This is a genomic window from Dyadobacter frigoris (genome assembly GCF_005280585.1).
GTDB classification, from domain to species: domain Bacteria; phylum Bacteroidota; class Bacteroidia; order Cytophagales; family Spirosomataceae; genus Dyadobacter; species Dyadobacter frigoris.
The window spans coordinates 346,028-403,698 of record NZ_SZVO01000003.1 but is presented as its reverse complement, the minus strand read 5'-3'; the positions used below and the strand labels follow the sequence as shown (position 1 = coordinate 403,698).

General features: G+C 40.8%; 51 protein-coding genes and 2 tRNA genes (2 of these 53 running past the window's edge). 20 read left to right on the top strand and 33 right to left on the bottom strand.

Features of this window, described 5'->3' with window-relative positions; genetic code table 11:
• Together FDK13_RS08805 and FDK13_RS08800 are read left to right on the top strand one after the other, a co-directional pair.
• Positions 1-1,033, top strand: partial view of an amidohydrolase family protein gene (locus FDK13_RS08805; protein ID WP_137339602.1) — the 3' portion only. Its footprint begins 1,997 nt before the window's first position; the window shows 1,033 of its 3,030 coding nt (coding positions 1,998-3,030); its start codon lies off the left edge, out of view; the stop codon is at positions 1,031-1,033.
• Positions 1,034-1,081: 48 nt separating this feature from the next.
• Positions 1,082-2,407, top strand: a complete 1,326-nt coding sequence (locus tag FDK13_RS08800) for an amidohydrolase family protein (RefSeq protein ID WP_137339601.1) — start codon at positions 1,082-1,084, stop codon at positions 2,405-2,407.
• Positions 2,408-2,513: 106 nt separating this feature from the next.
• On the opposite strand, the gene FDK13_RS08795 is transcribed toward FDK13_RS08800, so the two are convergent.
• The 6 genes from FDK13_RS08795 to FDK13_RS08770 form a co-directional block, all read right to left on the bottom strand.
• On the bottom strand, positions 2,514-3,356 hold the full coding sequence (locus FDK13_RS08795) for a CvfB family protein (protein WP_137339600.1): 843 nt from the start codon (positions 3,354-3,356) through the stop codon (positions 2,514-2,516).
• A 159-nt stretch (positions 3,357-3,515) separates the two neighbouring features.
• Positions 3,516-4,847 (bottom strand): TolC family protein, encoded by a 1,332-nt coding sequence (locus FDK13_RS08790; RefSeq protein ID WP_137339599.1) that lies wholly within the window; start codon positions 4,845-4,847, stop codon positions 3,516-3,518.
• A gap of 40 nt (positions 4,848-4,887) precedes the next feature.
• A complete protein-coding gene (locus FDK13_RS08785) occupies positions 4,888-7,983 on the bottom strand; it encodes an efflux RND transporter permease subunit (RefSeq protein ID WP_137339598.1) in 3,096 nt (1,031 codons plus the stop codon).
• Between the two features lie 36 nt (positions 7,984-8,019).
• The gene (locus FDK13_RS08780; protein WP_137339597.1) at positions 8,020-9,129 is read right to left on the bottom strand and encodes an efflux RND transporter periplasmic adaptor subunit; all 1,110 of its coding nucleotides are present in this window, start codon (positions 9,127-9,129) and stop codon (positions 8,020-8,022) included.
• A gap of 152 nt (positions 9,130-9,281) precedes the next feature.
• Positions 9,282-10,532, bottom strand: coding sequence for a chorismate-binding protein (locus tag FDK13_RS08775; RefSeq protein WP_137339596.1), 1,251 nt, complete (start codon positions 10,530-10,532; stop codon positions 9,282-9,284).
• 59 nt (positions 10,533-10,591) lie between these two features.
• The gene (locus tag FDK13_RS08770; RefSeq protein ID WP_137339711.1) at positions 10,592-11,017 is read right to left on the bottom strand and encodes a hotdog fold thioesterase; all 426 of its coding nucleotides are present in this window, start codon (positions 11,015-11,017) and stop codon (positions 10,592-10,594) included.
• An 83-nt stretch (positions 11,018-11,100) separates the two neighbouring features.
• Here FDK13_RS08770 and FDK13_RS08765 point away from each other — a divergent pair, with 83 nt between their 5' ends.
• From FDK13_RS08765 to FDK13_RS08750, 4 genes are all read left to right on the top strand, one after another.
• Positions 11,101-11,745 carry a histidine phosphatase family protein gene (locus FDK13_RS08765; protein WP_137339595.1) on the top strand — a complete coding sequence of 215 codons (645 nt, stop codon included), beginning with the start codon at positions 11,101-11,103 and terminating at the stop codon, positions 11,743-11,745.
• Positions 11,746-11,848: 103 nt separating this feature from the next.
• Complete coding sequence (locus FDK13_RS08760; RefSeq protein ID WP_137339594.1) at positions 11,849-12,922, top strand: sensor histidine kinase; 1,074 nt, start codon at positions 11,849-11,851, stop codon at positions 12,920-12,922.
• Positions 12,923-13,006: 84 nt separating this feature from the next.
• Positions 13,007-13,741 carry a LytR/AlgR family response regulator transcription factor gene (locus FDK13_RS08755; protein WP_137339593.1) on the top strand — a complete coding sequence of 245 codons (735 nt, stop codon included), beginning with the start codon at positions 13,007-13,009 and terminating at the stop codon, positions 13,739-13,741.
• Positions 13,742-13,921: 180 nt separating this feature from the next.
• Complete coding sequence (locus FDK13_RS08750; protein WP_137339592.1) at positions 13,922-14,731, top strand: PdaC/RsiV family protein; 810 nt, start codon at positions 13,922-13,924, stop codon at positions 14,729-14,731.
• 1 nt (position 14,732) lies between these two features.
• Here the strand turns inward: FDK13_RS08750 and radC are convergent, their stop codons facing one another.
• The 4 genes from radC to FDK13_RS08730 form a co-directional block, all read right to left on the bottom strand.
• Positions 14,733-15,437: a RadC family protein gene (gene radC, locus FDK13_RS08745; RefSeq protein WP_137339591.1), complete on the bottom strand. Its 705-nt coding sequence runs from the start codon at positions 15,435-15,437 to the stop codon at positions 14,733-14,735.
• A 69-nt stretch (positions 15,438-15,506) separates the two neighbouring features.
• On the bottom strand, positions 15,507-17,042 hold the full coding sequence (locus FDK13_RS08740) for a hypothetical protein (protein WP_229215970.1): 1,536 nt from the start codon (positions 17,040-17,042) through the stop codon (positions 15,507-15,509).
• Between the two features lie 151 nt (positions 17,043-17,193).
• Positions 17,194-17,940, bottom strand: a complete 747-nt coding sequence (locus tag FDK13_RS08735) for a zinc ribbon domain-containing protein (RefSeq protein WP_137339590.1) — start codon at positions 17,938-17,940, stop codon at positions 17,194-17,196.
• Between the two features lie 107 nt (positions 17,941-18,047).
• Complete coding sequence (locus FDK13_RS08730; protein WP_137339589.1) at positions 18,048-19,148, bottom strand: Nif3-like dinuclear metal center hexameric protein; 1,101 nt, start codon at positions 19,146-19,148, stop codon at positions 18,048-18,050.
• Between the two features lie 159 nt (positions 19,149-19,307).
• Here FDK13_RS08730 and FDK13_RS08725 point away from each other — a divergent pair.
• The 4 genes from FDK13_RS08725 to FDK13_RS36575 all read left to right on the top strand — a co-directional run bounded on the left by FDK13_RS08725 (position 19,308) and on the right by FDK13_RS36575 (position 20,231).
• A tRNA-Asp gene (locus tag FDK13_RS08725) sits at positions 19,308-19,384 on the top strand.
• 25 nt (positions 19,385-19,409) lie between these two features.
• A tRNA-Asp gene (locus tag FDK13_RS08720) sits at positions 19,410-19,483 on the top strand.
• A gap of 351 nt (positions 19,484-19,834) precedes the next feature.
• The gene (locus FDK13_RS08715; protein ID WP_137339588.1) at positions 19,835-20,131 is read left to right on the top strand and encodes a hypothetical protein; all 297 of its coding nucleotides are present in this window, start codon (positions 19,835-19,837) and stop codon (positions 20,129-20,131) included.
• The gene (locus FDK13_RS36575; RefSeq protein ID WP_374756089.1) at positions 20,049-20,231 is read left to right on the top strand and encodes a phage integrase SAM-like domain-containing protein; all 183 of its coding nucleotides are present in this window, start codon (positions 20,049-20,051) and stop codon (positions 20,229-20,231) included. The genes FDK13_RS08715 and FDK13_RS36575 overlap by 83 nt, the downstream gene beginning before the upstream one ends.
• A gap of 929 nt (positions 20,232-21,160) precedes the next feature.
• Here FDK13_RS36575 and FDK13_RS08710 read toward each other — a convergent pair.
• On the bottom strand, positions 21,161-21,424 hold the full coding sequence (locus tag FDK13_RS08710; RefSeq protein WP_137339587.1) for a transposase: 264 nt from the start codon (positions 21,422-21,424) through the stop codon (positions 21,161-21,163).
• A 172-nt stretch (positions 21,425-21,596) separates the two neighbouring features.
• Here FDK13_RS08710 and FDK13_RS08705 point away from each other — a divergent pair, with 172 nt between their 5' ends.
• Positions 21,597-21,923 carry a DUF6973 domain-containing protein gene (locus FDK13_RS08705; protein WP_137339586.1) on the top strand — a complete coding sequence of 109 codons (327 nt, stop codon included), beginning with the start codon at positions 21,597-21,599 and terminating at the stop codon, positions 21,921-21,923.
• A complete protein-coding gene (locus FDK13_RS08700) occupies positions 21,920-22,495 on the top strand; it encodes a hypothetical protein (RefSeq protein WP_137339585.1) in 576 nt (191 codons plus the stop codon). Before FDK13_RS08705 ends, FDK13_RS08700 begins: the two co-directional genes overlap by 4 nt.
• Before the next feature lie 443 nt (positions 22,496-22,938).
• Here the strand turns inward: FDK13_RS08700 and hmpA are convergent, their stop codons facing one another.
• Complete coding sequence (hmpA, locus tag FDK13_RS08695; protein WP_229215969.1) at positions 22,939-24,150, bottom strand: NO-inducible flavohemoprotein; 1,212 nt, start codon at positions 24,148-24,150, stop codon at positions 22,939-22,941.
• Between the two features lie 47 nt (positions 24,151-24,197).
• A complete protein-coding gene (locus tag FDK13_RS08690) occupies positions 24,198-24,500 on the bottom strand; it encodes a cupin domain-containing protein (RefSeq protein WP_137339584.1) in 303 nt (100 codons plus the stop codon).
• A gap of 305 nt (positions 24,501-24,805) precedes the next feature.
• Between FDK13_RS08690 and FDK13_RS08685 the strand changes: the two genes are divergently transcribed.
• Together FDK13_RS08685 and FDK13_RS35330 are read left to right on the top strand one after the other, a co-directional pair.
• Complete coding sequence (locus FDK13_RS08685; protein ID WP_137339583.1) at positions 24,806-25,243, top strand: RrF2 family transcriptional regulator; 438 nt, start codon at positions 24,806-24,808, stop codon at positions 25,241-25,243.
• A 126-nt stretch (positions 25,244-25,369) separates the two neighbouring features.
• Positions 25,370-25,546 carry a hypothetical protein gene (locus FDK13_RS35330; protein WP_170982749.1) on the top strand — a complete coding sequence of 59 codons (177 nt, stop codon included), beginning with the start codon at positions 25,370-25,372 and terminating at the stop codon, positions 25,544-25,546.
• A 184-nt stretch (positions 25,547-25,730) separates the two neighbouring features.
• Here FDK13_RS35330 and FDK13_RS08680 read toward each other — a convergent pair whose 3' ends face one another.
• Positions 25,731-26,891, bottom strand: a complete 1,161-nt coding sequence (locus tag FDK13_RS08680; RefSeq protein WP_137339582.1) for a CehA/McbA family metallohydrolase domain-containing protein — start codon at positions 26,889-26,891, stop codon at positions 25,731-25,733.
• A gap of 70 nt (positions 26,892-26,961) precedes the next feature.
• Positions 26,962-28,167, bottom strand: coding sequence for a CehA/McbA family metallohydrolase domain-containing protein (locus tag FDK13_RS08675; RefSeq protein WP_137339581.1), 1,206 nt, complete (start codon positions 28,165-28,167; stop codon positions 26,962-26,964).
• Between the two features lie 453 nt (positions 28,168-28,620).
• Here FDK13_RS08675 and FDK13_RS08670 point away from each other — a divergent pair, with 453 nt between their 5' ends.
• Positions 28,621-28,860 (top strand): hypothetical protein, encoded by a 240-nt coding sequence (locus FDK13_RS08670; protein WP_137339580.1) that lies wholly within the window; start codon positions 28,621-28,623, stop codon positions 28,858-28,860.
• A 111-nt stretch (positions 28,861-28,971) separates the two neighbouring features.
• Positions 28,972-31,359 carry an FtsX-like permease family protein gene (locus tag FDK13_RS08665; protein ID WP_137339579.1) on the top strand — a complete coding sequence of 796 codons (2,388 nt, stop codon included), beginning with the start codon at positions 28,972-28,974 and terminating at the stop codon, positions 31,357-31,359.
• A 408-nt stretch (positions 31,360-31,767) separates the two neighbouring features.
• Here the strand turns inward: FDK13_RS08665 and FDK13_RS08660 are convergent, their stop codons facing one another.
• Positions 31,768-33,234 (bottom strand): hypothetical protein, encoded by a 1,467-nt coding sequence (locus tag FDK13_RS08660; RefSeq protein WP_137339578.1) that lies wholly within the window; start codon positions 33,232-33,234, stop codon positions 31,768-31,770.
• The gene (locus tag FDK13_RS08655; RefSeq protein WP_229215968.1) at positions 33,224-33,865 is read right to left on the bottom strand and encodes an RNA polymerase sigma factor; all 642 of its coding nucleotides are present in this window, start codon (positions 33,863-33,865) and stop codon (positions 33,224-33,226) included. The genes FDK13_RS08660 and FDK13_RS08655 overlap by 11 nt, the downstream gene beginning before the upstream one ends.
• Positions 33,866-34,012: 147 nt before the next feature.
• Between FDK13_RS08655 and FDK13_RS08650 the strand changes: the two genes are divergently transcribed.
• Together FDK13_RS08650 and FDK13_RS08645 are read left to right on the top strand one after the other, a co-directional pair.
• Positions 34,013-34,858 carry a sterol desaturase family protein gene (locus tag FDK13_RS08650; RefSeq protein WP_137339577.1) on the top strand — a complete coding sequence of 282 codons (846 nt, stop codon included), beginning with the start codon at positions 34,013-34,015 and terminating at the stop codon, positions 34,856-34,858.
• A 21-nt stretch (positions 34,859-34,879) separates the two neighbouring features.
• Positions 34,880-35,233: a hypothetical protein gene (locus FDK13_RS08645; RefSeq protein WP_137339576.1), complete on the top strand. Its 354-nt coding sequence runs from the start codon at positions 34,880-34,882 to the stop codon at positions 35,231-35,233.
• A 225-nt stretch (positions 35,234-35,458) separates the two neighbouring features.
• On the opposite strand, the gene FDK13_RS08640 is transcribed toward FDK13_RS08645, so the two are convergent.
• From FDK13_RS08640 to FDK13_RS08625, 4 genes are all read right to left on the bottom strand, one after another.
• Complete coding sequence (locus FDK13_RS08640) at positions 35,459-36,136, bottom strand: phosphatase PAP2 family protein (protein WP_137339575.1); 678 nt, start codon at positions 36,134-36,136, stop codon at positions 35,459-35,461.
• 31 nt (positions 36,137-36,167) lie between these two features.
• Entirely contained in the window at positions 36,168-38,642 is a 2,475-nt protein-coding gene (locus FDK13_RS08635) for a TonB-dependent receptor (RefSeq protein WP_137339574.1), read from the bottom strand.
• Positions 38,643-38,731: 89 nt separating this feature from the next.
• Positions 38,732-39,988: a sensor histidine kinase gene (locus FDK13_RS08630; protein ID WP_137339573.1), complete on the bottom strand. Its 1,257-nt coding sequence runs from the start codon at positions 39,986-39,988 to the stop codon at positions 38,732-38,734.
• Positions 39,989-39,993: 5 nt separating this feature from the next.
• Positions 39,994-40,674, bottom strand: coding sequence for a response regulator transcription factor (locus FDK13_RS08625; RefSeq protein ID WP_137339572.1), 681 nt, complete (start codon positions 40,672-40,674; stop codon positions 39,994-39,996).
• A gap of 517 nt (positions 40,675-41,191) precedes the next feature.
• On the opposite strand from FDK13_RS08625, the gene FDK13_RS08620 reads away from it, so the two are divergent.
• A complete protein-coding gene (locus FDK13_RS08620) occupies positions 41,192-42,091 on the top strand; it encodes a DUF6268 family outer membrane beta-barrel protein (RefSeq protein WP_137339571.1) in 900 nt (299 codons plus the stop codon).
• 269 nt (positions 42,092-42,360) lie between these two features.
• On the opposite strand, the gene FDK13_RS08615 is transcribed toward FDK13_RS08620, so the two are convergent.
• From FDK13_RS08615 to FDK13_RS08600, 4 genes are all read right to left on the bottom strand, one after another.
• The gene (locus FDK13_RS08615) at positions 42,361-42,990 is read right to left on the bottom strand and encodes a DUF2490 domain-containing protein (protein WP_137339570.1); all 630 of its coding nucleotides are present in this window, start codon (positions 42,988-42,990) and stop codon (positions 42,361-42,363) included.
• A 23-nt stretch (positions 42,991-43,013) separates the two neighbouring features.
• Positions 43,014-44,195 carry a chromate transporter gene (locus FDK13_RS08610; RefSeq protein ID WP_137339569.1) on the bottom strand — a complete coding sequence of 394 codons (1,182 nt, stop codon included), beginning with the start codon at positions 44,193-44,195 and terminating at the stop codon, positions 43,014-43,016.
• Complete coding sequence (locus tag FDK13_RS08605) at positions 44,195-45,181, bottom strand: DUF1259 domain-containing protein (protein WP_137339568.1); 987 nt, start codon at positions 45,179-45,181, stop codon at positions 44,195-44,197. Before FDK13_RS08605 ends, FDK13_RS08610 begins: the two co-directional genes overlap by 1 nt.
• 87 nt (positions 45,182-45,268) lie before the next feature.
• Positions 45,269-46,114: a chromate resistance protein ChrB domain-containing protein gene (locus FDK13_RS08600; protein WP_137339567.1), complete on the bottom strand. Its 846-nt coding sequence runs from the start codon at positions 46,112-46,114 to the stop codon at positions 45,269-45,271.
• A gap of 282 nt (positions 46,115-46,396) precedes the next feature.
• Between FDK13_RS08600 and FDK13_RS08595 the strand changes: the two genes are divergently transcribed.
• Positions 46,397-47,569 carry a retropepsin-like aspartic protease gene (locus FDK13_RS08595; RefSeq protein WP_137339566.1) on the top strand — a complete coding sequence of 391 codons (1,173 nt, stop codon included), beginning with the start codon at positions 46,397-46,399 and terminating at the stop codon, positions 47,567-47,569.
• A gap of 39 nt (positions 47,570-47,608) precedes the next feature.
• Here FDK13_RS08595 and FDK13_RS08590 read toward each other — a convergent pair whose 3' ends face one another.
• The 8 genes from FDK13_RS08590 to FDK13_RS08555 all read right to left on the bottom strand — a co-directional run.
• Positions 47,609-48,739, bottom strand: coding sequence for an efflux RND transporter periplasmic adaptor subunit (locus FDK13_RS08590; protein ID WP_137339565.1), 1,131 nt, complete (start codon positions 48,737-48,739; stop codon positions 47,609-47,611).
• An 11-nt stretch (positions 48,740-48,750) separates the two neighbouring features.
• Positions 48,751-53,106 (bottom strand): CusA/CzcA family heavy metal efflux RND transporter, encoded by a 4,356-nt coding sequence (locus FDK13_RS08585; protein ID WP_137339564.1) that lies wholly within the window; start codon positions 53,104-53,106, stop codon positions 48,751-48,753.
• Between the two features lie 90 nt (positions 53,107-53,196).
• Positions 53,197-53,589 carry a hypothetical protein gene (locus FDK13_RS08580; RefSeq protein ID WP_137339563.1) on the bottom strand — a complete coding sequence of 131 codons (393 nt, stop codon included), beginning with the start codon at positions 53,587-53,589 and terminating at the stop codon, positions 53,197-53,199.
• 67 nt (positions 53,590-53,656) lie between these two features.
• On the bottom strand, positions 53,657-54,217 hold the full coding sequence (locus FDK13_RS08575; RefSeq protein ID WP_229215967.1) for a YceI family protein: 561 nt from the start codon (positions 54,215-54,217) through the stop codon (positions 53,657-53,659).
• Positions 54,207-55,124, bottom strand: coding sequence for a DUF5777 family beta-barrel protein (locus tag FDK13_RS08570; protein ID WP_170982748.1), 918 nt, complete (start codon positions 55,122-55,124; stop codon positions 54,207-54,209). Before FDK13_RS08570 ends, FDK13_RS08575 begins: the two co-directional genes overlap by 11 nt.
• 18 nt (positions 55,125-55,142) lie before the next feature.
• Positions 55,143-55,583 carry a Rieske 2Fe-2S domain-containing protein gene (locus FDK13_RS08565; RefSeq protein ID WP_137339562.1) on the bottom strand — a complete coding sequence of 147 codons (441 nt, stop codon included), beginning with the start codon at positions 55,581-55,583 and terminating at the stop codon, positions 55,143-55,145.
• 92 nt (positions 55,584-55,675) lie between these two features.
• The gene (locus FDK13_RS08560) at positions 55,676-57,055 is read right to left on the bottom strand and encodes a sensor histidine kinase (RefSeq protein ID WP_137339561.1); all 1,380 of its coding nucleotides are present in this window, start codon (positions 57,053-57,055) and stop codon (positions 55,676-55,678) included.
• Positions 57,056-57,066: 11 nt separating this feature from the next.
• On the bottom strand, positions 57,067-57,671 hold the 3' portion of the coding sequence (locus FDK13_RS08555) for a response regulator transcription factor (protein ID WP_137339560.1). 67 nt of this gene lie beyond the right edge of the window; the window shows 605 of its 672 coding nt (coding positions 68-672); its start codon lies off the right edge, out of view; the stop codon is at positions 57,067-57,069.

The window sequence follows — 57,671 nt, the reverse complement described above, 5'->3', positions numbered from 1 at the left end:
TGTTACTACTTCACATTTGCTTCACGGTTCTGCCAATGCTATTGGTGGACAAAGTGCTTTGGTAAAATTGAAATGGGGGGCTACACAATCAGAAATGCTGATCCCGGAAGCTAAAACGATCAAATTTGCTTTGGGAGAAAACGTTAAACAATCCAACTGGGGAGATGTGGCTCGTGTTCGTTTTCCGCAAACGAGAATGGGTGTTGAGCAGGTTTATTATGATCATTTCACCCGTGCCAAAGAATATGCAAAAGGATGGAAAGATTACAATGGCGCTACGAAAAAAACGGGTTTGGAAGTTCCTCGCCGTGATCTTGAACTGGAAGCTCTGGCCGAAATTCTTGACAACCAGCGTTTCATTACCTGCCACTCGTACGTTCAGTCTGAAATAAATATGCTGATGCACGTAGCTGATTCGCTGAATTTCAAAATCAATACTTTTACCCACATTCTGGAAGGCTATAAAATGGCCGACAAAATGAAAGCCCGTAATATTGGAGGTTCAACTTTTGCTGACTGGTGGGCTTACAAAATGGAAGTAAAAGAAGCGATTCCATACAATGCAGCCTTGATGTATCACGAAGGTGTTACCGTTGCGATCAACTCGGATGATGCGGAAATGGCCAGAAGATTAAATCAGGAAGCTGCAAAAACCGTAGTATTTGGCGGTGTACCGGAAGAAGAAGCATGGAAAATGGTTACTTTAAATCCTGCAAAACTTTTGCATGTGGACAACAGAATGGGAAGTATCAAAGCCGGAAAAGATGCAGATCTTGTACTTTGGAGCACACATCCTTTGTCAATTTATGCACGCCCTGAGTTTACAATGATTGAAGGTGCCGTTTATTTTGACCGCAAGGAAGATGTGGCCAAACAAACAAAAGTAGCTGCGGAACGCGAACGTTTGATCCAGAAAATGCTGAGTGATAAAGCAGATGGCAAGCCAACACAAAAGGCGCCAATGACCATGCCTCGTATGTGGCACTGTGAAGATATCATCGGAATTCATGCTGAACATGAGGAAGGAAAATAAAAGATTTCTGATTTATTCTTCCATCATTTACTCATTCAAAACTGTTTTATGAAAACAAAAAAATATATTAAGGTCAATTCGTGTCTGCTAGGTTTGGCAGCTGTTTTTTGCCTTACCACCACAGGTTTTGCACAAAATCCGGCACCTGCGAAACCGCAAACCAGACCCATCGTTTTAACAGGCGCAACCATTCATCTGGGAAATGGCCAGGTGATAGAAAACGGTGCTATTTCTTTTGATAAAGGAATCATCACGCAGGTAGGACCGGCGGCTTCTGCCACCACAAGCAATGTTGAGGTAATTGATGTAAAAGGGAGACATATTTTTCCAGGCATTATTTCAATGAACACAACGGTTGGTATTCAGGAAATAGCTTCCGTGCGTGCAACTTTGGATTATTCGGAAGTAGGCGAGATCAATCCGCATGTGCGGGCTTTGGTAGCTTATAATACGGATTCTGAGGTTATACCCACTTTACGTAATACTGGAATTTTGTTGTCGCAGGCAGTTCCGCAAGGCGGGATTATTTCAGGATCTTCTTCGGTATTTTATACAGATGGCTGGAACTGGGAAGATGCGGTTTTGAAGAAAGATGACGGAATCTGGCTTAACTGGCCTCCATATTTGTCTACAAGTTTCAATTTTGAGGATTTTTCAGTTTCGTTGAAAAAGAATGAAAAACGTCAGGAAACAATTGATTTGTTCAGGACTACTTTTTCGGAAGCAAAAGGTTATGTGGGAATCAGCAAACCTTCTCCGGTAAATATTCGCCTGGAAGCGATGAAGGATCTTTTTGCCGGGACTGCCAATCTTTATATCCGTGCAGATTATGCAAAGGATATTATCGAATCGGTGAAATTTGCCCAGGAATTTGGTATCAAAAAAATTGTAATTGTTGGCGGAGATCAATCCAATAAAATAACAGCGTTTTTGAAAGAAAACAATATTCCTGTTGTTTTAAATCAATCACACCGTCTACCAAATGCGACAGACGAAGACGTTTATCTTCCATACGAACTTCCTGGAATTTTGACAAAAGCTGGTGTAAAAGTAGCGATCAGCTATTCTGATGAATGGTGGAGAACACGTAACCTGGCGTTTTTGGCAGGAACCTCTTCCGGTTTCAGTGATATCAAACCAGAGGAAGCGTTACAGCTGATCACAAAAAATGCTGCTGAAATTATGGGCATTGATCAATATGTAGGAACACTTGAAAAAGGAAAGCAAGCTTCGTTAATCGTTACAGGCGGAGATTTGCTTGATATGCGTGGAAATTCGGTTTCGATGGTGTTTATCAAAGGAGGAAAAGTAAACCTGGACGATAAGCAAAAACGACTGTACGACAAATACAAAGAAAAATACGGTCAAAAGTAATTTAGGTTACACAGAGAACCACAGAGAAAAGAGAGAGGGACACAGAGAATTTTTAATAAATCTCTGTGTCCCTCTCTTTTTTCTCCGTGGTTCTCTGTGTGACCTATTATTCTCCTTCTACCGAATAAATTCCGTCGGTAGCTATTCGGATCAGACCTTGTTTGTATAGGCCTCCAATTGCCTTTTTAAAGACTTTTTTACTGATTCCGAGTTGTCTGTTTATATCTTCCGGAGCGCTGCTATCGGATAGATTCAGGTAGCCGTTATTCTTTTTCAGATCATCCAGAATACGCTGTCCGGTAGGTTCCACCACATTGGCGTATCCTTGTTTTTCCAAACTGATATCAAGTCTGTTTTCATCCCGGATCTTTTTGATATAACCTTTCAGGCTGTCACCAACACTTAGTGGTTTGAACACTTCGTTGGCATAAATTAATCCTTTATGAAACTGGTTTACAACAACGTTGTAACCAAGATCTGTTTTTTTCCAGACAAGCAAATCTACTTCATCGCCTTCCTTAACCAGCAAACGCTCATTTTCCAGATATCTGTCAAGTTTTGTAGTTGCTATCAGGCGTGAAGTTTTCTGGTCAAGATATAAAAATACGACGTGCCATTCATCAATTTCCATTGGTGTGGTTTGTTCTCTGAAAGGCACGAAAAGATCTTTTTCTAAACCCCAGTCAAGAAATGCACCATGCCCGGAAACATCCTTTACTCTCAGATTCACAAATTCGTTACGTACGATTTTAGGTGTTTCTGTTGTAGCAACCGGGCGATCCTCGGAATCATTATAGACAAAAACTTTAATGACATCATCAATCTGCATGTCATCCGTTTTGTATTTATTGGGAAGCAGTACTTCTTCACCTTCCACATCACCCAAAAAGAAACCTACGCTGGTATCACGCAGAATGGTGAGGTTGTTATATTTTCCTATAAAAAGCATTCTTTCTTATTATGTTTAATGCAAAGGTAAGGGTATAAACCCGGATTTGTATTTTATTAATCGACTAACCTTTTTTCCTCTTTTTTTAAAGCATCAAACCACCCGAAAATTAGCTCAGGTGGTTTGGAAATAATATTTTGCAAGAAAGCAAAACGACAATTACATCAATGTATTTGTCAATCTTTTCAATTCAATTTCCGAAGATTTTGCGGCGTAATTCAGGTTGATCAAACGGTAACCCGCTTCTTCAAAACTGCGTTGGGCTTCTCTTACATCAATAATAGTCGCCTGAATTAACTGGAAACGTTGTAATGTGAGGTCAAGAAGCTGCTGGCTTAATTTGTAATTTGCCTTTTGAGATTCTAATTGTTCCAAAGAACTTCTATAAGTCTGGAACATTTTCATGGCCTGTGATGAATAATCACGCACCAGTACTTGTTTCTGGACTTTGGCTGAGGAAGAATTAATTTCTGCAACCTGTTGCTGGCGTTTAAAGGCGCTGCCGTTATAAATTGGTACGCTCAGTGTAACACCGGCACTTGGAGCAGTTACCTTATTTAAAAGGGTGAAACCTGCTGAACTTTGCGCCCGGGTATAATTGTATCCCAGGTTAAGACGAACGGTTGGATAGCGTAAGGCAGCTGTTTCCCGGATAATTAATTCAGAAATTCTGATCTGGTTGTCAGCCGCTTTTATGTCTGCATTAACCGCAAGTTTTTCAAGAACGTTATCGATATTAATTGTCTGATCCACCAGGATCGTATCCCGGATTGCAACCGGAGATTTTGGATCCAGAGTCAATAATCTTAATAATTCAGATTTGGAAACATCAACGGCCAGCTGCTGATTGGTCAAAGTCTGGTTTAACGTATTTAAATCGATCTGAGCCTGAAACAAGTCAGCGTTATTAGCCATACCGGCCGTTTTTCTTACTTCAATAATTTCCAGACGTTTTTGAGAAGCGATGATAGAAAACCGTACCGTATTCATGTAACTCAGCTGACGGACAACGTCATAATAACTTGTCATAACAGCAGCAATGGTATTCTGGATCTGGGAATTTAAAACTTCGCTGCTTTGATTTTGTAATTCCGCCAGGCGTTTTTTTGTAGCCACTACTCTTCTTCCGTTGTATAAAAGAAGACTTGCTGTGATACCTGCATTGGTGTTGTTGCCATCCGCACCACGTCTTTTGGTACCAGGTCCGGTTTGAAGTTCCTGGGTAATATTCTGGATTTGTTCAACATTGGAAGCAGTACCTGTTATGGTAGGCATTCCTCCGGCAACCCCATAATTATTGAGTATAGTATTTGCTTCTACACCATTTTTTGCAATCTGAATTTCCAGACTGTTTTTGAGCGCGATTGCAATAGCATCATCCAGTGTGATCAAAGAGTCAGCTGGAACCTGACGGCTCATGGCGGAGCTTCCGGTCAGGAGAAGAAAAATTGCAATTTTAAAATTGTTATTCAAATTTTTGAGCGGGTTCATGCAAAACCTATATTGACTTATGATGATTAAACAATTCGTTTTAAACAGTAGCCGGAGCTTCTTCAACAGCCGCCAGTTCTTCTCTGTGTTTGTTATGTTTAGGAGATATAAATGTGTAAATCGCCGGAATTACAAACAATGTTAAAATCAAAGAAAATGTCAGGCCGCCTACGATTACAACCCCCAGTGGCACACGGCTTGTAGCCGCCGCACCAAGACTTAACGCAATTGGCAAAGCTCCAAATGCCGTTGCAAGACTCGTCATTAAAATCGGGCGTAAACGTTGTGTTGCTGATTCAATTACGGCCGGTAATCGCTTCATACCATGTTCCCGTTTCTGGTTCGCAAATTCAACGATCAGGATACCATTTTTTGTAACCAGCCCGATCAGCATGATCATACCGATCTGAGAGAAAATATTAATGGTCAAACCAAAAATATACAAACTCAAAAGTGCTCCTGCCAAAGCCAGAGGTACCGTAATCATGATAATAAAAGGATCTGTAAAACTTTCAAACTGTCCGGCAAGCACCAGATAAACAAGCAATAAAGCCAAACCGAATGCGAAACTCGTATTGGAAGAACTTTCTTCATAATCCCGGGAAGGTCCGCTTAATGAAGTCTGGAAAGTTTCATCCAGTAACTTATTTGCGATCGTACGCATTGCTAAAACACCATCTCCAACGGTTTTTCCTTCAACGAGAGAAGCAGAAATCGTGGCGCTTTTATATCGGTTATAGTGATAAAGAGTCGGTGGGCCACTTTGTTCTACCATTTTAACAACAGACGTCAATGGAATGTTTTGTCCCCGGCTATTTCTCACATACAATTTTTCAATGTCCGCAGGTTTATCACGATCGGCTCTTTCAACCTGTCCGATCACCTGATATTGTTGACCGTTTCGGATAAAATATGCCAATCTTCTTCCACTAAATGCAGCCTGAATTGTTGCAGCTACATCTGTTGTAGACAATCCCAAATCACGCGCTTTCAAGCGATCTATTGTTAGTTGAACTTCCGGTTTGTTGAACTTTAAGTTAACGTCAACATTTTGGAAAACAGGATCTTTACGTGCCTCTTCCAAAAATTTAGGTAATACTTCACTCAATTTTGCAAAGTCCAGATTTTGAAGAATAAATTGAACGGGCAGTGCACCACGTGATCCAATACCAACAGCAATCGTTTGTTCCTGAACTGCAAATATCCGTGCATCATTAAACTGCGGAAGTTTTTTATTAATCGCCATCGCGATATCGTTCTGGCTTCTTTTTCTTTCACCGGCTGGTACTAATCCAATACGACCAGAAGCAGCATTAACACCGCCGCCGCCAAAACCTGGAGTGGAAGAAAACACGAAATCACGTTCAGGAATGGAATCATTCAGATAATTAACAACCTCATCCGCAATGCCCTGCATTTTATCATAACTGGTTCCCTCAGGAGCGGACATACTAAGACGGACGCTATTCCGGTCTTCCATCGGGGCCAATTCACTAGGTAAATGTTTATACGTAAAATAAATTATTCCAACGCAGGCAAGTACCAAAACCCACGCCATCCAGCGCACTTTAATGAAACCAGTAAGCATCCGGTTGTATCCATCTTCCATTCCTGTGAAAAATGGCTCTGTTTTATTATAAAACCAACCGTGTCCGGCGTTTTTACGATTCAGGAATACGTTTAGAACCGGTGTGATTGTAAGCGATACAAAGGCAGAAATTAATACAGCAGATGCTACCACGATACCAAATTCCCGGAATAAACTTCCTACGAAACCTTCAAGGAAAATTACAGGCAAAAACACAACGGCCAGCGTCAGGGAAGTTGAAATTACAGCGAAGAAAATTTCCTTGCTACCTTCAAGCGCTGCCTCTCGAATAGGGAGACCTTCTTCCAGCTTTCGGAAAATATTCTCCGTTACTACAATACCATCATCCACTACAAGCCCCGTTGCCAGAACAATTCCTAAAAGTGTAAGAATATTAATAGAAAAGCCGAAAAGGTACATGACAAAAAATGTCGCTACCAGTGAAATCGGAATGTCGATCAATGGACGAACGGCAACCAGGAAATTCCGGAAGAAGAATAAAATTACGATTACCACAAGTCCGAAGGAAATGATCAGCGTTTCTTCCACTTCTTCCACCGACTGACGAACAAGACGGGTATTATCAATCAAAACGTTGAAGGTAATATCTGACTTATTTGACTTGGCAATCTCGGCCAGTCGTTTATTGAATTCTTCTGAAATCTTAACATAGTTGGCTCCTGGTTGTGGAATTACGGCCAAACCTACTGCGTAAACACCATTGTATTTCCAGCTTTGTTCTTCGGTTTCAGGACCTAGTTCAACTTTGGCAACATTGCTAAGCCGGACAATTCCGGTACTGTCGTTTTTTATAATAAGATCGCTGAATTCTTTTTCAGAAGTCAGCCTTCCCATCGTACGGATGGTAAGTTCGGTTTCATTACCGTAAATTTTCCCGGCAGGAAGTTCTACATTTTCTGCACTCAGCGTTGTGTTAATATCATTGAAGGAAACATTATAAGCGCTCATCTGATCAGGGTTCAGCCAGATACGCATGGCATATCTTTTCTGACCAAAAATGTTAATTGCGCTTACACCATCAATTGTTTGAAGACTTTGCTGCAAAACGTTTTCAGCATATTCACTTAATTCCAGAAGACCTTTGGATGGACTTTGTACCGCCAAAAGCAGAATAAAATCACTGTTTGCATCTGCTTTGGCTACAACAGGAGGGGCATCTATATCTTGTGGTAAATTCCTTTGCGCCTGACTTACTTTGTCACGCACATCATTGGCAGCAGCTTCCAGGTCAATTTCAAGGTTGAATTCAACTGTAATATTACTGGCGCCAATCTGGCTCGATGAGCTTATACTTTTAATTCCGGGAATCCCATTGATGCTTTTTTCAAGAGGTTCCGTGATCTGGCTTTCAATAATATCGGCATTGGCACCTGTATAGCTGGTGCGGACGTTTACAATGGGAGGGTCAATGGCGGGATAATCCCTCAGAGACAAAAAGTTATAACCTACTACTCCAAAGAGGATGATAAGCAGGTTCATAACCACGGCTAGTACTGGCCGGTTCAGCGATAATTCCGAAATATTCATAGGATGATTGTCAAAAGAATGGGCACCGAAATGCCGCTATTCGGCTATTGTTGAATTCAGGGTTTTTACTGCTCTCACTTTCACAGGCGCATCGGGACGGGCGAACAATACCCCGGAAACAACAATGGAATCTCCCACGTTGATACCACTCGTAACTTCCACAAAATCGGCTTTGCGAACACCTGTTTGAATACTCACAAAAACAGCTTTTCCTCCCTTCACCGTAACAACTTTTTTATCCCTTGATTCCGGAATTATACAGTTGGTAGGAATTAATATGCTGCTTTTTTGTGCTCCGGCGTTCAAGAGAACTTTCGCAAAAGAGCCAGGGCTTGGCGTTCCTGAACTTAATACGGCTCTTACAGTAATATTTCTTGTAGACTGGTCAATTTTGGGTTCAGTAGCAATGATCCGGGCTTTTTGAACAGTTCCTTTCTGATCTATTATGACATCAACCGAGCTTCCCTTTTGAACAAAAGTCTGATAGACTTCCGGTACGGTAAAATCAATCCGTAAATTATTCAATTGCTGCATCGTTGCAATGATTGTTGTTGGCGAAACGTATGTTCCGGCGCTTACTTTACGCAAACCTACAACACCCGTAAATGGTGCACGAATAATTGTTTTGTCAATTAAAGCCTGAGTATAGGCTATATCGGCTTTAAGCGAATTCGAATTATTGATAGCCAGATCGTAATCTGCCTGATTTACTCCATTAATAGCGATCAGTTTCTTTAACCGGTCTTCTGTTAGTAAAGCATTATCCAAAAGAATTTTGGATTTGTTCATTTGCGCTACCAGATCTGCACTATTTATTCTGGCTATTACTACTCCCTTTTGAACAGTTTTTCCTTCCGGAACATCGAGGAAAATTAATAATCCGCTTACTTCCGGACGTAATTCGGCAAATTCGTTGGCAACCACCGTGCCGTTTACCTCAACTTTATCGCTTACATTTTCTCTTGCCGCGATAATTACATCGACGGTAGTAGGGGCAGATTTGCCGTCATTTTTTTTGAATGTATCTTTTTTTTCTCCGCACGAAAAAAATACTGTGCTGAAAACGGCTAAGAAAAGTGAAGAAAGAAAAGATTTTTTTAAACTAGATCGACATAAAAAATTAGGCCCTGGAAGAATGCGATTCATAGAGGTGTACTATTTCAAGAAATTTTTAAATTATTAACTTGTTAGGAATAGGTAACAATCAGAAACCGTGGAAGTTTACAAATTGTTACGTAAATGTAATACTGCTTGGATAGTTTCCTACTATAAAAGTTTAACAGAAGGGCGTAATTTTTTTAAAATTCTTTTGCAATCACTTTCAAAAGTGTATCACATTTGAGCTCTGTTTCTTCCCATTCACGTTCTGGAATTGAGTCTTCTGTAATACCTGCACCTGCATAAAACGTGGCAATACCATCTTTTAGCCGGACAGTTCTCAGGTTAACGAATAAATTCGAATCACCATCAACCTGAACAGGACCCAGGAATCCGCTGTAGAAAGAACGATCGTACCCTTCAATTTCAGAAATAAATTTGAGACTAGGTATTTTGGGAACTCCGCAGATCGCGGAAGTCGGATGAAGCAGGCGAAGCATAACAGACGAAAGTTCCGGAAAATTGAGCGCATTAGTGTCAACTTCAAAATCGCTCCGAAGGTGATAAAGGTTTCCTGCTAAAACGGTTTTCGGACCCGTTTCCAAATATTCCCTTAATCGAATTTTTTTAAAGCATTCAATAATATAACGGCTTACCAAAGCCTGTTCTTCAATTTCTTTTTGTCCCCAGCGAATATCATATTTTGCCAGAAGATCTCCGTTTTCATCTTTGGCTTTTTGAGTACCTGCCAGAGACATTGTTTTAAACGTGCCATCCGCTGTTTGCTGCACCAAAGCTTCCGGACTGGCTCCAAGCCACAATTCTTTCTGGTCCGGTAAACTAACCAGAGAAACAAAAGCGTGAGCATATACTTTTGCCAATTTTTGAAAAGCTTTTGCGGGTTGGAAGTGTTCAGTATAGCAAAGCTCTTTTGTGCGGGATAAAACAACTTTGTGAAACTGTTTTTGCTTTATGGCAGAAACGGCAAGTTCGACGGTTCTTTCAAACCTAGCTCTTGTATCGTGATCGGATAGCGTTGCGACTAGCAAAGGCAGGTTTTCTGTATATTCTCCGGTTTCTTCTTCTTTAATTTTTGAAGCTGAATCAACAAGCTTTTTAACTTCCGGATGTTCCTCCCCCAGTTTATTATCAAGTTGTTCCAATAAGCCACTTTCCGAATAAACAGCGATAATATCTCCTTCCATATAAAGGACATCTTCGTTTTCATTCCAAAGAAAGGGACTGATCATGAAGCCGGAAGAAAGTTTTTCCATATCTGGCTGGCAACTACGGATTCCTTCTCTGATCGATATTAATAATTTTATTTTACTGGTAAAGGGAAGTTTCCACATGGCACATGGAAAACCCAGTTCTTTTGCTGCTTTCCAAAGTTCTTCTGCTTCAAAACGTTCTAAAATGGACTGAGCCGTTCTAATTTGAGTCGAAATCATTTATTTAATCTTTAACAGACCTAAGCCCGCTCTGAATCCATAACTTACTTTTGTTGAAATTAACGGTTCGCACTGACAATGGCGACTGTTAAGCGACTTACGCAAACCAATTTATTTTCTTCATTGGTGATTTTAATATCCCAGATATGCGTCGTCCTTCCAACATGTATAGGTGTAACACGTCCGTAAACAAATCCGTTCTTTGCCGGCCTAAGATGATTGGCATTTATTTCAAGCCCAACAGCATGCTGATTGTCTGGATCTTTCAAACATAAAAAAGAAGCAATACTTCCCAGTGTTTCAGCCAAAACAACTGATGCTCCGCCGTGCAAAATCCCAAAAGGCTGATGCGTACGGTGATCAACAGGCATCCGGGCCACAATATAATCTGTTCCTATTTCCAGAAATTCAATACCAATATGATCGGCAATTGTGTTTTTGCTAAAAGAATGAATGGCGTCAAGAGAAATGGATGTTGCGAACATATAAAAATTGTATAAATTTGTACCTGCTATATTAGTCATAAACAAGGTATTTGCAAAAATAATATTTAAATAATACAATTATTTTGAAAAGAAAGTCTATATATCTCATTCGCCACGGTGAAACTGATCTTAATCGTAGAGGAGTTGTACAGGGAAGTGGTGTTGATTCTAAATTGAACGAATGGGGAGAGGCTCAGGCCGCTGCTTTTTTTAATGCTTACCAGCATGTACCTTTTGATAAAATATATACTTCTGATTTACAGCGAACACACCAGTCGGTCCGTGGTTTCATAAAACAAGGCATTCCGCACGAGAGTTATCCAGGCCTGAATGAGATTTCCTGGGGCCTTCGTGAAGGCAAAGAGCCCAATACCGGTGATACAAGTTATTACCGTGATCTTGTACTAGCATGGAAAGCCGGTGATTTTGACCGCGCCGCAGAAGAAGGTGAGAGCCCAATCCAGGTTCGTGACCGTCAGATTCCGGTGATCGAAACATTTCTATCCCGTCCGCACGAAAGAAATATTCTCATTGCCATGCACGGCCGTGCTATGCGCGTATTGTTAACCGTTCTTTTCAAGGAATCATTGATCCATATGGATGATTATGAGCACAGCAATTTGTGTCTGTACCGTATCAATTATTCTTATGACACCGGCCTTTTTGAAATGGAAGTAAGAAACGATACGACACATCTGCTTTCATTGGAAATTCCTCAAACCTTGTAGAGAACCGTTTGTGTAGGGGCAATTCCTTTGATGTATTTATGGCTGAAAGCTGACGGCTGTTCCATACTTTTGTGGCTTAGTCATCAGCTGTAACCTTTAACTCATGTCCAAAAGGAAAATTTACTGGACCTTGCAAATCGTGGGCTGGACCGTGCTCATTATGTATGAGTTCGTTTTGTACACTTTGGAATACGGATTTGATCTTACCAATTTATACAGCAGCCTTGCCAATATTCTTCTGGGCATTACGCTTACGCATATTTACAGACTTGTCATCCGTCGTTGGAACTGGTCTACGTTGCCATTACCCAGGCTTGCACTGCGTGTAGGCGCGTCGGTATTATTTTTGGGCCTGATTATGACCGTTGTAAATCTTCCTCTTGATAGAAAAATTTTAGAGGAAAATCTGATGAACCAGCCGTTTGTCTTCTGGAATTATTATGCCGGCTGGTGTAAAAATTTACTTGCCTGGATACTTTCCTACACGGTTTATCATTATGTTGAACAAAACAGGTTGACGGATTATGAGAAAATAATGCTCAAAACTTCTATGCGCGAGGCCGAGGCAAAAGTTTTACGTTCGCAACTCAATCCGCATTTTACCTTCAATGCACTGAACAGTATTCGTGCGCTGGTTTATGAAGATCCTTCAAAAGCACAGATCAGTATTACGCAGTTATCCAATATCTTACGAAATTCGCTTTTAGCAGACCGTAGGAAAACGGTTGATTTACAGGAAGAGTTAAAAACAGTTGAAGATTATCTGGAACTTGAAAAAGTCAGGTATGAGGAAAGGCTTAAATATACGATTGAAACAAATCCACAAGCTGTTTACTGGCAGGTTCCGCCCATGATGTTACAAACTTTGGTGGAAAATGGTATTAAACATGGCGTTTCCAAATTAATGGGTGGCGGATTTCTGGAAGTGAAATCCGATATTGAAGAGGATATTCTGATTATTCAAATAAGGAATACCGGCAATCTGGTTAGTACTTCAAGTAATCTGGAAAACATGGATTCTGGTGGGGTTGGATTAAAAAATACTGCTGAACGACTTTCTATTTTATATGGTAAGGGTGCTTCATTTAGAATTTTTCAGGAAAAGGAGGGAATTGTTTGTTCAGAAGTACGCATACCAACGCTTTCTGATCAGATGCAGCTTTTGCAGGTTGACTAAAATGCTATCTTTGCAAGTCACCGAAATTCAATTTTAAGTAACGATTCAAGATTTTTATTTAATAAACAATTCCCAAAAACCGCCATGAGAACTCTTATTGTTGACGACGAGCGCCTAGCAAGAAATGAACTGAAAAGATTACTTGAACCATACACCAAAATTGAAATTGTAGGAGAAGCTGCCAATGCGGAAGAAGCGTTGGTAATGATCGACGAATTACAGCCTGAACTTTTATTTCTTGATATACAGATGCCTGGTAAAAACGGTTTCGAGCTTTTATCTGCTATTGAAGGAAAAAGTCCGGAGGTGATTTTTACAACCGCTTATGACGAATACGCAATCAAGGCATTTGAATTTAATGCGCTTGATTACTTGTTGAAACCGATTGATACAGAACGGTTAAAAGAAACAATTCACAGAATTGAAGAAAACCAGGCGCATACCGAAATCCCTGTTTCTAATCATGAAAGAGTAGAAAAAATTCTTGGTGAGAACGATCAGGTTTTTGTAAAAGACGGTGAAAAATGCTGGTTTGTCAAATTAGGGAAAGTGAGGTTGTTTGAATCTATGGGCAATTACGTTCGTCTGCATTTTGACGATCAGAAACCTTTGGTATTGAAGTCGCTCAACAATCTGGAAGAACGGCTTGATCCGGGTACCTATTTCAGGGCTAATCGTAAACATATTATCAATCTTCATTGGATAGAAAAAATTGAGCCCTGGTTTAGCGGTGGTCTTTTGGTGACTTTGCAGGGTGGAGATAAAATTGAAATTTCCCGTCGGCAGGCGATTCGGTTTAAGGAATTGATGAGTTTGTAGACATTTTATTACCCGTCGGACGGCGGAAAAAGCCGTCCGACGGGTAGCTAATTCAGGAATTTTCGGACCTTCTTCCGCCCGACGGTTTTTTTACCGTCGGACGGATAATGAAAACCTGGGAACAATTATTATACCTCCGAATTGTTGAAATAAAAGCACTCATCAATCTCAAAAATCATCATGCATATTTTCTCGAAACTGATATTATTAGCTAACCTTATTTTCTTATTTGCATGTTCTCCTTCTGCTAAAAAAGAAGAAGTTAAAACAGGAAGTAAAGCAGGGGGATTTAATAAATTGGAGCTGGGGAATTGCGATACTACGCTGATTGGTGGCGTAAGTCTGGTGATTAATGTTTGGGAACCGGCCGCTCAAGATACAGTTTCTGGTACGATCCGTGCTTTTCTAAATCAAAAACTGATTGACAGAATAAACGACTATGCAGATTCTGCAAGTATCGCTGCTCACCCGGGTTCTGATAAAAGTATCAAAAATGCTTACGACGTTTTTGCTTCGAATTATACAAAATTCAAAACACAATTTCCGGATGCACCGGGTTGCTGGGAAGTAGATCTGAAAGGCGACACGATTATGATTTCTTCAAAAATCATTCAATATCAAATGGACCATTACGCTTTTACAGGTGGTGCGCATCCCAATAGTTTCCGGACTTATTATGTTTTTGATACCCAAACCGGAAAGGAATTGAAATCCTCTTCGTTCCTTGCTGATTCTGTTGCTTTGCTTAAAAAAGTAGAAAAGTCTTTCAGGAAATTGGAAAATCTGGCCGATACTACCAACCTTGAAAATGCCGGATATTTTTTAACAAACCATAAATTTTTTCTACCGGCAAATTATGCTTTTACCAGAGAAGGAATTTACTTCTATTACAATCCATACGAAATTGCGGCTTATGCACGCGGAGCAATCACATTTACAATCCCTTATAAAGAACTTGACGGAATAGTAAAAAAGGATTTGATTTTTTAGACTAGAAAATTTTCTCATCTACAAAACTGAGGTATCCTTTATCAGTGAAAATAATGTGATCTAAGACCGGCAGGTCTAGTAACATACCACATTCTTTCAATTGTTGAGTAAGATTTAGATCGAGCTCACTGGCTTTAAGCTGTCCTGATGGATGATTGTGCACTAGTATAATAGAACTTGCCATGTGTTCAAGTGCATGTTTAAAAACCATTTTTGGATCACAAACTGTTCCTGAAATCCCGCCAATACTTACAGCAACGGATTTCATAACTTCATTAGCCCGGTTGAGCATTATTATCCAGAATTCTTCATGTGATTTATCCAGCAGGTGCTGCCTCATTTCATCATATACCGCCTGAGATCCATTAATGATTCTACGTTTATTCGGAATATGATCCGTTCTTCTGCGGCCTAGTTCCAGTGCGGCAAGGATTGTAACGGCTTTTGCTTCGCCGATTCCCTTATTTTTCATCAGATCCTTCATCCCTTGCCGGGCAAGTTCGCTGATATTGTTATTTACCGCATTCATAATGCCTTTGGCGACATCCACCGCGGATAATTTCACAGTGCCGGAACCTATCAGAATAGCAATTAATTCAGCATTGGACAATGCTGCTTTTCCTTTCAAAAGCAATTTTTCGCGGGGGCGATCTTCTTCTGCCCAACTAAGAATTTTACTTGGATTATAGGGATTATCTTCTGACATAGGAAAGTTTTTTAATTCCTATGACGAAAAAAATAATATTAGGTCATGCAGAAAATCAGAACAATCGACTTATACGCCCAATTCCGTCAACGCAGCTTTCGCTTTGTTATCAATACTGTTTTTGTACTCATGCTTTTTATAAGATATGGCCTTTTTGAAATAGCTGATAGCCAATGTATTATTCTTTTTGTCCCTGGAAATATAACCCATTTGTAGGGCAGCAGAAGGCCCAAAAGTTAATGAGGTGCCTTGTGTAAGAAATATAGCCCGGTCATAATACGGTATAGCGCGGTCGATCTGATTCATTTTTTGAAGAATCCTTCCTTTCCGGTAATTAAGTTCAGCTTTGTCGCCGGGCGTATTAAATGATTTTTCAGTGTAATTATCAATAAAATCCCAAGCTTCTGTCAAATAACCGCCATCAGTAGAATAACGCGCTTTGTAAAGGGTTTTTTGATCAGGTAATATTTTCCCGTCCGCATACTCTTCCGATAAACGCTGTGCAAATTTATCGCCTTCCACAATGGTACTTCCCTTGCTGCCGGCCAGCTTGATATACTGGACCGCATCAGAATCACGATCAGCCAGCCAGCGGCTCATAAAAAGTTTTAAATTACTGTCTTTTATGAAGTTAATGCCCTTGTATTTCTGTTGAAATTTAGAATAAAAGAAAAAGGCAATATCATATTTTCCTTTTTGCAAAGCAATTTCTCCACGTAGATAATCCAGGAAAGGAAATGGTAAATAATCTTCACCATTTGGTGCATAATTCAGATAATAAAGTGCATCCTCACTTCGTCCTTCTTTCATAAGAATTGTCGTTGCAAAAAAGTGAAGCAGTAAATTGTCCGGCTGACTTTTGGGTAATTGTTGTATTAGAGTTCTCTGTGCATCGCTAAGCTGCAAGGTGTAAGCATGCAGAAGAAGATCAATAAGTTGCGCTTCCTGTTTGAAAAAAGGCTCTTCACTTTCCACAAACTGTATTTCCTCAATGCCCAGTTTTATGTTTCCTTTTAGACCAAGAACTTTGGTTACCCAGGTATAATTGTCCGGGACAGAACCGATAAGTACATGTAAAAGTCCCAGAGATTTTAAGGTAGGATTGAAGGCTGGAAATTTTTTCAGGTTATCCTGCAATAAATGATAAGCCTTGATGATATCCCAGGAAGCGCTTACTTCATTTCCGAATTTCATTTTTATAAAGGCCCAATGCATTCTGATTTCGGCCTGAAAAAAACGTTTGTACGGGGAAGAATTTGAAAGTTTAGTCAGATCCAGTAACCGGCTATCTTCTTTTTTACTCCATTCTTTAAAAGCATTTTTATCTTCTGAAATCAACAGATAATGCAAATCTGCATAATTATCCAGATAAGTAATGAAAGCGTTGCCCGGATCAGTTTTGCGCTCCTCTTCAATTAATTCCCGGGCAGGCTCAATTCGTAATTTTTGAATTTCGAAATAGGCCTTTTGTAATTTCGGAGTAAAACGAACATCATTATAGTTCGCGGCTTTGATTTGTAAGCTACTCAAAAACAGGACAATAATTAAAAAAAGATTAGCAGAAACTTTCAATTTAAACTTATTAATGATTTTATATTTTTTCACTGGATTATTTTCGGAGAAAATTAGCGCTGGCTCTGCAAATTTAAGAAGAGAAATTTATCCTGTATCATTTGATACAAAATCTATTAAGTAAAAAGCACAAAAAAAGGTTGTCCGTGAAAAGACAACCTTCTAAAATTATAATTTTTAAAACCTAGCGGCGTTGGTGAACTGGTTCAACACTTTCAACATCGGCAAGGATTCTTCCGCAATGTTCGCAAACGATAAGTTTTTTACGTTCGCGGATATCTGCTTGTCTTTGAGGAGGTACTATGCTGAAACAGCCTCCGCAAGCTCCACGTGATACGTGCACAACTGCCAAGCCGTTCATCGAATTGTCACGTATTTTTTGATACGATTTCAATAAACGCTCCTCAACTTTTTTAATATGCTTTTCACGTTCCGCCAACAGTGTTTTTTCTTCTGATTCGCTTTCGCTTGTGATCAAAGAAAGTTCACCTTTTTTGGCTTTCAAATCTTCATTTCTTTCATTCAAAGTAGACTCTGCACGGTTTGCATCGTCTTCAATCAATCTGATGCGTGCTTTGGCTTCGTTGATTTTCTTATCAGCCAATTGCATATCAAGTTCCTGCAATTCAATTTCCTTTGTGATAGCGTCATATTCGCGGTTATTACGAACATTCATTTGCTGATCTTTATATTTCTTGATCAGCTTTTCGCCATCCTTCTGGGCATTTTTAAAGCTATCGATTTCTGCGTTTAATGCAGCGATTTCGCTTTTGAATTTTCCTATTCTTGTTTCAAAACCGATAATTTCGTCTTCCAGATCTCTAACTTCTTCGGGAAGATCGCCACGGGTCTTTCTGATTTCGTCCAGGCTTGAATCAATTTCCTGAAGTTTCAGGAGAGCGTCTAATTTTTGTGCGATTGTATTTTCCATGTATGTCTTTAATGGACTTGTTTCAATGCGTATTATATGAGTGGGACTATAAGGCTGAATCTCTTCTTCTCACTATTTTGGTTGCTAACTTGCTCAAAAACTTATTTCTAAACAAAATATCGTACCGGATTAGTATTGACGTCTGACAAACAGAGTGCGAAATTACTAAAAATTCCTGATAAATAGTTGTATAATAAATCTTTCGTAAATACTTCGCTTTCAAAATGCCCGATATCACAGATCATGATGCGGTTATCGGCATCAAAAAATTCATGATATTTATAATCAGCAGTAACAAAAACGTCTGCTTTGGCTCTAATCGCATCTGATAAAAGAAAACTTCCGGCACCTCCACAAACAGCAACCCGCTGAATTTTTTTATTTAATGGTACCGTGTGTTTAACAAGAGACGTCTGCATTTGGTTTTTTAACAACTGTAAAAATTTTTCCGGCTCCAGAGCTTCCGCAAGTTCTCCAACTGCACCTGCACCCACTTCCTGGTTCTCATTTTCCAGATTTTGAAGATAATAGGCAACCTCTTCATAAGGATGATTCTCCTTCATGATTTTCAAAATTGAAGATTGCATGTAACTGGGAAACATCACTTCGATTCTATTTTCTGTTATTTCTTCTTTATTTCCCCGCGTTCCAATGGCCGGATTTGCGGATTGGCCGGGTTGAAAAGTGCCGGTACCTTCCGTGCGGAAACTGCAATTTTTATACTGACCAATTTCTCCTGCACCTGCGGCAAACATCGCATCCAGAATAGATAGTGTATTTTCAACGGGAGCAAAAAAAGTAAGTTTTGTGAGCAACTGCTTTTTCGGAGACAATATTTTTACATCGCCCAGACCAAGTTTTTCTGCGATTTTCCAGTTTACACCCTCAGCGACGTGGTCGAGATTTGTATGAATGGCATAAATAGCAATATCATTTTTGATTGCTTTGATGACAGTCCTTTCTACATAATTGCTGCCGTTTAATCTTTTTAACCCTTTAAAAACAATCGGATGATGTGCTACAATCAGGTTGCAATTCTTTTCAATAGCTTCCTGGATTACTTCTTCCGTTGTATCTAACGAAAATAAAATCCCTGTTAGGATGGTAAGGGGAGATCCTACGAGTAATCCGGCATTATCGTAACTTTCCTGATAGGAGGGGGGAGCAAGTTTTTCAAGTTGATGAATAACGTCTTTTATTTGTCTCATTTTTTTAAGGTGCAACTATTTGATAGCCAGAATGAAATTGTTTTTTTGAATTTTTATTTGCAAATTAAACAAGATTTATTTGTCAAACGTATTGCAATCAAGAATAATAATACTAGTTTTGCACCACAATAACCCGGAACGACGGGCGAAAGTTAACTTGGTTTGGTAGTTCAGTTGGTTAGAATACATGCCTGTCACGCATGGGGTCGCGGGTTCGAGTCCCGTCCAGACCGCCAAGTTTATTGAAGGATTGAAGCTATTGGTTTGGTAGTTCAGTTGGTTAGAATACATGCCTGTCACGCATGGGGTCGCGGGTTCGAGTCCCGTCCAGACCGCACATTAAGTGCTCAAAATTGGTTAAAAGCTTGCAAATCATAGGTTTGCAAGCTTTTTTATTTCCCGCAAGTACTCAAATCATTCAAATTTTCTCAATCCTTAGGGGATAAATTCGGTTACCCGGAAACGGTATCCGTTTCGGGTAACCGAATTCCTTGTAAGGTTCTTATTGACAGTAAGTTGTCCATCATTTGGACATCTTGTCTGGTCTTTTTTGAAAAGTTAAATTTGATAACATATAAACAGAGGCTTATGGAAACAAGGATGAGTATTCTTTTCTATGGGAAAAGAGCGAAAATGACAAGGGCTGGTTCCAATTTATTTACGGGTTACGATCAATGGTAAAAGGTTTGAAACCAGTATATTCTAATCAACAGGAATTGATCGGAGAAGGAGAGGAAGTTTCTGTTGACAGTTTCAGGGAAAGGTGGTTGGGGCAAAACGCAAAATCAGTCACGTTACTTGACGTTTTCCGGCGTCATAATGATCAAATAGAGCGGCTTATAGGAAAGGGTTATGCCGCTGCAACGCTATTGAAATGCAAGACTAGCCTGAAATATACCTGTGATTTTATTCAATGGAAGGAAGTATGGAATAAAAGACATAAAACTGAGCAGGTTGAATCAAGAGTTTATCTCAGAGTTTGAATTTTGGCTTAGGAGTGAAAAGAAATGTGCCCATAATACCGTAATGAAATACCTGACTAATTTCAAAAAGGTGGTTTTGATCGGTGTCAAAAATGACTGACTTGCAAAGGATCCGTTTTCGGCCTATAAAATGAGCCGGGAGATAGTCATCCGGTTTGCTCTGGCAGAGGCCGAATTGAAAAAAATACTGAAAGGGATTTCCAAAATACACGCCTGAACCAGGTTCGGGATGTATTTTTATTAAGTTGTTATGCGGGCTTGGCATACATCGATGTAAGCAAACTTAGGCATACATATTTTATAGATGGTTACGGTGGTGAAAAATGGATTGTTTTTGATCGCGAGAAAACCGATGGTCAATCCCGGATTCCGTTACTTACTCCTGCATTAATGATTTTGCAAAGATATAAAGACCCTCCTCTGTGCGTTAACAGTACCCGGCTGCTACCAGTGCTTTCCAGCCAGAAACTTAATGCGTATGTGAAAGAGATCGGGGACCTATGCCGGATTGTCAAAAATTTAACCTTTAACCTTGCCAGGTATACCTTTGCTACCACCGTGACGCTTACTATAGGGGTTCCAATAGAACGTGTCTCCAAAATGCTGGGGTGATACCAGTATTAAAACAACCCAGATCTAATGTCCATCTTTTCAGGCTTTTCAGTTTCGTTCGTGCCGGATGCAATCGCAAGGAGTTTACTTATTTCAGATTCTGACTGCTCTTCCAGCCGTTTCATATATTCATAACTCATCGCCGCGCGGTGGACCGCTTTATGTTTACTGGCGTTTGCTTGAATTTTGGTGCCGTCCAAATACACATTCCCCAGCTTTACCAAGCTTAACTCTTTGCCAATAAGTAATTTTTCCTTAAACCGGCCCTTGATTTCGCCAAGAAAATGCTTACGGAAACCCGCAATCGTGTCATGGTCAGGGTGCTGATTGCCAGAAATAAAACGAAAGGTGATGGAATCATATGCGGTCCGCCGCGCTAAGATATTTCTACCGGAGTTGGCTTTTGATTAATCTAAATTAAAGTTTATCATTAGAATAATCATATGACGTAAATCTAAAAGCCGCTGCGGTGGAATAGCCATAAAAGATCAAAGTCAGAAGTAATTTTGGATCATAGGCGGCAGTGCCAGTACCACGATATTGTGAATAAATCTTTGAAAAATCCAGCTTATCGACTATCTCAACAGTAAATCGGGCTAAATGATCCTGTGGCAACCATTCTTCAAGATCATAAGGCATAAATGTCGTTTGCCCCCGGTTGGCTCCTGCAAAATGTTTCATAACCTGAAGATACAAATTATTTTTAAACGTTAAGGACCGACAGCCTGCTCCCAGGGATTTAACTAAAATTCAGGCGAACGAATGTGAAACTCAATATATTTTAGCCCATATATTAGACAGTCCGCTAATTGCAGTAGATCTAGGAGATGTAAAGGATGATGTAACTCAAGCAATGGTAGATGAAGGATTGCCTGAAGCTAATGCAAACGGGGGGGCAAAACAAAATGCATATAAACACGCTCTGCTTTATGCATATATGTATTGTGAAATTGGGGAACAAAATGCAGACGCTATTGCTTCATTACATGAAGTGTGTAATGGAATTAACAGGGATCCAACTCCCGCAGAGAGAGATATGGATACATTTAACAACGCCAGAGGCAAGGATATTGTTAAGGCAAATGGCTGCGGAAGTAGAGGGGTCTTGAAATTAGCAGTATGGCAGGCATATCTTAACCAAGTATTACAAGATATTGACGGAATCGAAACAAGTCTATGATAAATTACTTAATTAGTTTTAGCATATTCTATTTTAGTTTGTTTGGTAACCAACCAGATGAAGGTTGTGTATCTGAAACAATTTCTTACATGGATTGGAAAATGATCTTTCCTTCCACTGTTGGAGACGCCGTAAAGGCGCATCAGCTGGATTATAAACCTCCTGGCTTTTATTACAAAAATTTGTCTAAAAATAACGGAGAAGTAATTTTGACTTACAAATACAAATTATCTGATTTTAATAACGAATATCAACCCAAAGAAACACTTTTCCCAAGAGAATTAGATTCTTATATTTTCCGTTTTCCTGAAAAACCAGGTTTACAAGATTCCCTTAAAATTGCACTGGAGAAAACATATGGAAAAAAGTTTCAGCTTACAAAGGCGGCTAGTTCACCCAAAGCAGTGAAAGTTCAAAAATATGACTTCCTCTTTTTAAGTGTTAATTCATGTACTACAATAGGCATCACATCTAGTCCGGAAATGCAAAAAAGTGATAGAAAGATTGTCGTTAGGTTTCTTTATAACCATTCACCTGAGGAACAAATTTCAGCAATGAGAGGATACTTATAATCTAAAATTTTAAACAGTTTATATTCATAAATTATCGAGTAATTACACCAAGGGTATGTGATTGATGAAAATAAGTTTATCTCTCCTGAATCCTTTGAGCATATAGATCAATTGGGGAATTACTCTTTAATACAAATTCAGCACTTTGGGGAAAGGTTTAAGACCATTGAGAAACTAAACGATTAGTTCCCCAGCGTATATTTTCACCCATTTGTTAGAAAAACCTCTATATGGCAAAACTGACATTCACTGGATCTTAAGTATGAATAATTTCTCCTGTTTTTATTTCATCAGATGCAAGGATGTCAAAGTGAATAACGCTTCCGTCTTTCGGGTGACGTAAGTATCCCCAACTGCTCCTTGTATGATTTTTCAGGTTTAATATTTGGACTATAATCTATTGATTTACTGGTTGTTATTTGTTTTCCTTTAAGGAGCCCTGATTATAATTGCAATGTCTGAGGCCCAAATTCTTCGAAGTGGATAGCTTCTTTTTTTATGCCTCTGCCAACCAGCTCTTTGTAATGTTTGGTAATGAATGCGCCCGGGCCGCAGATGTAATATTCCGCATCTGGCGACAACACTTCGGGGTCTAATAAGTTCAGATCCACCCAGCCTTTATATAAATTCTCAGAACGTGCCTGCTCATCAATCTGGTTATAGAATATATGCTTTTTTACTTCCTGCTTTTCTCCTGCCCAGTATTCAATAACATCTTTAAAAGCATGTACATTTTTGTCCCGACAGCCGTGGATCCATGTTTTTGGTTTTTTGCTTCCGCTTTTAATCAGATTTTCAAGCATACTGATCAGAGGAGTTTGTCCAACGCCTCCGCTGATGAACACGACCGGATGATCGTTCTCAGTATTGAGCGTGAAACTACCCGCAGGAGCAGAAACTTCAATGATATCGCTTGTGTTGACAAAATCATGGAGCCTGTTGCTGATAATTCCATCCGGATTAACGTTTACGGAAACTTCCTTTTTTACGGAAATACGGTAATATTCGCCATTTGGCGCACTGGAAATACTGTATTGCCGGGGTTGCAGCAAATTAAGCTCAGGTATAAAAAGACGAACGCTGATATATTGGCCGGGTATGAAATCTGCAACAGGACCGTTGTCGGTAGGATATAAATGGAAAGAAGTTATCTCGCTGGACTCGACAATTTTCTCTTTTACGATAAACGGTTTCCAACCCGACCAGCCGCCTTGCTTTTGAACTTGTTTACTGTACAATTTGTGTTCGTGCCCTGACATAATCTGCGCGAGCTGATTGTAGGCGACTTCCCAGGCATCCAGGATCTGCGGTGTTGCGGCTTCACCCAATACTTCTGAAATGGATGCAAGCAGATGTTTTCCCACGATCAGATAATGCTCCGGCCTGATATCCAGACTCATGTGTTTTTGTCCAATCCCGTCAATAGCAGGCATCAAAACTGCCGGGTTTTCAATATGTTCCGCGTAAGCCAGAATGGCCATTGCAAGCGCAGTTTGTTGTCTCTTGTTTTGCTGATTGCCCATGTTGAAGACATTTTTCAGTTCTGGATTGTGTTTGAACATCCGTTTGTAAAAATGGTCAGTCAATAACACACCATTTTCTTTCAAAACTGGAACTGTGGCCTTAATCAAGTTTTTTTGATCTGTCGTAATCATATTTTTTGATTTAAATACTAATAAATTGTAATTGATGCTGGGGCTTCTTAGCCCTGAATTAATAAACACAGGCTGTCTTCGTTTGCTTCGAGCGAGTGAAGAAGGTGAACCGGAATTTCCAGGTCATCGTGTTTGTGAAGAAAAATTCCGGTAATATCTGTTTTGTAAACCACCGACCCTTCCATGACCAGAAGACGGGTAGGGAATGTCGTTTTATGCTCTTTCAATACCATTCCCTTTTTCAATGCGATTAATATCGCCTTAAAGTTTTCGTTGGACTGAATGATTTTGACCACGGGTATAGTGGCTGTTTCCAACAGGTTCAATACGTTTTTGATTATCACACTCATTTGATTTATGTGTCGTCACGGATTTAAATGATATATAAATACCTTTTTATCTTTTATTTTCAGCTGAATTAACTGCAGCTGGTTAATTGTTCCATCATTTGTTCAGCAAAGGTACTTACAAAAATAAATAATAAAATACTTTTTTATCTTTTATTTTTATAAGTGTTACCCGAAGGCGGTCAGCTCTTCAATCAAAGTTTATTGTTTTCGCTTTCAAACACAATTTTTGATTCTTTTCAAATAAAAGAGTTTTAAATCTTTATTTAAAAAGAATAGTTACTTTTGTATCGTAAATAAAATGAAAGATGGTTTTCTCCAAGACGTGTGAGTATGGGATTAGGGCAGTAATTTTTATTGCTCAGAAATCGGAGAACGGTGCTAAGATCGGTATTAAAGAGATCGCTGCAGGTATTGATTCACCCGTTCATTTTATTGCAAAAATTCTTCAGGATCTCAGCAAAAGAGGGCTTGTACAGTCCACCAAAGGGCCAAACGGCGGATTTTATATCGACAAGGTGGCACAAAAAAGAACGCTGGCCGATGTCGTAAGAGCGATTGACGGAGAAAATATATTCATTGGGTGCGGATTAGGGCTTAAAAACTGCTCAGAAACAAAACCTTGTCCGTTGCATAGCGAGTTTAAACTTATCAGATCCGAAATACAAAAAACACTAAGTTCTGCTACGATCGGCGACTTTAATGAAAGTCTCAATCTTGGATTAAGCTTTATTAAGGAAAGATAAAATTTAATACACATGTACAATGCTATCCGTAGTATGAGCATTGCGGAGATCTTTATGTAATCTTAAGTGCTATGTCTCACAACCTTCATTTCAAAGAGCATACCAACATACACAGTTTTTTTTTCAGTGAAAGGAAAAGTTTGGCACCGGCTGGGTCAGATTGTTCAGGACGCCCCAACGAGCTGGCAGGCTATCGGGCTTGCCGGACTGGATTATCAGGTCGTGAAAACGCCTGTCAAAACCTGTTCTTTCGACCTTCGTGTAGAGGATATCGGTGTTGGGGTCTCGGTCGTGGATCCATAAAGTTGTTGGACACGAAAATGAAATAGGTGTCCGATCCGGCTTTCATAGGCTCATAATAATGATTAAGCCTGTGCATTAAGGTTACAGGCGGGAAATATTTGTATCAGTGAGGTTAGTAAGATCAGAATTCCCAGGGTACCAGAAAATGATTTATATAGTATGATATGAGGATTGAGAGAAAATGTTACTGAAAGGGAGCCTGAACTAAATTTCTGCGTCTTGCAATTTGAAGAATCTTTACTGTCATCATAGCCCATAAAGCGAGAATGAAGATGCCGTCCGCGTTAAACTGAAACGTTTGGCCAACATTTTCATAGGCTTTATCTTGGCAGACAGTAAAGTTATCTGTAAAGAAGACAGGATTTAAATAGATCCGGGTTTGATTGGCATAAGTAAAAGTAGCCCTGGCATAATGCTCAGCCGGGCGAAGCACAAATTTTACGCTATTGGTGTTTTTAAAGGATTGAATGGTTTTTCCGTTTTGCCCTGTCAGTACAATATGGGTGGCGGGCTGACTCATCAAAATACATACAGAATCCATTGATGTAGTCAGTTTTTCAAGATATGGAACTGTGTCCGGATTCTGGTTTCTACCGATAATTACCCCGTAACTTTGACCGGATTTTAACGCCTTTAAAACTGACTTTTTACTATTTTCAGCCGCGTTGACGAAAGTACAGATATTTCCCAGCTGGTCTTTGGTTACAGCATTATGAAGATCATCGTTGGCAATTATAAATGCCTTTTTTCCAACCGATAAAGCCGTATCCCAAAGGTCAGTTGATATTGTTTTAGAATTCAAAACTTCAATGGCATCGTAGCCGCTGAGCGAACACAAATCCTTCGCTGTATAACCAGAACTTAAATCCGGATGATTCAAGGCAACAAAATTGCTCTCATTGCTCAGGCGGTTTATAATATTCTGTTTGTTTTCGGTGGTCTGCGTGAATATATAATCGAGCTTTTGAACCTTGGCACTGCCCAGTACGAGCTGATGCGTTTTAGTGAAATTGTAGCCATGTTCGTAAGCGGAAATATAGTTAGGCTCACCGGACCGGGTCGTATCAATGTTTTGATGATTGGAAATACAGTGCACCCCGTAGTGCAATGATTGATAAGCATTATGAACGCTGCAGGCCACTTCGTAGTTGTTTGAAATTCCGTCCCATCCTTGCGCGTGGGCATGGAAATTACATTTGATCCAGTGGCCGGGCTTTATTGCCGCATAGGGATTAAAAAGATCCGGTCCGCTAAATGCAGCGCCTTTGGTAAACACAAATCGTGGGCAAAAAAAATATTGATTAACGGCCAACAGAAGCACAATACTCAGGAGCATGTATAACATTATCAAGAGCGTTTTGATCAGGCGGTATTGGTTTGTTTGACTTTGGGCCATAACAGCTTTTATAAAAGAACTACTCCGAAATGCCAAATGCGTTGCTGTGAATACTTTTCAGTTTTCGCTCCATTAATTTTTTCTTTTTCGGAATAAGCCGCCGGATCAGCACAAGCCATACCGAAATCAGGATTGTGCCCAAAAGCCTGAATGTTAATGTTTCGGTATTGTCATCAACAAGCTGAAATGGGATATAGCCGGATTTGGGAATAAAAAATACCGGATTTAAATACACTTGCGTTCCGTTCTTATAAAAGAAAGTTGCGCGGACGTAGTGATCATTTTCCCGCAGCACATACTTGATGTCTCCGGTATTTTTGAAATGAGCCAGTATTCGTCCGTTTTGGCCCGTAAGGGTTACTTTTTTCGCGGACTGATCCATCTGTATCGAAATCGTGTCCTGGCTAAGCGATAAATTTTGCAGCCTTGGAATCGAATCAATCTGCTGTTTTGAACCGATTACAACGCCGTAACTTTGTCCGGTTTTTAGTGCACGGAAAACGTTTTCAGCCTGGTTTTCAGATACATTTACAAAGGTGCACATCTGCCCGAGCCTGTCTTTTGAAAAAACATCGTGGATATCGTCATCTCCGACAATAAAGACTTGTTTACCGGCAGATAAGGCTGCGTCCCACCCAGCTGTTGAGATGACCGAAGGGTTTAAAACCTCCATACAATCATAACCGTTCAGCTTTGAAAGTTCATCAGTGCTATAGCCCTTTCTAAGACCAGGGTGATTTAAAATAACTACTGAGCCCGTTTGATGAAGCCTTTCGATGATATATTGTTTGTTGTTTATGCTTTGGGTAAACAGATAGTCAAGCCAGGTTACTTCGCTGCTTCCCAGGACCAACTGATGTGTTTTGTTATAATTGTAGCCATGCTCATAGGCGGAGATATAATTAGGCTGACCAGCTTCTGTGGTATCAATATCATGATAGTTAGAAACGGCGTGAAAGCCATAGTGAAGATCTTTATAAGCCGCATGGATATCCTTTGCCGTTCCATGTCCGTTGGTAATGCCCAGCCATACCTTAGTATGCGCGTGAAAGTTACATTTTACCCAATTTTTAGTGGTAATTGATTTATAGGGATTATAAATGGCCGGCCCACTGAAAGGTATTGGCTTTTCAAATTGATAACGTTTGCCGAAAAATTCCTGATTAATGAACAGGCCAACGCAGCAGGTTAAAAAGAAAAGAATTACAATAATGAAAATTCTCATAACAGGAGATAGTTAATGCTGCCTTGATGGCGTAAGTAAGAATGGAAGGCTTTTGGGTATATATTTTGGCTGCAACAAGCTGCTTTTAAAACTGAACCATCCCGCAAATTTTGCTTACCAGGACAAATTCTTGGGTTGACAGTATTTGAAAGAAGTTGTGTAAAGCAGATATGCTCTATACTGGCTCATGCCGTAAAGTATTGTAAGGTGTTTTCCATTCAGCGTTTAATATTGCAGTATCCTGAAAATGCAGGATTTGAGTAATCCTATGACTTTGCGGTGTGGGCATAAAAGCTAAATTTTAATTGACAAACATGTTTTAATCACGTTACGTAAGAGAGGACATAATGGTGGGGTTTGTAAATAAGAAAACCTTAAAAAGAATACACCAACCCCACCATTTCGAAGGACGCTCGTATTGGGCATGTGAGATTATACATGGGGCACAATTGGATGGTTCATTTAGAAATACTTGATACTCGTACCAACTCCTTTGGTTTCGAAATCGAATTGATTAGAAATCTGATCCGAAAAAAAATTGGCATTCAAAAAGTAGAAGTATTTGTCAGCCGCCTGATTATTTTCAGTGGTTTCAACCTTAAAGTGATCTCACCGGCGCTAACCTATGTTACTGTTTTATCTTTTACCAGAGTACTAAAACCGGACACAGGTGTTCGTATACGAACAGAATAAATGTAAAAATGTGCACCATTGGGCCTGAGCCAATATTTATGTAGCCGGTATACTATTTGCAGCCTACTTAATAAATTGCTTTGCTTATACCGGATATTTAAAATAAAAATTATGTTTTCGAATTACTTTAAGATAGCCTTCCGCGTTCTTTGGCGCAATAAAATTTATGTAATTCTCAACGTACTGGGCTTAGGCTTCGCAATTGCCTGCTGTATATTGGCATACCTCAACTATAACTACCGGGCTAACTTCGACAAAAATCACGTCAACACTCAACGTATTTATCGATTAAACAGTACAAGGCTGGTTGATGGAAATGAGCAGCCCTGGGCTGTTGTACCTCTGCCACTAGCACAGGTTGTGCAAAAAGAGCTGGCGGGCGTAGCACGCATTGCCAGACTAAGCAGCGCTGGCGTCATTGTAAAACACAAGGATAATACATTCAAAGAACATATTTACTACGCAGACAAGACGCTGTTTGATTTTTTTACCTTACCTCTGAAATTTGGAAGCCTATCTGGCTTTGATCAGCCTAATCAGTTAGTAATCAGTGATTTTTTTGCTCAGAAATACTTTTCCGGGCAAATGCCGGTCGGTCGGTCACTAACGATCGTTGGATCGGATGGGAATCCTAAGTTGTATGTGGTTACGGCCGTTATGCAAAAAGTTCCGGCGAATTCAAGTTTTCAGTTTGATCTTGTCACCTCCTTTGAAAACGGGTTGGTCAGTGGGAAAGGAGATCTTAGTCAATGGGCGAATCCTGGTTTTTTTTCCACATTTGCAGAATTGAAAGATGAGAAGGCGGCCCGCTTCATCACTGCCAATCTTAATTCTTACGCAGCACTTCTTAATCGGAACCGCACAGATTGGCCCGTAAAAGGTTTTACCCTTCAGCCTTTCTCTGAGCTGGCCGCCAGCTCAGATATTGATATGCCGGGGTACGTCTTTGGAAGCCAGCTCACAGACAATCCCCGTGGTGTTCTTGTGATTGTTCCGGCGATTATGTCGTTGTTTATTTTAATAATTACCTGTTTTAATTTTACTAACATTTCCATTGCATTTGCCAGTCGCCGATTAAAAGAGATTGGTGTGCGTAAAGTAATAGGAGGGCTTAGGAGTCAATTGATAAGGCAATTCTTAACAGAGAATATTGTTTTGTGTTTGATCGCTTCCTTACTGGCGCTTTTGTTTGTCAGTATACTGTCGCCAACAGTTATTGAGCTTACCCATGTTGATCTTTCGCCTGACTATGGCAAAGATTACGGCTTTTGGTTATTCCTTCTATTTATTCCCATAGTTTGTGCTGTTTTTTCGGGTCTGTATCCAGCTGTTTACATCAGTTCCTTTCAGCCCGTTCGGATTCTTAAAGGCAAAACGTCTCTTGGGGCCTCGAACCGTTTTACGCGTTTTTTGCTGATTGCACAGTTTAGTCTGTCGTGCTTTTCGCTGGTGGTCGGCATTGTCATGACACAGCATGCATCCTTTCAGCAGAAAACTGATTTTGGGTATTCGATCAATGAGCTCGCCGTTGTAGAAATCAATAGTGCGCAAGAGTACAGCGTTTTTAATCAAACCATCCAGCAAAACCCTGACATCAAAAGCGTAGCGGGATGTACCCAACAAATTGGAGAGAACACATATACGCAGACTGCCAAAATGCCAAATGGAGAAATACAAGCACAAGTAGCTGACATTGGTGGGAAAGATTACCTGAATACGATGGGAATTCGCTTGGTTCAGGGACGTCATTTTTATGATAGCGGTGCTGATGCAGATGAATCCATTCTGGTCAATGAGACTTTTTTAAAACAGTTGGGAGTGAGCCGGCCACTCGGACAGCGCGTTACTCTGGATAGTACAAATTATACGATTGTCGGCGTTGTGAATGACTACAAAGAGTATGGTTTGCACGATCTGGTTCCGCCTTGTGTACTTCGAATGGCCAGACCCAGTGAGTATAAATTTATGGTTGTGCGGTCCAATGAAGACAAATTGCCGCAGTTAGCGAAATATCTGCAAGCCGCATGGCACAACATCTCACCGAATGAACCGTATCGGGGTTTTTTACAATCTGATCTGATCGAAAAAGAGATCCGGATGACACGGGGCTTCAAGTCTATTTCGTTTTTTCTGGCCATCGTCACCTTACTTTTGTCAGCGTCAGGTATGTTCGCACAAATTTCACTGAATATTGACAAACGAAGTAAAGAAATCGGTATGCGCAAAGTACTTGGTGCTTCTGTTCTGCAAATCATTGGACTGGTTAACCGGGAATTTATTCGTATCCTGTTGATTGCCTTTGTCGTTGGTTCTGTTCTGGGTTATTTGTTTACAAGTAAGTTTATTTTTCAAGTTATTTACAAATATCACCCTGATGCAGGGCCAGAGCCTTATCTGGGGACATTCGTTATTGTCCTGCTTTGCTGTGGTCTGATCATTGGTGCGAAGGTTTTCCAGGCGGCAAAGGCAAATCCAATAGAGCGATTACGTAATGAATAGCATGTATTTCTTTCGCAGTGTAATCAAAATAATGGTAAGCGTGGTGCTGCAAGATTTACCGCCAGGGGGAACGTCATAACAAGGACGGTTTGAAAATTAAAAGCCTGAATGTATTGGGTATGATATTGCGTGTTCCATATTGCCGGTTTGCTTCAGCGTGTTCGGATCTACGACAGAAGAATTGTTGGAATCTCCATTAAAAGTGAAAATACGGTTGGTGTTTGCATCGTAAACAATGGCATCTGCCTTTTTAGCACCTGTCAAAGTAATTGTAGTAATCTTTTTAAATCAAAAACAATAACCGCATTGGCATTTCCGTCACTAATAAAGCCTCTGTTTAGTTTATTTACAAAGGCAATTCCATGCACTTTTTTTTATACTTATTTGGATAATACTGAAGCTGAAATTTTATCTGAGTTTATAAAGCACCTGAACTCTGGCTCCGAACGCCCAGTTTTCCCGGTAGTAAACTACGTTCCGGGTTTGCAGAGTAGCAAAAGGGCTAACCCGGAAAATAAATTTGTTCCAGTACCTTTCCACTCCGGCATTCAATGTAATATTATTCAGAAGGCCCACGGGAAGGCGGGCACTATAATCACCGTGTTCAAAAGATGTATTGTTTTCTTTATAATCAAATGTGATCTTATTTCTGCTGTATAATGAAAGGTCGGTTCCCAGACCGAAACGCAATGCCCAGTTGCGGTCAAGATAATGGTGGTAATAAATGGAAACGGGCAGTTGCAGCAGCTGATAATTTTCTTCAATATTGAGCACATCAAAATTTTGCGGCACATATGGGGCATACAAGGCCCTGAAATTTTTTCCGGTTTTAGTACCGTATTGTTCAGCTGTAAAGTACTGATCTCCGATGATATCCAGCCACCGAAGTCCGGTTTGAAAGCTCCATTTTTTGCTTAGGCGCACTTCTCCCAAAAGCGACCCTCCAAGCTGACTGCTACCTGCATCGAAACCGGCGCCGGTATACAAGCCCATATGGCTAAGCCGCGGTTTAAGCCAGTCAGCACCAAATGTTTTCTTTTTCTGCGAATAAGTGGCAGATTTTTTCGGGACCTTGACAAAAGGCAGGCCTGGTGACCCGCTATTTGATGAGAACTTTTTCAAGTAATTCAAATTGCGAATAGCCATTTTCTTAGTATTTGGTTCATCCGAGGTTCGGGTCAAATCGTTAGCATATGTCCGATAGATCTTCTCAGTTGAACCACCGGAGTTTTTTTGACCCGACGAGTTTTCTGAAAGAAAAATTTTGTCCGATAAGTTACCCTTCGGTGATAAAAGTGAGTCGGCACTATGGTTGATCATCAAGCCACTTTTACCGAACTTGTTTTCGTTAGGACCAGCCTTGATTGCCAGGTTTAACCCTGCTTTGGGGAATGAAATTTCCATATGACTGGCTAACGAATCAGGATCTGCCGCTAATTCTGTCTGCTGTGAAGAAGTTTTCCATGGAGCCAGTTGTTGTGAATTGATATTTTGATCTGTTTCCGGTAGCGTATTTTGATTAGCAAGCTGTGGTTGAGCTGTATTTATGTAGCGGTTAACGTAAATTGTATCTACTCTGGTAAGGGTTCTGACCGTAGGGATAATATTAATTGCCGAAATTCTGACTTTCAGTGAATCAATCGAATATAGTAGTTTTATTTCGGTATTAAACTGCACATAATTGTACAACAATGACGCAACCAGGCTTGAGCAAGCCGCTGCATAAATCAGATATTTGCTCCACGGAATTAACGGTATAATCTTCCCATTCGAAGTAATGAAGTTATGGATACGTTCCACTTCGTCTTCGTCAGTTCCCGGATGCAGATCCAGTAGTTTTTTTCGAAATTCTTCATCAAATTGGTCAGTTCGCATTAAATCCTCTGTTTGGCCAGTGATAGAGTTGATACAAATGAGGATAATATATTTTTATCATTGCCTGCAATTTTCTTCGCGCGTCTCTCAGATTAGATTTTGATGTCCCTTCCTGAATACCTAACATGTCTGCAATTTCTTTATGAGAAAAGCCATCAATGACAAACAAAGTAAAAGCCATTCGGTAGGCAGGAGGTAGTCTTTGCACCAGCGTCAGGATTTCCTGTGCAGATATTTCGCTCAGAATGTCACTGCTGCAATCCGAAATTTCAACACCCTCCATACTGACCTGCTCGTGCCATTTCTGATTTTTACGGTAATAATCAATGGCCGTATTGATCATGATTTTTCTAAGCCACGCCTTGAAAGGTTGCGAATGATCGTACTTCTCCAGATTAACAAACACCTTTAAAAAACCGTCATTAATTAATTCCTCCGCTTCTTGTATATTGGCAGCATACCGAAGTGATATGCTTTTGGCATAACCTGTAAATTGTCTGATCAGGCAGCGTTGAGCCTGCGGATTTCTCTCCTTACATGCAAGAATCACGCTGCTTAAATCCTGTTCGCTGAAATGATTTTTCCTTTTAAATAACAAGATACAATCAGATTTGGAAATCATCTTCTCCATACGGAAGGTGCGCTGTGAAGGTGGGGTGTAATTCTGAATTTTTGTTGGAGAAAATAATTAAAGTAAAAATGACCCCACTATTTTTTAGACTGTACGTAATGGTAATTATGGCAAGATTTCCATAATCCTTCTTTAAATTTCTTGATCTTGAAGACATTCATTCTTTACATTGAATCAGCACCAGATGAAATCCGGGTGGCAATCCTGATCCTTTCACTTGCCCTGTTATGGAATGCGGAAAACCTTACCGCTGATTATAACAAATGGCAACACGCCCGAAGGAATGCATTATTTATTTTGACAGCTGCGCCGGTCCAGTTTCTTCTGGGGACAGCCTTTGTTGCGGCGTTCGATTGGAACCAGCAGCATTATTATGGGATGCTCAACTGGTTTTCGTTTAAAGGCTCCTTGTTAGCCGAATTTTTTACCACCTTTATTTTGCTTGATTTCTTTGAATATGTTTACCATATACTCATGCATAAGTATAGGTTTTTATGGAAATTTCATATTGTACACCATAGTGACCCGGTTGTTGATGTTTCTTCAACGCTCAGAGAACATCCCGGGGAAACCTGTATTCGTCTGCTTTTTACCTTGCTTTGGGTTGTTATCTGCGGCGCAGCCTTCTGGGCTGTTTTGATCCGTCAATTTGTTCAGATTATTTCGAATGTGCTTGCGCATTCTAATTTGAGACTTCCCGTTAAAGTTGACCGGATTGTGGGCTGGCTTTTTATTACCCCCAATCTTCATCATGTGCATCATCATGATAAGCAACCCTTTTCGGATACGAATTTTGGAGATGTTTTAAGTATCTGGGACCGGATGTTTGGCACTTTTGCCAGGCTGGACGCACAGCAGATCCAGTTCGGGATCGATACGATAGCATGTCCGGAAGAGCTAAGCCGTTTTGACAGGTTACTGATGATCCCTTTTAAATCAATGGAGTCATCTCAAACCGATGCCGGTCAAATGGTTGCCGAGTCTAAATTTTGACCAATTACAATCCTGTTTATTATGAAATTCAACTTGGAAACTCTTCAGCACTATTTGTTTATCAATCAAGGCGTGCCACCGGAAAATGTTACGCTCGAAACCGAGTTCAGGAGTCACCTTCATATGTCGGTTGAGGACATCCGTAAAATGCTTGGTTTTATAACCGAAAAAACCGGTGTTACATTTTCAAGTGATTCTGATTACTATCTGACAGACGTTTTTGAGCTTCTTATTCATTTGATGATTCGTTCCATTAACGTAGAAATCTCGGAAGAATTTTTTGCAGGTGTTGCTGATTCAGATAAATCCGTGGGCTGGCAGGAGTTCCTCAATAAAAAATTCAAACTGCCTTTCCATGCGGTTCAGCTTAGTTAAACGTATTACCTAAACTTTAAAGAATACAATTTATTACATCCGCCGTCAATATGATCATCTGAATGTGGGGTGATCAATATTGACAGAATCAAAAGGAATATCACTTATTAATTCTAACCTTCCCAATAGCTATGTAACCTTGTGGCAGAGCGAATAAATATCTTCAAACGCATGCCTTTAAAAACTTGCCAAATCACAATAGACATCGGGATAACCGTACAATTTTTATTGAAGGACCACCTTATGATTTCTCTTTCCCCATTTATACTGATGCGTCCAGTAAGCCACTTTCATTGATAAAAACCCGATTCCGGCACCGACGAGCACATCGCTGATGTAATGCCTGTTATTGGCAACACGCAGAAGTCCAACCGAGGAAGCAACCGTGTAAGAGGCATAGGGCATCCATTTGTAACGGTCTTTGTATTCCTCACTCAAAAATGTCGCCGCAGCAAAAGCCTGGGTTGTGTGGCCCGATGGAAAGGAAGTATAAGCACTGCCGTCGGGACGCAATTCATGGGTCATTTTTTTCAAAAGGGTGGCAGTTCCGATAGCCAGGATTTCTCCCTTTAATAAAATAACAGACCTGTTCATAAAATCAGTTTTGGATTTTATGCCGATAGCATCGAGTCCGTAGGCTATTGCAAAAGGTGAAAATTGGAGATAATCGTCCAGATTGGTTTTGAAACGCGGCATATGTTCGTTACGTTCTTCGGCCACCTCATTTTTGATGGATTCCTGTGAATGTCCATTGGCAAGTAATCCCGCCAAGACCAGTGCGGCAGGCGCGTAAAGTTGTTTGGTCGAAAACCTTATTTCATGATGCAGGGAATCGGCAGCCTGGCAGAATACCTGCGCAGGAAACAATAGAATAACTATGGAGTAAACCAAAAAGTGCTTCATGATCTTAGATAGAGGAATTGAAACGGATGGGTTAGTTTTCTGTACTTGGGGCATTATGCAGGAAATCATTTCCCTGGTCTTTTCCTTTTTTAAATTCAAGCTTCCCGAATTTATAGGTCAGGCTGATTCCAAAAGAGCGGTAAGGGACAAGGACCGTGTTTGTGGCTACGTAATTGCCGGTTTTAACGGTGGTAACCTGGCTGATATATTTCGTAAACGGATTTGTTGCCGTGAAACCAATGCTTGCATTTTTATGGTAAAACTGCTTTCTGAAAGCAAAGTTGTAGGTAAGCTGCTGCGGCCTTTTTCCCTGGATCGTGTTGATGGCAGAAGAATAATTTCCAAAACCTTCCAGGCTTAGATCTTTTGGAAGCTGGTATGTTGCGTTCAGATTAAAGCGCCAGTTGGTCCCGTTGGTCACATTTCCACCAAGCAAATTATTGACAACACGCTTCTGGGTCACCACAAAATTTCCACGAAGATTTAAACGGTCGGTGATGGGCATGGAGCCCGACAAACTCACGCCGGAGTTATATTCTATACCAATATTTTGACGGTTGGTTACCGAAACATTCTGGTATGTGGAATCCCCGATCATATACGATGGGTAAAACGTTGTGTACGGCTTGATATCGCTGGTGTTGATCCGTTCGATCAGAGCGATGTAAACACTTCCCCCGTTTTTGAAAGGTTTGTTGTAACCCAGCTCAAAATTATTCCCGATTTCAGGTTTTAAAAGCGGATTTCCAGCCGTGATATTGTATGGGTCACTCAGGTTCATAAACGGGTTGATTTCCCGGTATTCTGCTCTTTCAATGCGGCGCGTAAAAGCCAGTTTGACGGACTGGTCGTCCTTGAAATTATGAGAGAAAATTAGTGACGGAACCAGATTGTTGTAAGACGGAATCGAGGTGTTCGGGTAATCAATTTTAACGTCGGTGTGCTCAAATCTTGCTCCGGCTTTAATATTCAGCCAGTTAAACATGGAAAAAGTAGTTGATAGATAACCAGCATAAATCTTCATGTTATAGCTCAACTGGTAAGATTGCGTCGGATCATGGACAAACTGGTTTTGAGCAGGCGTGAAAACGCTGATGTCAGCAATGCTTTTGATATCCTGTAAAACTGTTTTTACACCGGTTTCAATAATAAATCCTTTTTTGACCGGATGCGCGTAGTCAATGGAAATATTGGTCTGTTTATCATTTCCGGGCGTATTGCCCATCGTTCCGGAGTTGGCAAAAGATTCTCCGTTATAACTTTGGATCTGACTGTAATTATTGCGTGGTTTTCCAAAACTGGAACTGTAAAGGACATTCAGTTCCTGTCCTTCTTTTTTTAATTTTTTGATATAATTCAGACTCCAGTCAAAAGCACCAATACTATTTTTACTGGAAGAATTGCGAAGAATATCCTGTGCCAAAATCGGGATTGCTGCTTGATTATATGTCGTCTGGTTAATATTGGTAAGACCGCTTCCACTACTGCTGAAACTGTTGTAGCCAAAAGATCCGATCAGATTATCTTTTTTACTGATCGTCCAGTCAAAACCAAGGCCGGAGCGGTAACCGCTTCTTTTAAAATCCTGAAAACCATTTTGCAAAAGACGAGTTGTGGTCGTGTCAGTAACATTATTGGAAAGACGGTCCTGAGTACTTGGCGTTCTGGAACTAAGCTGTTTATTTCCGCTGAAAAAAGCATTGATGCCAAAATTGTTTTTTCTGAAATTCAAATTTGCAGAACCATTTTCAAGTCTGGTTCCTGCAGTCAGGCTGACATTCCCATTGATGCCTTGCAGCTTGTTGTCTTTGAGGATAATGTTAATAATTCCACCGGTTCCCTGCGCATCATATTTGGCGCCCGGACTTGTGATAGCTTCAATACTTTTGATCTGGCTGGCGGGAATTGATGAGAGCGCATCGGTGAGGCTGTTTCCAAAAACGCTGGATGGCTTGCCATTGATTAAAAACCGGACATTGGGATTTCCCTGAAGCTCCACATTGCCATCAATATCAACCGAAACCTGCGGTACTTTTTTTAGTACATCAAGCGCTACGCCGGCCTGGGAAGTGATATCATTTGCCGCGTTATAAACAATTTTATCAATCTGGTTTTCAACAATATTTTTGTTGCCGGTGACTGTCACTTCTGCCAGGACATTTACGGTAGGCGTTAAGGTAATTGTATTCAGTGAAACCGTTTTTGAAGAGCCGGAAATGATGACATCTTTTATTGCTCTTTTTTGATAGCCTATAAAATCAACAGTGACGGTAAAGGTACCGGAAGGAAGTCCTGTAACTTCAAAGTATCCGGAAGTGTCGGTCACGGCTCCGTTGACAATTGCATTTGTTTGCTGATTGGTAATCCCGACGGAAGCGTATTCCACAGGCTGGTTTGTGGAAGCATCCTTGATTTTACCGGTTACTTTAAAGTTTTGTTTATTTTGGGAATGAGCACCAAAAACAACAGAAAAGAAAAATAATATGCTCAAAAATATTGGCCTCATAGCTAATTTGAAAAGATGATGCAGTAAACCTAAAGACCAATTCTGAATTTTTTTTAGAGAAAATTACAGATTTGAAAAAACTTGAAAAATTAATTCCATTTTAATGTGAACTGATGGCGGTTTTCCAGGAAGGAATACCGGATCGCGATGTCAAGCTGATCACAGATTTGCTTGACAATGGAGAGTCCTAATCCATTGTGCTGACTATGCTGGACCTGTTTATAAAACCGGCGGAACAATCTTTTTGGATCCAGCGCCTCCATAGATCCGGTATTGCCAATGATCAGTTCATTGTTTTGCAGCGTGATCATTATAACGCCCCCTTCCCGGTTGTGGCGACCTGCATTGCTAATCAGGTTGCTAAGCAGGATATCAATCAATTCAGGATTTGATTCTATCATGAAAGGCTGAATATTGGTTTTCCATTCGATTTGGTTGTGTTGCCAGAACTCCTGGAACTGACTAAGTTTCTCTTCAATTTTTTCCTTAATGTCTACCGTTGATTTTTCCGCATATTGATGATTTTCAATCTTTGCCAAAAGCAGCAGCGACTGGTTTAATTTGGTTAGCCGCTTAATGCCTGAATAAACACTTTGCAATGCCTGCGTTTGTTTTTGGGAAAGTCCTTCTTCCTGAATGACCAGATCCAGCTTTGAGCGGATGATAGCCAGCGGAGTCTGGATTTCGTGGGAGGCATTTTCTGTAAATTCTTTTAGTACCTGATAATCCGTTTCTGCATTAATAAAAGTCTCTTCCAATAGTTTATTCATATAGTTAAACTCTTCGATGGCAGTTTTGGGAAAATCAGGAATCAGCTTTTTACCGAGTTTAAAGGTTTTCATAACCGACAAAGAATCGTAAAACGGCTGCCAGAGCCGTCTGAGAATGACCATATTTAACAGGATTGTGGAGCCGATCACGGCAAGAAGCATAATGAGGGTAATCAAAGCGACCGTTTTTGTCAGCATTTTCGTGCCTTCGATCGGTTTGCTCAGCGTAATAGCATAGTGTTTCTCTGTAACCTGCTGGCTATATGTTAACTGTCTGTAATTGTGTCGTTTATTTTCCACTTTATCCAAAAGTCGCCTGGTTTCAAACCGATCTGGCCCGACGGCTGTTGTCAGCGGCAGATAGGTCACCTCTGTTTCGTCGGTCACCCCGATGGCAGGAAGTTTTCCGTTAATCGCAACGTAATTTTCAATCCTTAACCGGTAATGATCCAAGGCTTCATCGAGTTCATGAACCAGTACATAATTAATGATCAGAGAGTAGGAAATTCCTGAAATCAAAAAAAGTACCACCATCACAATCAGGTTGATGCGGTTGTAACGGGCAAATAATTTCATGAATCTTAGTGGTTAATACTAAATTTATAACCCATACCATAAACCGCCTTGATATAATCGGGACAACCGGCCTGCATGAGCTTTTTTCTTAGATTTTTAATATGCGAGTAAATGAAATCGTAGCTGTCGGCCATATCAATATCATCTCCCCATAAATGTTCGACGATCGCTTCTTTGGTCACCACCTTATTTTTGTTACTTATAAAATACAACAGCAGCTCATATTCTTTTTTGGTAAGCGGGATCTGCTCATCACCAGACTTTAGAATTCGTTCAGAAAGATCAAGCGTTAAAAGTCCGATGCTGATTTTTGTTTTTCCCTCAAACGATTTCCTCCGTACAATGGCCGAAACACGGGCACCTAGCTCGGCCAAATGGAATGGCTTTGTAAGATAATCGTCTGCGCCGCTGTTAAGTCCTTTGATGCGGTCGTCCAAAGAGTTTTTAGCGCTGATAATCAATACCCCGTCGGATTTATTCATCGCTTTGAGCTCAGATAACAGGTCCAGTCCGCTGCCGTAGGGAAGTGTGATATCCAGAATTATACAGACATATTCGTTCAAGATAATTTTATCAAGTGCTGTGCGGTAGTCGTAAGCAGTTTCACAAGAAAATTGTTCGCTGTTCATGTAAGAACAGATACTATCGGACAATTCCTTTTCATCTTCAATAATCAACAGTTTCATCCGGTTTTTGTTAATCTGTGGTAAGCCATATCACTTTCAAGAGCCAAAGATTTCTACTGAATCTGAATTATTTCTGGAGTGTGAAAGGTACTGTCATTAAATTAAAGGATTTAAAATAGAATTTCTAATTTCGGCTTGTTAACAGATTTTAATGATATTGGTTTCAGGGCACATACAGCTACTTACAAGTTTAGAAAGAGACGAAAGAGAACAGCAGATTTTTCAAATACCTGGGTGTTCAGCAGATCTCGTGACCGTAAATGTTAAGTGCCCTGGAGCCAGGTTATTGCGCCTATGTAACTTTCTTATTTAGACCTTTTTAGAATCAGGAACTTATTTAATCATTGGTAATGTTACCCGTCAATATCAGATATGTTTTAAACCGATATTGCAGCAAAATCAGTTTTGATTTTAAAAGGTATGAATTCAAACGGCAGCGGATCTGCCGTGAAGTTTAGCTAGTTTCTTTTTTACACCATTTCTCTATAACACTATGCTGTCTGGCAACCGGAAAGCTATGCTTGTTTTCCTATGTACGATCGGTACAAATGTATTTTCACAAACACTCCAGCCAGGGCTTGCGGGTATGGCACCTTCAAAATGGTTAACCATCCGCAATACACACGCACCGGGGAAAGTCTACGATTTTCCAGGGGCAGGTGCAAAGAAATTTACGCATGAAGAATATTTTTTCAGGGCCTGGATTCCGGTCGTTCATAGTAAAAGGGTAACTGTTCTGATGGGGCCGAATTACCGGACCGAGCAGTTTGAATTAAAAACACCCGGAGAAAATCCAATCAGTAAAATGGCTGGCTGGAATCTTCGTTCCTATGCAATGGATATAAACTCCTTCATAAAACTTGACAGTACTTCCTGGCTTGTTACAACAACCAACATCAATAAAAGCGGGAATCTGGCCGAATTATCATTAAAACAAATTCCTGTCAATTATACAGTCTCTGCTACTTTTCTGCGCAAGAAATCTGTCAATAAGGAAATTGGGTTCGGTGCAATGATCAATAAAAGTTATAAACTTACCGTGCTTCCCGTTTTTGTTTTCAACTACAATTATGCGGATAATGCAGGTATTGAGATGATGCTTCCAAAAAGAATAGCCTGGCGCAGAAATTTATCGCCTAATGATATTCTTTATTTAAAAGCAGAATCAGTGACGAGAACCTACTATATTAATTCTTTAAGTGGAGATCTTCCCGGTGTCTACCGGCGGGTAGATGTGGATATGGGAATTAGTTATAACAAAAAACTGGGTAATTTTGGAGGCATTGATATCAGCGCAGGATATAGAAAAAATTTAAGTTCCAAACTGATTGATGGAGCAGTACCTATTAAAACGTCGGGGTTGGCATTAACTGTTGACTTTTACGTTCAACCTCCGGTATTTCATAGAAAAAGGTGATACCTGGCTTCCTGGGGCAAGAACTTCAAAAGCAATGATCATCTTGTTTTTTGAAGTTCTTTTGCACAGATAATACACAGTAATTACAAGGTGTACGGAATACTGTAGTTCAGAAAAAATTCAGAATTGGGCTGTAACTTTATTTGTTTATTCAAATGCAATGAAAACGTTTATTGTACTCCGTTTTAATATTCCGGCCTTGCAATACTTTTCCTGCGGAATGTACTTGCTCTATTTGCATTCAGACTCAACACATAGAATATGAAAAGCTAACCGACCTGCATGTTGAGCCCTTTTGTAAATTGATAGCCAAGCCCAACAAAAAAGTGGTTCTGGTCAAATAGATTATAAGTAATCTGTTTTCCGGCATTGATATGGATCTCATCATTAAATGCAAAGAAGAGTGTATTGGCATCTATAAAATCGCGGTTTAGAGGCACCATCAAATTTAAAAGATACCGGAACCGGAAATTAAAGTTGTTGCCGTCTTGCAGTTGATCATTGGCAATCTTCCTGTTAAAGCGCTCTTCGAGCCGGATCCACTGCTGGGTATGAAGCCGCTTCTGTCGACTCGTCCAAAGTATCTGCTGCCAAAGCCTGTTTTCAGGTCGAACTGTGTGCAGTCCGGCGGCAGGAAAACTACGGGCATATGCATATCCTGCTGTAAATCTAAGATGGTCATTGGCATAATAGGTAATATCTGGCCGGATAATCTGCGTAGACCAACGGTCTGAAAATTCCGTTCTTCTGGCGTGCAGATCCAGCCAGATGCCCCATTTATCTGTAAGCCTGGTCTGATTGAAATAACCCAGCCAAACCCCGCTTTGTTTATTGATCTGTTTTTGACCAAATGAAGGAAGGGTAAAAAGTATCAGCAACAGAAGGAAATATTTTCTCATAATACATCGTAACGACGATAATTTCAGAAATAGGTCTTTAACAAAAAGCCGACGACAGCAGCGCAGAGGATAATATAGGGTTCTTGTAATTTTTTAATATAAATAAGCGCCAGTATGGTTAAAACAGCTATTATTGCTGATGGTGCATCTACGATTGATCTTGTTGCGATTACAAAGACAGATCCAACTAAGGCGCCTGCAACTGCTGCGGTAATACCATCCACAAAAGCTTTGATACTGATATTTTTAGCAATCTTTTTAAAATAAGGAGCTGGCAAAACTGTAAAAATGAAACATGGGAGAAAAACCCCGGCAGCTGCGACTACGGCACCAGCAAAACCAGAGACCAGAAAGCCAATGAATCCTACCGTAATCACCACCGGTCCCGGTGTAATCATGGCCACGGCAACTGAATCCAGAAATTGCTGCTCGTTGAGCCATCCCATCTGATCGACAACACCAGCCTGTAAAAAAGGAATAATGGCCAGGCCGCTGCCAAATACAAATGCGCCCGCTTTGGTAAAGAACCAGCCAATCTGCACTAGCTGAGAAGGTTCATACTGCCAGAAACCGATTCCTGTCAAAAGAACTGTCGATAACGCCGTTTCTCTTCTTACCAGCCATTTTGGTGGTGCTTTAACCGCCATGTAAACAAAGCCCATCAGCATAAAAAGCCATACTTCTTCCCGTTCCGTGATAGCAGTGACTACGGCCATAACCAGAAAGAAAACCCAAAGAAGCCACCGGCTTTTAATAGCTGCTACTTCCAGTTTGCTTACCGATTTGATCGTAAGTTTGTAGCAGCTCAATGTAATGATACCAATCACCGAAGCGCCCACTCCGTAAAATACAGCCTGCATCCATGACAAGCCGCCATATAATTTGTAAGCCATGCCCAGCAAAACAACCATCACAAAAGAAGGAAGGACAAAAGCCAGTCCGGTAAGCGTAGCCCCCAAAACGCCATAATGCACATAACCGAGATAGATTCCAAGCTGAGCAGCCAGTGGACCGGGCGCCAGCTGTGCCAACGCCAGACCTTCGCGGTATTCGTCTTCGCTGATCCATTTCCGGTCTTCGACCAAATCACGGTGCATATAACCGATCAATGCTACCGGGCCGCCGAATCCAAACGTACCCAGTTTAAAAAAGTATCTGGTGAGATCTTTCAGGCTGTAAGTGTGGCTTTGTATGTCTGTTTCCATTAGTGGTCTGAGTGTATTACTTTTATTTTTCCAAGAACGTCAAGAGCCGCACGGAACCCGGTAGCAAGTTTAGCGGCAGGGCCACGGCCATAATAATGAAGAAAGATCATCCTTGGATTTTCTCCAAACATATGGTTATGAAGGGCAACGACTTCAAGATTATAGGCACGAAGCACTTTAATAACAGCATTCACTTCATCTTCAAGCATTGCAATATCTCCGGCGATATGAGCGCTGTCTTTATTGCCTGCAAAACTTGCCCAGGAGTTAAGGCCAATCGCAGCTGTCATTTCTGCACCCATCGCCATCACTGTGATATCTTCTCTTCCCACTGTGTATTTGTAGGTTGGTCCATTCACCACGCCTGTATATTTTATCACGGCATCAAGTCCCGGTAGATTGAAGAGATCTTTTCCTGTAACTGTGGGCGGTGCAGATGGAGCTGGCTGGTTTTTAGGTGAGATTTTGGCATCTTTAATTGTTGCCGTAAACTTTTTGGCCAGATCTTCCGGCGTTCCCATGCCATGAAGGTGCATGTGGAAAATACGCGGCTGCTCATAAAAAAAGTGATTGTGGATCGCTCCGATTTCAAGACCGTTGGCCTGAGCTGCGGAGATCAAAGGGTTCACCTCTTCTTCCAAAAGGACTGTATCACTCATTAGCACTGCCGACTTTCCATCAACTGTTTTTTTGATTGAAGCCCAGCCACCAAAGCCGAAAGGGATCGGGACAGGTTCACCTTTAAGCGTCACTTTCAGATCATTTCGCGGAAGCGGGGTAGTATGTACCGCCTGGGCTTCGTTGTAATTTCCTTTTTTACCCATCGCAGCCTCAATGGCCGCAATTTCCTCAGAAGTCAATGCTGCGGGTGTCTTTGCAATAAAAGTTGCTGCGTACGATGGTTTTAAGCCCAAAAGCTGCACAGCTGATATTAATCCGGTCGTGCGAATCCATGTTCTCCGTGAAAAAAAAGTGACAGTATTCATAAGCATTTGGTGGTCGCTTAATGTAATGACAATACTAGCCCGCTCAGTAACCAAATGATAGAATGAAAATGACGATTTGTACAGGAATTACTTTTTTGGCAAAGTTTTCCTGAAATTGGACGGATTTTGTCCGGTATGGGCTTTAAAAATCCGGTTGAAATGACTTTGATCGGAAAATCCGGTCAGGTAGGCAACCTCAGACAAAGTATGATCCTGATTTGCAAGCAGGTCAATTGCTTTTTCAATTCGGAGCTTACGGATGTATTCGCCAAAAGACAGGTTGCTGAAATACTTGGAAAATTCCCGGGATACGTAGGATGGGTGAATCTGTAAACCTTCTGATATTTCTTTAAGGCTTAAACTAAGGTTGGTATCAATCTGGTCCTGAATTATTGCTTTAAGCTCTTTAGCCCATTTGGGGGTTTTCAGGTTTTCGGATTTCTGTTTATCCAGATAAGTATTGAAAACGGCAAGCAGCAGTTTTTCAGCAGGGCTCTGCGTGTGCTTTTGTTTCTGAAGATGTTTGGCCCAGCTGTAAAGAGCGTCATAAATCAGCATTCCTTTTTCCAGCAAATCATTATCATCGTTAATGTTATAGGCAAGACCAGCTGAAATAGCCCAAAGACCTGATGACTGGCTGGCCAGTGAATGGTCGTCCGTGTCAGCACCCCGGATGATAACGGCCATATCCTTCAATGCCGGATCTTCTATTTCATATCTTTCCAAAAAGAAATCAAACGTGCATCGGTCCTCATAATGTGTGAATTCTGTATCGGGAATATCAAAAGGCGTGGCGTCAAGCTCCAATGCTTTTATCCTGACCTGATCAAAAGGAACATAAAATATCTTCGCATCCGGATCAATAAATCTTTTAATCAGCCAGGGACAGGCGATGCGGTCAATTTTTGGTCGTTCTCTTGTAATCCAGTTCATTCCATGAATATCGTTTAAAGCAATTTTACAAAAGTATTAAAAAAGATATTCGATGCTCAGCAATGCAGTTTTTGCTTCTTATATATAAAAACTGCAACCGATCACAGGATTCAAAAAAAGAATAGTTCTTAAATGGAATATTACATAATTTAATAAGTGGATATGATATTTCTGAATTTAAATGACTGCAAAATGTTTTGCCCGGGTAAATTTACCAAACCACGGTAGGCTCGGAATGATATATTTTTTTGGATAACCAAAGTCGATAATTATTGAATTTTGATGAAACAGATTCTGCATTGCATTTTCATTATTTTGTTGACCACCGAATGTTTTGGTCAGCACGTTACCTTTAACAAGGGTGGGATTGGAGACAAAAATTATTATCAGGAAATTCCCTATGAACTCGTAAACGGCAGGATATTCCTGATTTCCGAAGTCAACAGAATTAAGCGCAGATTCCTCTTCGATACCGGAGCTCCGACACAGGTTACTGTTGAACTGTTTGAAGAACTCAAACCGGCAATTGTCAATCATACTGATATAACGGATGCGGCTGGAAATAAGACCGCGTTGGATATTGTTTCTATAAAAGTGCTTCATATCGGAGATCTCACTTTTAATGATATACCTGCTTTGGTGACCGGTAGTCAGATGTACAGATGCCTGAAAATTGATGGCGTTATCGGTAGCAACATGCTTCGGAAGTCGGTGGTACAGATTCTTCCGGAAAAGCACATCATAATCCTAACCGATGATGAAACAAGATTGACTATCAACCGGAAAAACCAGACTGACATGATGACTGGTGAGCCGCAAAGCTATCCGTATTTTATGCTGCAACTTTCAAATAAAAATACAGTGAAAGTTGGTTTTGATTCGGGAGCTGATAATTTACTTAGGCTTACTGAAAAAGATGCAAGGCGACTGGTGAAAAGTGGTGTCTTTCAGAAGGTTTCCACAGGTTATGGTAGCAGTAACAGGGGTTTACTGGGATTACAGGCTCCCGACAGTCTCTATCGGTTAAAAATGCTACCAATTAATCTGGCAGGATGTGTCTTTAACAACGTATTCACCGAAACAAGTAAGAGCAGCAATAGCAGGATCGGAGCCAAGCTTTTGGATTATGGTAACGTGACATTGGACTTTATTCATCATCTTTTTTACTTTGATCCATTAGGGCAAAGCAATGACGTAAATGATATGCCATGGCCTCTGAAACCCGTGATTGAAGGAGATAAACTAACTGTCGGTGTAGTCTGGGAAAGCCTGAAAGGTAAGATTCAGTCCGGAGACCAGATTCTGTCAGTCGATGGGGAATCCTGTGAGGCAATCGGGCTTTGCGACTGGCTTAACGGAAAGTCAGAAACACTGATGCCCAATAAATCGGCTGTATTAAGCATCAGGGATAGAAAAGGAAACATCAAGGAAATCCATATCGATAGGGAGCCTTGATATTAAACCTGGTAGGAGGGATGTTAAAATCCCTCCCTTCTAATCTTCAGATTTATTTTTAAGTGACATCAAAAGCGAATAAGCACCTTTTACTACACAGGCCTGTTTGTCAAGATTTTCTTTGGTGATAATCTCCGTAAAACCGTTTTCATTAGTGCCGGTTTTAACCTCTTTCATTTCAAATTTGTTTTCACCTTTTGGGATAAATACAAATTGTTTTTCTTCATAGGTTACAATCGCATCGTCCGGCAGCACAAGTACTGTCCGCCTATCCAGTTCAATGTCAGCGTTCATGAACATTCCCGGTAAAAGTCCGGGTTCATAACGCTCAAAATGGGAGTGGATCTCAGCAGTTCTTTCCATGGAAAGGTCTTTGCTGATCAGTATTATCTCACATTCGTACTTTTTGTGAGGCGCGTTGTTGGTATAGGCCAAAAGGTGCTGTCCCTTTTTTATTTTGTCAAGATCCTTTTCAAAAACTTTAAGGGCAAGATGAATATCTGTTGGATTTATCAGTTCAAACAATACCTCCGTTGGCGACACATATTTGCCTATATTGACATTTACTTTGGACACATAGCCGTTGATAGGCGAGTAAATATTGACACTTCGCGAAATATTATCTTTCGATAATTTATCAGGATTAATACCCGCCAGGCGCAATTTTTCATAAAGCGATTTCATCATCACCTGCTGGCTGAGGTAATCCGCTTCGGCCTGCTGAAATATTTTGTCGCTGCTGGATTTACTTTTATTCAGTTCCTTTTGGCGTAAATAATCACTTTCCAGAAAAGCTACTTTCGCCTTTCCTGTCAGGTAATCCTGCTGCAACTGGATATACTGCTGGTCTTCCATGACGGCCAGAATTTCTCCTTTTCTTACTGGAGTACCAGGCAAAAGCCGTGTTGTTTTCAAATATCCGCCCAAAGGCACACTGATGGAAACGATGTTTTGCGGCGGCACATCTATTTTTCCATTCAGTTTCAGAATTTCAGAGATCTGTTTTTTTTCAGGAAGTGCCGTTTTAATTCCGGCATCCTGAATTTGTTCTTTATTAAGTGAAGCAACATTCTCATTTATTGGTTTATCTGTCGCGGAAGACTGATTCTCTTCCTTTTTTGAACAGGATAACGCAATGCTGATGACGGCTGCATATATCAGGTATTTCATGTCGGGCGATTTTAATTTTCCAGATAATAACTAAGTTCAATGGCTTTGCTGTTCAGGTTCATTACCATATCCAGATAATTGCTCCGGATTGTGGTGGCGTGACTGATCAGCTGCGCCCATTGGAGGTAATTGATGCTGCCGCCTGCAAGCTGCTCGTTGGCCGTTTTTGTGATCAGCGAAGCATTGGCAAGCCCGGTTGTTTCATAATACTGTACGGCAGTCAAAAACTTCCGGTATTCGGTCAAAGTAGATAAATATTGCGATTTCAGAGACTGGGCACCAGCCTGATAACTTTGACGCATAATATCCTGATTGATCCGGGCACTGTTGATCCGGGCTTTCTGGGCTCCTGCAAAAATCGGAATACCAACGCCGATCTGCGCGGACTGAAACCGCTGGGAAGCTGTATAGCTTTTATCATTGGCCCCGGTTCCACGCATGCTCATATTGTTGTAGCCCACATTGAGCTGTGGCAAAAGCTTCGATTTTTCGACATCAATCGTCGCAGCGGCTATTTCCTGTTGTTGCATCAAATAGTGCATTTGGGGATGATTGTCCAACGCGGCCGAATCCAAGCCTGATGCAAAAACATATCTATCTTCTGTTTGTGGCTGAAAGTCTGTTGTGGTATTAAGCAGTAGCTGAAACTGTAACCTGGATAAGTTCAGGTCTGATTCAAGCTGTTGGCTTTGCATCCGGATATCCGCCAGCTGAGATTCTACCGTGGTTTTTTCCAAAATATCACTTTCTCCTTTTTCAAACCGCTGCCGGGCTCTTTGGTAAAAACCGCTGTAAAGACTGTCCAGTGATTTGAGAAGTTCTCTTTTTTTGTTTTGATAAACAAAAAGATAATAAACCTGGGCCACATTTCTTTTCAGCTCGCTTTCCCGCACGGCAACATTCAGCACACTCAACGCAAGTTCGCTTTGCAAGAGATTTTTTTGTTTGGCATAAACAACAGGAAGGCTAAACGACTGCGTTAGGTTGATACGGGTATCCGTATAAAAACTGTTGATTTGCCCACCTTCCAATTGCACCGTAGTTTGAGGAACAACTGCCGCCGTTCGTACCAACGCTTTCTGATATTCGGTGCGAAGTTTTTCCGTTTTCAGGTTTTGGTTATTGGCAATAGCCATTTGCTGTGCGGTTTTCAGATCGATCCTGTTTTGTGAAAGACTTTTAGAAGGATGTACAACGGCAAATACCGAGATGATAAGCAGTAACAAAGCTGCTTTACTACCCGTTTTAAATTTAAAACCGTTTTCGAAAAACATATAGAGAACCGGAAGAACAAAAAGCGTCAGAAATGTCGCTACCAAAAGTCCGCCGATCACTACTGTGGCCAGTGGTCTTTGCACTTCGGCACCTGCACCGTTGCTGATCGCCATTGGGAAAAAGCCAAGCGAAGCCACGAAAGCAGTCATCAAAACGGGGCGAAGCCGATTTTGTGTACCTTCAAGAACTGCTTTTCGAATATCTTTTTCCCCTTCTTTTCTAATTCTGTTAAACTCAGCAACCAGCACAATTCCGTTCAAAACCGCTACGCCAAAAAGTGCAATGAAACCGATTCCTGCACTGATACTAAATGGCATGCCGCGCAGAGCAAGGAAAAAGATCCCGCCGATAGCAGAAAGAGGTATGGCTGAATAAATCAGAAGTCCTTCTTTGACAGAATTGAAAGCAAAAAACAGTAAGACAAAAATTAAGGCGAGTGAAATTGGAACGGCTATCATCAGACGATCTTTGGCGGCATTCAGATTTTCAAACGAGCCTCCGTATGTGACATAATATCCCGTTGGTAATTTCAAACTTTGGTTTACTTTCAATTGCAGTTCATTGACAATACTTTGCACATCTCTTCCGGCGATGTTGAAACCAACAATAATGCGTCTTTTGGCATCTTCCCTTTGAATCTGGTTTGGTCCGTCTTTTATTTTAACTTCTGCCAGCTGATAAAGCGGGATTTGGGTTCCGTTGGTGCCTGGAATCAGAAGGTTACGGATATCGTCCAGGTTTTGCTTCTTTTCACCCCTTAATCTTACAACCAGTTCAAAGCGCTTTTCTCCTTCGAAAACCATCCCGGTGCTTTGTCCTGCAAGGGCCGTATTAACAATTTTGTTGATCGAAGTAATGTTCAGTCCATATTGTGCAAGTGCCTGTCTGTTGTAGGTAACTGTGATTTGAGGAAGGCCGGCGACCGCCTCAACATACAGATCTTTGGCTCCATCAACTTTATTAACAAGCGATCCAAGTTTTTTGGCATATTTAGCCAGGCTATCCAGATCTTCTCCATAGATTTTGCAAACCACATCCTGCCGGGCGCCTGTCATTAGTTCATTGAAACGCATTTGAACCGGATATTGAAAACCAGCTGTGATACCGGGAATTACTTTTAATGCGTTACTCATTTTATCTGTCAGCTCGGGGAAATTTTTTGCAGAAGTCCACTCACTTTTATCTTTTAAAATAACCATCATATCACTGGCTTCCATCGGCATGGGATCGGTGGGAACTTCTCCACTGCCTATTTTAGTGACAACTTTTTCAACTTCCGGAAATTGTGTTTTTAAAATATGTGCTGCTTTTGTCGTATTTTCAATGGTTGTGGAAATGTTGCTGCCCGTCAGAACCCGGGTATCAACCGCAAAATCTCCCTCTTCCAAAGAAGGAATAAATTCTCCTCCGAGTGTGGTCAATAGATAAATTGCACTACAAAAAAGCACCAAAACGGAAATCAGGATTATCTTTGGATAATTGATAACACGCTGCAAAACCTGCGTGTATTTTGCAGAAAGCTTACTCATGATCCGGTCAGAAAAGCCGGGTTCTGTTTTTATTTTTTTACTTAGAAAAACGGAACTCATCATCGGAATGTAAGTCAGAGATAAAATGAATGCACCTAAAAGAGCGAATGCAACCGTCTGTGCCATCGGTTTGAACATTTTCCCTTCAATTCCCTGCAAGGTGAAAATAGGGAGATACACGATCAGGATAATGACCTGACCGAAAACCGCACTGTTCATCATCCGGTCGGCGGATTCATTTACTTCCTCATCCATTTGTGTTTGCGAAATGCTTGTCAGTCCGGCGAATTTTTTGTTATGCGCAATCTGATGCATCACGGCTTCGACGATAATAACGGCTCCGTCTACAATCAATCCAAAATCCAGCGCGCCGAGGCTCATTAAATTTCCACTGACGCCAAACGTATTCATCATGATCACTGCAAAAAGCATCGCCAGCGGAATCACCGATGCCACCAGTAAACCAGCTCTGAAATTTCCAAGGAAAAGAACGAGTACAAAAATAACGATCAGTGCGCCTTCCATAAGATTGCGCGAAACGGTGCTGATGGCATTATTAACCATCTTAGTTCTATCCAGAAAGGGTTCAATGACAATACCTTCCGGCAAAGTTTTCTGAATCTGAGCGACTCTTTCCTTAACATTTTTAATTACTTCACTGCTGTTTGCGCCTTTCAACATCATGACTACCGCACCGGAAACTTCCCCTTTATCGTTGTAAGTCATTGCTCCGTAACGTGTTGCAAAGCCTATTTTCACATCGGCTACATCCCGGATAAAAAGTGGCTGACCGTCTGCAAGGTTTTTTACGGCAATATTTTTAATGTCTTCTGTATTTTCAACCAGCCCTTCACTGCGAATGTAAAGTACTGTTGGTCCCTTTTCGATGTATGCACCGCCGGTATTTTCGTTATTCGTTTCCAGCGCAGTGAAAATATCATTGATTGTCAGGTTGTAAGACAAAAGTTTGTCAGGGTCAATTTCAATGGAATACTGCTTTAATTTTCCTCCGAAACTACTCACTTCTGCCACTCCTTTGACACCGAGAAGCTGACGCCGTACGATCCAGTCCTGAATCGTGCGAAGATCCGTTTCATTGTAGCGGTGTTCATAGCCTTCTTTTGGCCGAACCACATATTGGTAAATTTCCCCAAGTCCGGTACTGATCGGGCCAAGCTCGGGATTACCGATGCCTTTTGGTATCTGGGATTGTACTTTTAAAAGTCGTTCGGAAACCTGCTGTCTGGCCCAGTAAATGTCAGTGGCATCATCAAAAACGATGGTGACAAGCGACAAGCCGAAACGGGAAAAACTTCGTATTTCCTTCAATCCGGCAATATTATTGTTGGCCTGTTCGATCGGAAAAGTAACCAGCCTTTCAATGTCGGTAGCGCCAAAAGAAGGTGCAACGGTGATCACCTGCACCTGATTATTCGTAATGTCCGGGACGGCGTCGATGGGGAGCCTGGTGAGTTCAAAGCCTCCATAGATTACCAGGCCTATGACAAACAAACCCACGATGAGTTTGTTGCCAACGGCAAACCCAATAATTTTATTAAGCATATTTTGTCTTTCTAAATCAGCGATTAGAGATAAATGCACTTTCTGACAGTACGTAATTACACTGTATGCATAGATAAATCAGTACGTGTATTAAAAAGATTTTGGCGGTTGCCAGATGCTGGAAAGAACAAAGGAAAGAAGCGCTCCATCCTTGTAGGTAAACACTTGTTTTTGAGGAAAAAACGTTGGATTTATTTTGAAAATATACGACTGAACTACTGTAACCGGAGCAATCCATATATTACCCGAGGTATGATCCGTGTTCGTTTTAAAAGGAAGCTTTTTATCCAGATCGTAATCGGCATTGTCGGCAATACTTTCTGCGTAGTGCTCTGTCAGAAATTCAAAAAAGGTGATTTTGTCATCCCATTTCTTATGCTGCTGAAAATGATGAAAGAGCACGGGAAGTTTTACCAGCTCAACCAACTCGGAAGTTGAAAGCAGATAAATCATCAGAAACGATATGGAAATTAGTTTTTTCAAACCGTTAGCAATCTTTTTTTATTTGTGAAAATAGTTAAAATTTTAATCGGAAGTGCGATTCGTTTTTTTACGCCTTTTTAGGGGTTAGAACAAATTTGTTTTTCACGGCAATCGACTCGGCAATTTTAGCCAAAACCAGGGTTGGTACTTCAATTTTATGATCAGTCAGCTTTATGTCAAAAGCAGAAGTCAGCGTGATTTGTCCTCCTGCAATAGTGATTTGCCCTTTGAAGCTTCTGTTTTGTTTCACGCCGTGCATATCCAGAATCCCGTCGACGTTGACGGCATAATTTCCATCCTTACTATAATCTACTGATTCCTTTATTTTTCCGGCAAAAACGGCCGACGGATATTTTTCCGTCTCCATATAGTTTTCGTTAAAATGTTCTTCCATCAGCTTGTTTGGAAAATGAAATCCGCGCTGGGGCATCTTAATGGCAATTTCGCCATTTGCCGTATTCAGTATTACAATCACCTGATTATTTACAGCCGCAATATTTTCAAGCGGTGTTTCTGAAAAGAAGCTGCTTTGACCTGTTTTTGTCATATATAATTGTCCAAAACAGGTAATAACGAGCAGCTGGCTGATCATCAAAGCCAGCACGATCCGGAAGGTTTTAGTATGCATTGGATTTGCGTTTTCTGTTTTTGTCAAAACTGAATGTTCTTGAAATATTAAAACCATAGAAAATGTCGCCGTTATTCCATTTTCCGGTGGTTTGTCCGATGAACTGTTTCTCGATCATTCCTCTTGAATTTGTCAGGTGAAGCTGAAATACGTGGCCGCCTGTTTCAATATCAAAACCAAGTGATAACGTATTGGTGAATCTTGGATCGCGCTGGGTTGTACCGGCGAAGGTTTTGGGTGTATACCAATATTCTACGTTAAAAGAGGTTCGCTTGGTAAGTTTATAGCGCCCGCCCATACCCAATGAATAAATGGTGTTGGCATCGATCTGGTTTTCAGCCAGATTTCTGTGGATGACCGTTGGACTCAATTGAAGCGATAATTTATCATTAAACTTCCGTGCAATCAGTGCCTGAAAGGTATACGTCTGGCGCTGCATGATCGTATAAAAAGGCAGCTCCGTGGAGGAAGTAGTCGAGTTATGCGCATCACTGGCGAAAAGGGTAACCGAAACCGGCATATTTCTCGCTCCCGTAGATTGTTTTAAAAGCCGGTATTTGGCAAAGAAATCCAGTGTTTTCTGATAACTGCTTCTGCCGACACCGATCATCAACCGATCCGTTAATCCGTATTCCAGAGCCAACCGGATCTGGGATTCATCCAATCCGAAAAAGTTTTGAGCACCGGAATTTACTGCCCCAAACCGGTGGGAAATGATAAAATCCAGGTTGTTTTTTCCAACCGTTTCAACGGAATGTCCATTAATAATCCGGGTGCCTTTGAAAGTAGCAGCGCTATAATTCACTACTGAATCCTGAACCTGATCAAGCTCTTTTAATAAATCGTTCTGAGCAAATGCGGCACTGCTGGTCAGGATCATCCCAATGACAAAAAGTCTTTTCAACATAATAAAGGAAGTTTTAGATTAGGCAGTTACGGTAAGAATATTTCCTGTAAGGCTGGTGGTGTAGACAGCAATGCCGTTTTTTCCTTCACTGTTCAGTCCTTTTCCGGTGTTATCGTATTTGGCGCCATGTGCAGTGCAGTAAAAATGATCTGTCTGGTAGGTTATCTGATTTTTGCCTTCATGGCTGCATGTAAGTGTAGCAGCAATGTAAGCGCCGGTATTACTTCGGGCTATTACAACGCCGTCTTTAATTACATAGCCACCGTTTGTTTTTAACGCGGCATTTTCAGAAGATGTCAAATCCAGCGTAAGATTGGTAGGAGCGGGATTAACACGATCGTTGGTACAGGATTGAAGATGCCCGGCAAAGTATACAGCTGCCAGTGCCGATCCTGCAAAACCTATTTTTCTTAAAAATTCGTGACGGTTGATATTGGACTCACTTTTTGAAATATCCATGAACTTTTCGCAGGTTAGATACTGATCTTTTTTACAGATCAAATGTATCAGCCCGATTCTTAATGGTTCCTAAAAGATTTCTTAAGGTTTGCTTAAGAATTGAAAATGAGCGAAACTGAGGTTCCTTTATTTAATTCACTTTCGATCAAAAAGTCAAGATTTAACAGTTCGCTCATGCGCTTTACGATAGAAAGGCCAAGCCCATTTCCTTTAATTTCCGGATGCCCTAGCGGGTTGGACCGGTAAAAGGGTTCTTTGATTTTTTCAATTTCCGCTGGCGCAATGCCGATTCCATGATCAATAATTTTATAAACCGGTTTTTGATTTTCCAGATTGATATAAACCATGATGTTGTCAAAGTTACTGGAATATTTCACAGCGTTGGAGATCAGGTTTTCAATGATGATATCCAGCATGTATGGGTCCGAATATACTACATGCCTGTCGTCGGTTTTGAGTGTAATTGAAAGGCTTTTTGCAAGGATTTTTTCCTGTTGTCTAATCAAAATAACCTCAGTCAGTTCGGAAAGATCAATTCTCTGCGAATCCATGGCTTTCTTCTGGCTCTCAAAGCGAGCCAATAAAAGAAGTTGGTCAACCAGGTAATTGATGCGGTTAATTTCGTTGATGCAGTATGAAACTTTGTCTATATATTCCTGGGAAGTTCTGGGTTTTCTGATCAAAACTTCCAACGTTCCCTTAATAATCGCAAGCGGTGTCCTGAGTTCGTGGGATGCATCTGAGGTGAATTGTTTTTCACGATCTACCGCATTTTCAATCCGGTCCATCAGCGCATTAATGGTGATAACAAGCTTTTTAAGTTCGTCCTTCCGGGCCGGTAAGGGGATTCGCGCAGTAAGATTTTCGTTTGTAATTTTATCTGCTGTATCAATAACACTCAGCACCGGCTCAATGCTGCGCCCGGCCATGTATCGGGTAATCAGAAACAGCAGCAGAAGTACTGCCGGAAATGAAATCAGTAGAACGGCCTGAAGATTGGACATGACCCTTTCTGACTCGTCAATCGGGAAGGCAACAACCAGATAACCGACTTTCTTCGATTTCTCTTTTACAATGATCTGCATTTGCCCGATACTTCTTCCAAGAAGTTTGGTCCGAAAAAATTCCATATCCGTTTTTGAAAAATCCGGCTTTAATTCATCCGTTTTCAGGTTTGGTGATTTGTCTATGACTTTACCATCAAGGCCCGAAAGCTGAACGAAAATCGGGTTTATTTCCAGGAACAGGTGCTCTCTTTCAAGCCATTCAATTTTGTCTTCGAAATATGGTATTCCATTTTTTATCCCCAATTCTTCGAGATGCTCTTTTGCCTCAAAGCTCAGATCTTTTTCAAGTCGACCGAAAACCGTAAGATTAACGATAGAATAAATGACCAGAAAAACCACGGCAATCAGGAGTGCCGTGCTCAATGTGAAATTGAGTGCAATTTTATTTTTGAAAGAAGTGGTCATAAGATTTGACTTCAGTAAATATCTTTGGCTATGTATCCGACGCCCCGGATGGTTTGTATGTAATCTTCTTCCTTGGCCAGTTTTAGTTTTTTGCGCAGGGAGTTAATATACACGTCGATCACGCCGGTGTTGTACTCAAAATGAATGTCCCAGACGCTTTCGATGATTCGGGACCTGCGGCATACTTTTCCTTTATTTCTTATTAAATATTCCAGCAGACCGAATTCTTTCTGGGTAAGTTTTATTTCTTCACTTGCCTTAAAAACCTGATGCGACTGTGTATCAATCCGGATAGGGCCGAGTGTGAATTCTGCTTGTTCACCACTTTGTGGCCTAAGCTGTACTTTTATTCTTTCCAAAAGCTCTTCAAAGCTGAATGGTTTTTTGATATAGTCATTGGCGCCGGCCTGAAGACCGAAAATAGTATCCTGGACGGTATCCCGGGCCGTCAGAAAAATCACAGGTGTTTTTGGATGTAGTTTCCTGAATTCACGGCATACTTCAATTCCGCTGATCCCCGGCAACATCCAGTCGATCAAAAGAAGGTCATATTCACCGGATAAGGCCATTTCCAGTCCCTTGTGCCCATCCATGGCCATGTCTACTGCATAAGATT

Bases quoted from the DNA above. Each gene is read 5' to 3' on its own strand.
- FDK13_RS08800 (WP_137339601.1), top strand. From the start codon at position 1,082: ATGAAAACAAAAAAATATATTAAGGTCAATTCGTGTCTGCTAGGTTTG.
- FDK13_RS08795 (WP_137339600.1), bottom strand. From the start codon at position 3,356: ATGCTTTTTATAGGAAAATATAACAACCTCACCATTCTGCGTGATACC.
- FDK13_RS08790 (WP_137339599.1), bottom strand. From the start codon at position 4,847: ATGAACCCGCTCAAAAATTTGAATAACAATTTTAAAATTGCAATTTTT.
- FDK13_RS08785 (WP_137339598.1), bottom strand. From the start codon at position 7,983: ATGAATATTTCGGAATTATCGCTGAACCGGCCAGTACTAGCCGTGGTT.
- FDK13_RS08780 (WP_137339597.1), bottom strand. From the start codon at position 9,129: ATGAATCGCATTCTTCCAGGGCCTAATTTTTTATGTCGATCTAGTTTA.
- FDK13_RS08775 (WP_137339596.1), bottom strand. From the start codon at position 10,532: ATGATTTCGACTCAAATTAGAACGGCTCAGTCCATTTTAGAACGTTTT.
- FDK13_RS08770 (WP_137339711.1), bottom strand. From the start codon at position 11,017: ATGTTCGCAACATCCATTTCTCTTGACGCCATTCATTCTTTTAGCAAA.
- FDK13_RS08760 (WP_137339594.1), top strand. From the start codon at position 11,849: ATGTCCAAAAGGAAAATTTACTGGACCTTGCAAATCGTGGGCTGGACC.
- FDK13_RS08755 (WP_137339593.1), top strand. From the start codon at position 13,007: ATGAGAACTCTTATTGTTGACGACGAGCGCCTAGCAAGAAATGAACTG.
- FDK13_RS08750 (WP_137339592.1), top strand. From the start codon at position 13,922: ATGCATATTTTCTCGAAACTGATATTATTAGCTAACCTTATTTTCTTA.
- radC (WP_137339591.1), bottom strand. From the start codon at position 15,437: ATGTCAGAAGATAATCCCTATAATCCAAGTAAAATTCTTAGTTGGGCA.
- FDK13_RS08735 (WP_137339590.1), bottom strand. From the start codon at position 17,940: ATGGAAAATACAATCGCACAAAAATTAGACGCTCTCCTGAAACTTCAG.
- FDK13_RS08730 (WP_137339589.1), bottom strand. From the start codon at position 19,148: ATGAGACAAATAAAAGACGTTATTCATCAACTTGAAAAACTTGCTCCC.
- FDK13_RS08710 (WP_137339587.1), bottom strand. From the start codon at position 21,424: ATGAAACATTTTGCAGGAGCCAACCGGGGGCAAACGACATTTATGCCT.
- FDK13_RS08705 (WP_137339586.1), top strand. From the start codon at position 21,597: ATGGTAGATGAAGGATTGCCTGAAGCTAATGCAAACGGGGGGGCAAAA.
- FDK13_RS08700 (WP_137339585.1), top strand. From the start codon at position 21,920: ATGATAAATTACTTAATTAGTTTTAGCATATTCTATTTTAGTTTGTTT.
- hmpA (WP_229215969.1), bottom strand. From the start codon at position 24,150: ATGATTACGACAGATCAAAAAAACTTGATTAAGGCCACAGTTCCAGTT.
- FDK13_RS08690 (WP_137339584.1), bottom strand. From the start codon at position 24,500: ATGAGTGTGATAATCAAAAACGTATTGAACCTGTTGGAAACAGCCACT.
- FDK13_RS08685 (WP_137339583.1), top strand. From the start codon at position 24,806: ATGGTTTTCTCCAAGACGTGTGAGTATGGGATTAGGGCAGTAATTTTT.
- FDK13_RS08680 (WP_137339582.1), bottom strand. From the start codon at position 26,891: ATGTTATACATGCTCCTGAGTATTGTGCTTCTGTTGGCCGTTAATCAA.
- FDK13_RS08675 (WP_137339581.1), bottom strand. From the start codon at position 28,167: ATGAGAATTTTCATTATTGTAATTCTTTTCTTTTTAACCTGCTGCGTT.
- FDK13_RS08670 (WP_137339580.1), top strand. From the start codon at position 28,621: ATGGTTCATTTAGAAATACTTGATACTCGTACCAACTCCTTTGGTTTC.
- FDK13_RS08665 (WP_137339579.1), top strand. From the start codon at position 28,972: ATGTTTTCGAATTACTTTAAGATAGCCTTCCGCGTTCTTTGGCGCAAT.
- FDK13_RS08660 (WP_137339578.1), bottom strand. From the start codon at position 33,234: ATGCGAACTGACCAATTTGATGAAGAATTTCGAAAAAAACTACTGGAT.
- FDK13_RS08655 (WP_229215968.1), bottom strand. From the start codon at position 33,865: ATGGAGAAGATGATTTCCAAATCTGATTGTATCTTGTTATTTAAAAGG.
- FDK13_RS08645 (WP_137339576.1), top strand. From the start codon at position 34,880: ATGAAATTCAACTTGGAAACTCTTCAGCACTATTTGTTTATCAATCAA.
- FDK13_RS08640 (WP_137339575.1), bottom strand. From the start codon at position 36,136: ATGAAGCACTTTTTGGTTTACTCCATAGTTATTCTATTGTTTCCTGCG.
- FDK13_RS08635 (WP_137339574.1), bottom strand. From the start codon at position 38,642: ATGAGGCCAATATTTTTGAGCATATTATTTTTCTTTTCTGTTGTTTTT.
- FDK13_RS08630 (WP_137339573.1), bottom strand. From the start codon at position 39,988: ATGAAATTATTTGCCCGTTACAACCGCATCAACCTGATTGTGATGGTG.
- FDK13_RS08625 (WP_137339572.1), bottom strand. From the start codon at position 40,674: ATGAAACTGTTGATTATTGAAGATGAAAAGGAATTGTCCGATAGTATC.
- FDK13_RS08620 (WP_137339571.1), top strand. From the start codon at position 41,192: ATGCTTGTTTTCCTATGTACGATCGGTACAAATGTATTTTCACAAACA.
- FDK13_RS08615 (WP_137339570.1), bottom strand. From the start codon at position 42,990: ATGAGAAAATATTTCCTTCTGTTGCTGATACTTTTTACCCTTCCTTCA.
- FDK13_RS08610 (WP_137339569.1), bottom strand. From the start codon at position 44,195: ATGGAAACAGACATACAAAGCCACACTTACAGCCTGAAAGATCTCACC.
- FDK13_RS08605 (WP_137339568.1), bottom strand. From the start codon at position 45,181: ATGAATACTGTCACTTTTTTTTCACGGAGAACATGGATTCGCACGACC.
- FDK13_RS08600 (WP_137339567.1), bottom strand. From the start codon at position 46,114: ATGAACTGGATTACAAGAGAACGACCAAAAATTGACCGCATCGCCTGT.
- FDK13_RS08595 (WP_137339566.1), top strand. From the start codon at position 46,397: ATGAAACAGATTCTGCATTGCATTTTCATTATTTTGTTGACCACCGAA.
- FDK13_RS08590 (WP_137339565.1), bottom strand. From the start codon at position 48,739: ATGAAATACCTGATATATGCAGCCGTCATCAGCATTGCGTTATCCTGT.
- FDK13_RS08585 (WP_137339564.1), bottom strand. From the start codon at position 53,106: ATGCTTAATAAAATTATTGGGTTTGCCGTTGGCAACAAACTCATCGTG.
- FDK13_RS08575 (WP_229215967.1), bottom strand. From the start codon at position 54,217: ATGCATACTAAAACCTTCCGGATCGTGCTGGCTTTGATGATCAGCCAG.
- FDK13_RS08570 (WP_170982748.1), bottom strand. From the start codon at position 55,124: ATGTTGAAAAGACTTTTTGTCATTGGGATGATCCTGACCAGCAGTGCC.
- FDK13_RS08565 (WP_137339562.1), bottom strand. From the start codon at position 55,583: ATGGATATTTCAAAAAGTGAGTCCAATATCAACCGTCACGAATTTTTA.
- FDK13_RS08560 (WP_137339561.1), bottom strand. From the start codon at position 57,055: ATGACCACTTCTTTCAAAAATAAAATTGCACTCAATTTCACATTGAGC.